This window comes from Coprobacter fastidiosus (assembly GCF_030296935.1).
Taxonomy (GTDB): domain Bacteria; phylum Bacteroidota; class Bacteroidia; order Bacteroidales; family Coprobacteraceae; genus Coprobacter; species Coprobacter fastidiosus.
The window spans coordinates 230,687-288,357 of record NZ_AP028032.1 but is presented as its reverse complement, the minus strand read 5'-3'; the positions used below and the strand labels follow the sequence as shown (position 1 = coordinate 288,357).

The 57,671-nt window shown below is 36.8% G+C and carries 47 protein-coding genes, 1 tRNA gene, 1 pseudogene, 1 CRISPR repeat array and 1 riboswitch (2 of these 51 running past the window's edge); of the genes and pseudogenes, 15 read left to right on the top strand and 34 right to left on the bottom strand.

From position 1 onward, the window contains the following. The 17 genes from QUE35_RS01110 to QUE35_RS01030 form a co-directional block, all read right to left on the bottom strand. Positions 1-127: the 5' portion of a TetR/AcrR family transcriptional regulator gene (locus QUE35_RS01110; protein ID WP_031258025.1), read on the bottom strand. 458 nt of this gene lie to the left of the window's left edge; the window shows 127 of its 585 coding nt (coding positions 1-127); its start codon is at positions 125-127; the stop codon falls past the left edge of the window. 361 nt (positions 128-488) lie between these two features. Continuing rightward, the gene (locus tag QUE35_RS01105; RefSeq protein ID WP_022599460.1) at positions 489-2,498 is read right to left on the bottom strand and encodes a DUF4465 domain-containing protein; all 2,010 of its coding nucleotides are present in this window, start codon (positions 2,496-2,498) and stop codon (positions 489-491) included. A gap of 117 nt (positions 2,499-2,615) precedes the next feature. Beyond that, a riboswitch (cobalamin riboswitch) is annotated at positions 2,616-2,818 on the bottom strand. A 170-nt stretch (positions 2,819-2,988) separates the two neighbouring features. Then, positions 2,989-4,143, bottom strand: a complete 1,155-nt coding sequence (locus tag QUE35_RS01100; protein ID WP_009316796.1) for an MFS transporter — start codon at positions 4,141-4,143, stop codon at positions 2,989-2,991. Between the two features lie 457 nt (positions 4,144-4,600). After that, positions 4,601-5,728, bottom strand: coding sequence for a universal stress protein (locus QUE35_RS01095; protein ID WP_022599462.1), 1,128 nt, complete (start codon positions 5,726-5,728; stop codon positions 4,601-4,603). 28 nt (positions 5,729-5,756) lie between these two features. Next, positions 5,757-6,026, bottom strand: coding sequence for a hypothetical protein (locus tag QUE35_RS01090; RefSeq protein WP_009316794.1), 270 nt, complete (start codon positions 6,024-6,026; stop codon positions 5,757-5,759). 166 nt (positions 6,027-6,192) lie between these two features. Beyond that, positions 6,193-6,885 (bottom strand): phosphatase PAP2 family protein, encoded by a 693-nt coding sequence (locus QUE35_RS01085; protein WP_009316793.1) that lies wholly within the window; start codon positions 6,883-6,885, stop codon positions 6,193-6,195. 87 nt (positions 6,886-6,972) lie between these two features. After that, positions 6,973-7,719 carry a tetratricopeptide repeat protein gene (locus tag QUE35_RS01080; RefSeq protein ID WP_022599464.1) on the bottom strand — a complete coding sequence of 249 codons (747 nt, stop codon included), beginning with the start codon at positions 7,717-7,719 and terminating at the stop codon, positions 6,973-6,975. Positions 7,720-7,733: 14 nt separating this feature from the next. Then, complete coding sequence (locus QUE35_RS01075; protein WP_022599466.1) at positions 7,734-9,545, bottom strand: BatD family protein; 1,812 nt, start codon at positions 9,543-9,545, stop codon at positions 7,734-7,736. Positions 9,546-9,570: 25 nt separating this feature from the next. Beyond that, complete coding sequence (locus tag QUE35_RS01070) at positions 9,571-10,011, bottom strand: BatD family protein (protein WP_022599468.1); 441 nt, start codon at positions 10,009-10,011, stop codon at positions 9,571-9,573. 30 nt (positions 10,012-10,041) lie between these two features. Further along, positions 10,042-10,812, bottom strand: a complete 771-nt coding sequence (locus tag QUE35_RS01065) for a tetratricopeptide repeat protein (RefSeq protein ID WP_031258029.1) — start codon at positions 10,810-10,812, stop codon at positions 10,042-10,044. Between the two features lie 48 nt (positions 10,813-10,860). Further along, positions 10,861-11,886: a vWA domain-containing protein gene (locus QUE35_RS01060; RefSeq protein WP_022599471.1), complete on the bottom strand. Its 1,026-nt coding sequence runs from the start codon at positions 11,884-11,886 to the stop codon at positions 10,861-10,863. A gap of 11 nt (positions 11,887-11,897) precedes the next feature. Next, positions 11,898-12,881, bottom strand: coding sequence for a vWA domain-containing protein (locus QUE35_RS01055; protein ID WP_022599473.1), 984 nt, complete (start codon positions 12,879-12,881; stop codon positions 11,898-11,900). Then, positions 12,878-13,912: an LPXTG cell wall anchor domain-containing protein gene (locus QUE35_RS01050; protein WP_031258031.1), complete on the bottom strand. Its 1,035-nt coding sequence runs from the start codon at positions 13,910-13,912 to the stop codon at positions 12,878-12,880. The genes QUE35_RS01055 and QUE35_RS01050 overlap by 4 nt, the downstream gene beginning before the upstream one ends. Positions 13,913-13,947: 35 nt before the next feature. Beyond that, positions 13,948-14,817: a DUF58 domain-containing protein gene (locus tag QUE35_RS01045; protein ID WP_022599477.1), complete on the bottom strand. Its 870-nt coding sequence runs from the start codon at positions 14,815-14,817 to the stop codon at positions 13,948-13,950. Between the two features lie 28 nt (positions 14,818-14,845). Next, entirely contained in the window at positions 14,846-15,841 is a 996-nt protein-coding gene (locus QUE35_RS01040) for an AAA family ATPase (RefSeq protein ID WP_009316784.1), read from the bottom strand. A gap of 180 nt (positions 15,842-16,021) precedes the next feature. Further along, on the bottom strand, positions 16,022-17,254 hold the full coding sequence (locus QUE35_RS01035; RefSeq protein WP_022599479.1) for an HU family DNA-binding protein: 1,233 nt from the start codon (positions 17,252-17,254) through the stop codon (positions 16,022-16,024). After that, positions 17,244-17,537, bottom strand: coding sequence for an HU family DNA-binding protein (locus QUE35_RS01030; RefSeq protein ID WP_009316782.1), 294 nt, complete (start codon positions 17,535-17,537; stop codon positions 17,244-17,246). Before QUE35_RS01030 ends, QUE35_RS01035 begins: the two co-directional genes overlap by 11 nt. Positions 17,538-17,720: 183 nt before the next feature. On the opposite strand from QUE35_RS01030, the gene ppk1 reads away from it, so the two are divergent. Further along, positions 17,721-19,790 (top strand): polyphosphate kinase 1, encoded by a 2,070-nt coding sequence (gene ppk1 / locus QUE35_RS01025; RefSeq protein ID WP_022599480.1) that lies wholly within the window; start codon positions 17,721-17,723, stop codon positions 19,788-19,790. Here ppk1 and QUE35_RS01020 read toward each other — a convergent pair. Continuing rightward, complete coding sequence (locus QUE35_RS01020) at positions 19,777-20,247, bottom strand: hypothetical protein (protein WP_022599481.1); 471 nt, start codon at positions 20,245-20,247, stop codon at positions 19,777-19,779. The two genes, ppk1 and QUE35_RS01020, sit on opposite strands and share 14 nt — an antisense overlap. A gap of 131 nt (positions 20,248-20,378) precedes the next feature. Here QUE35_RS01020 and QUE35_RS01015 point away from each other — a divergent pair, with 131 nt between their 5' ends. Further along, positions 20,379-21,563, top strand: a complete 1,185-nt coding sequence (locus QUE35_RS01015) for a hypothetical protein (RefSeq protein WP_122329697.1) — start codon at positions 20,379-20,381, stop codon at positions 21,561-21,563. 32 nt (positions 21,564-21,595) lie between these two features. Here the strand turns inward: QUE35_RS01015 and QUE35_RS01010 are convergent, their stop codons facing one another. The 6 genes from QUE35_RS01010 to QUE35_RS00985 form a co-directional block, all read right to left on the bottom strand. Next, positions 21,596-23,260: a S8 family serine peptidase gene (locus QUE35_RS01010; RefSeq protein WP_031258033.1), complete on the bottom strand. Its 1,665-nt coding sequence runs from the start codon at positions 23,258-23,260 to the stop codon at positions 21,596-21,598. Positions 23,261-23,697: 437 nt separating this feature from the next. Beyond that, positions 23,698-23,768: transfer RNA gene (locus QUE35_RS01005), tRNA-Cys, on the bottom strand. A 73-nt stretch (positions 23,769-23,841) separates the two neighbouring features. Beyond that, entirely contained in the window at positions 23,842-24,018 is a 177-nt protein-coding gene (locus QUE35_RS01000; RefSeq protein ID WP_009316778.1) for a FeoB-associated Cys-rich membrane protein, read from the bottom strand. Positions 24,019-24,033: 15 nt separating this feature from the next. Continuing rightward, positions 24,034-26,421 carry a ferrous iron transport protein B gene (gene feoB, locus QUE35_RS00995; RefSeq protein ID WP_009316777.1) on the bottom strand — a complete coding sequence of 796 codons (2,388 nt, stop codon included), beginning with the start codon at positions 26,419-26,421 and terminating at the stop codon, positions 24,034-24,036. A 288-nt stretch (positions 26,422-26,709) separates the two neighbouring features. Next, positions 26,710-27,729: an HU domain-containing protein gene (locus tag QUE35_RS00990; RefSeq protein ID WP_009316776.1), complete on the bottom strand. Its 1,020-nt coding sequence runs from the start codon at positions 27,727-27,729 to the stop codon at positions 26,710-26,712. A gap of 71 nt (positions 27,730-27,800) precedes the next feature. Continuing rightward, positions 27,801-28,631 (bottom strand): tetratricopeptide repeat protein, encoded by an 831-nt coding sequence (locus QUE35_RS00985; RefSeq protein WP_022599484.1) that lies wholly within the window; start codon positions 28,629-28,631, stop codon positions 27,801-27,803. 220 nt (positions 28,632-28,851) lie between these two features. On the opposite strand from QUE35_RS00985, the gene QUE35_RS00980 reads away from it, so the two are divergent. The 5 genes from QUE35_RS00980 (at position 28,852) to QUE35_RS00960 (ending at position 38,016) form a co-directional block, all read left to right on the top strand. Then, on the top strand, positions 28,852-29,775 hold the full coding sequence (locus QUE35_RS00980; RefSeq protein ID WP_009316774.1) for a mechanosensitive ion channel family protein: 924 nt from the start codon (positions 28,852-28,854) through the stop codon (positions 29,773-29,775). Positions 29,776-30,073: 298 nt separating this feature from the next. Beyond that, positions 30,074-31,792, top strand: a complete 1,719-nt coding sequence (gene recJ / locus QUE35_RS00975) for a single-stranded-DNA-specific exonuclease RecJ (protein WP_022599486.1) — start codon at positions 30,074-30,076, stop codon at positions 31,790-31,792. 1,314 nt (positions 31,793-33,106) lie between these two features. After that, the gene (locus tag QUE35_RS00970) at positions 33,107-35,371 is read left to right on the top strand and encodes an aconitate hydratase (protein ID WP_022599492.1); all 2,265 of its coding nucleotides are present in this window, start codon (positions 33,107-33,109) and stop codon (positions 35,369-35,371) included. Positions 35,372-35,376: 5 nt separating this feature from the next. Then, entirely contained in the window at positions 35,377-36,636 is a 1,260-nt protein-coding gene (icd, locus tag QUE35_RS00965) for an NADP-dependent isocitrate dehydrogenase (RefSeq protein WP_009316769.1), read from the top strand. A gap of 27 nt (positions 36,637-36,663) precedes the next feature. Further along, positions 36,664-38,016, top strand: a complete 1,353-nt coding sequence (locus QUE35_RS00960) for a citrate/2-methylcitrate synthase (RefSeq protein ID WP_022599493.1) — start codon at positions 36,664-36,666, stop codon at positions 38,014-38,016. A 93-nt stretch (positions 38,017-38,109) separates the two neighbouring features. Here the strand turns inward: QUE35_RS00960 and rimM are convergent, their stop codons facing one another. The 5 genes from rimM to QUE35_RS00935 all read right to left on the bottom strand — a co-directional run bounded on the left by rimM (position 38,110) and on the right by QUE35_RS00935 (position 41,633). Next, positions 38,110-38,631, bottom strand: coding sequence for a ribosome maturation factor RimM (rimM, locus tag QUE35_RS00955; protein ID WP_009316767.1), 522 nt, complete (start codon positions 38,629-38,631; stop codon positions 38,110-38,112). Positions 38,632-38,633: 2 nt separating this feature from the next. After that, positions 38,634-39,938, bottom strand: coding sequence for a UDP-N-acetylglucosamine 1-carboxyvinyltransferase (gene murA / locus QUE35_RS00950; protein WP_022599495.1), 1,305 nt, complete (start codon positions 39,936-39,938; stop codon positions 38,634-38,636). A gap of 47 nt (positions 39,939-39,985) precedes the next feature. Further along, on the bottom strand, positions 39,986-40,582 hold the full coding sequence (locus QUE35_RS00945) for a DUF4290 domain-containing protein (protein ID WP_022389801.1): 597 nt from the start codon (positions 40,580-40,582) through the stop codon (positions 39,986-39,988). 16 nt (positions 40,583-40,598) lie between these two features. After that, a complete protein-coding gene (gene tsaB / locus QUE35_RS00940; protein WP_022599497.1) occupies positions 40,599-41,294 on the bottom strand; it encodes a tRNA (adenosine(37)-N6)-threonylcarbamoyltransferase complex dimerization subunit type 1 TsaB in 696 nt (231 codons plus the stop codon). 84 nt (positions 41,295-41,378) lie between these two features. Then, positions 41,379-41,633, bottom strand: a complete 255-nt coding sequence (locus tag QUE35_RS00935) for a hypothetical protein (RefSeq protein ID WP_009316763.1) — start codon at positions 41,631-41,633, stop codon at positions 41,379-41,381. 681 nt (positions 41,634-42,314) lie between these two features. On the opposite strand from QUE35_RS00935, the gene QUE35_RS00930 reads away from it, so the two are divergent. From QUE35_RS00930 to QUE35_RS00900, 7 genes are read left to right on the top strand one after another with little or no spacing between them, the layout of a single operon-like run. Beyond that, positions 42,315-43,187: a YicC/YloC family endoribonuclease gene (locus QUE35_RS00930; protein WP_009316762.1), complete on the top strand. Its 873-nt coding sequence runs from the start codon at positions 42,315-42,317 to the stop codon at positions 43,185-43,187. Between the two features lie 5 nt (positions 43,188-43,192). Beyond that, on the top strand, positions 43,193-43,759 hold the full coding sequence (gmk, locus tag QUE35_RS00925) for a guanylate kinase (protein WP_009316761.1): 567 nt from the start codon (positions 43,193-43,195) through the stop codon (positions 43,757-43,759). 3 nt (positions 43,760-43,762) lie between these two features. After that, positions 43,763-44,350, top strand: coding sequence for a nicotinate (nicotinamide) nucleotide adenylyltransferase (nadD, locus tag QUE35_RS00920; protein ID WP_009316760.1), 588 nt, complete (start codon positions 43,763-43,765; stop codon positions 44,348-44,350). Positions 44,351-44,353: 3 nt separating this feature from the next. Continuing rightward, on the top strand, positions 44,354-45,001 hold the full coding sequence (locus tag QUE35_RS00915) for a DUF5063 domain-containing protein (RefSeq protein ID WP_009316759.1): 648 nt from the start codon (positions 44,354-44,356) through the stop codon (positions 44,999-45,001). Further along, positions 44,976-45,623 (top strand): 3'-5' exonuclease, encoded by a 648-nt coding sequence (locus tag QUE35_RS00910; RefSeq protein WP_022599503.1) that lies wholly within the window; start codon positions 44,976-44,978, stop codon positions 45,621-45,623. The genes QUE35_RS00915 and QUE35_RS00910 overlap by 26 nt, the downstream gene beginning before the upstream one ends. 28 nt (positions 45,624-45,651) lie before the next feature. Continuing rightward, complete coding sequence (locus tag QUE35_RS00905) at positions 45,652-45,867, top strand: hypothetical protein (RefSeq protein WP_022599505.1); 216 nt, start codon at positions 45,652-45,654, stop codon at positions 45,865-45,867. A gap of 16 nt (positions 45,868-45,883) precedes the next feature. Continuing rightward, positions 45,884-46,408, top strand: coding sequence for a DUF481 domain-containing protein (locus QUE35_RS00900; RefSeq protein ID WP_009316755.1), 525 nt, complete (start codon positions 45,884-45,886; stop codon positions 46,406-46,408). Between the two features lie 260 nt (positions 46,409-46,668). Here the strand turns inward: QUE35_RS00900 and QUE35_RS00895 are convergent, their stop codons facing one another. Both QUE35_RS00895 and rlmD read right to left on the bottom strand, forming a co-directional pair. Next, positions 46,669-48,021, bottom strand: a complete 1,353-nt coding sequence (locus tag QUE35_RS00895) for an MFS transporter (protein WP_022599507.1) — start codon at positions 48,019-48,021, stop codon at positions 46,669-46,671. Between the two features lie 123 nt (positions 48,022-48,144). Then, the gene (gene rlmD / locus QUE35_RS00890) at positions 48,145-49,554 is read right to left on the bottom strand and encodes a 23S rRNA (uracil(1939)-C(5))-methyltransferase RlmD (RefSeq protein ID WP_031258041.1); all 1,410 of its coding nucleotides are present in this window, start codon (positions 49,552-49,554) and stop codon (positions 48,145-48,147) included. A 207-nt stretch (positions 49,555-49,761) separates the two neighbouring features. Between rlmD and ppdK the strand changes: the two genes are divergently transcribed. Next, complete coding sequence (gene ppdK, locus QUE35_RS00885) at positions 49,762-52,476, top strand: pyruvate, phosphate dikinase (RefSeq protein WP_022599509.1); 2,715 nt, start codon at positions 49,762-49,764, stop codon at positions 52,474-52,476. Positions 52,477-52,722: 246 nt separating this feature from the next. Continuing rightward, a CRISPR array of direct repeats spans positions 52,723-53,076; the repeat unit is 47 nt; unit sequence GTTGTGATTTGCTTTCATTTTAGTATCTTTGAAGTATCGGAAACATC. Positions 53,077-53,184: 108 nt separating this feature from the next. Here ppdK and cas2 read toward each other — a convergent pair. From cas2 to cas9, 3 genes and pseudogenes are all read right to left on the bottom strand, one after another. Continuing rightward, a complete protein-coding gene (gene cas2, locus QUE35_RS00880) occupies positions 53,185-53,517 on the bottom strand; it encodes a CRISPR-associated endonuclease Cas2 (protein ID WP_022599510.1) in 333 nt (110 codons plus the stop codon). Beyond that, positions 53,517-54,348 (bottom strand): annotated as a pseudogene (gene cas1 / locus QUE35_RS00875) (type II CRISPR-associated endonuclease Cas1). Before cas1 ends, cas2 begins: the two are co-directional and overlap by 1 nt. 230 nt (positions 54,349-54,578) lie before the next feature. Beyond that, positions 54,579-57,671 carry the 3' portion of a type II CRISPR RNA-guided endonuclease Cas9 gene (gene cas9, locus QUE35_RS00870; protein WP_022599516.1) on the bottom strand. Its footprint extends 1,206 nt past the window's final position, so 3,093 of the gene's 4,299 nt are visible here — the last part of the coding sequence; its start codon lies beyond the right edge, outside the window; its stop codon occupies positions 54,579-54,581.

The window sequence follows — 57,671 nt, the reverse complement described above, 5'->3', positions numbered from 1 at the left end:
AGAGAGTCCGTCTTCCTTTACGAGATGCAATGGCAATGTCATTCATCGTAGTATTTTCCAACCCCGACTTAGCAAATAATTGACGTGCTACATCGACCAGCATCTCACGAGTTTTAGACATATAAATGTTTTTTACTTTTGCACACTTAATTAAAAACTGTGCAAAAGTAACTATTTTATCTTAACCTCAAAACTTATCATATACATTTTATCATATTATATGAATAAAATACCATAAATAGCGAGTTTTACACCATAAAAATGTAATTATTTATTCATATTAGAACAACACAGAAAAGAGAAACATATATATCTATTTTAGAATCCATTTAAAATAAAGATATTGCAGTTATAAAATCTATAAATTTTCCTATATTAAAACGGAAAATAATTGGATTTTTCATAAAAAACACATAAAAGAAGCCATGTCAATATTTTGACACAGCTTCTTTTTGCGCAGATTAATTTGTAAAGGAAAACTTAACTTATCACTGTTTGATAAATTTCAATGTTGAAGTATATGTATCATCTGTAATCCGGATATAATATAGTCCGGTAGCCAGATCACCTACATAAATTTGTTCAGATGCTGAAACAGAACGAACAAGAACTCCGTTTAACGTATAAATATCAGCTTTTTTATATTCATCACCTTTGATGCGAATATAATTTAATGCCGGATTAGGATATACACTCCAAGAAACTGCTTTCTCACTTTCCGATATTGCAGACGGCACTGAAGCCTGAGGATTTACCGACAAACCATCTAAACAAAAATAAGTCGGAGTATTCATCCCATAATCTCCATTATCTGAAGACGACAAAGAAAACTCTATCGAAGAAACCTCTCCCAAAGAAGACAAATCCATCCAACTCCAGTCTGTGACGATATAATCGTCACAACTATAATCTGAACGATAATCAGCCAAATAAAAATCGACACTTCCGGTCTCGGTATCACCATTCTTTCCAACAGCCGTCAATTTTAAGAAATCTGGATCTGTCCCGTTTTCTCCACCAAACTTTTTCCCATAAGAATCACCATATTTCATCGAAATATAATTTATGGCAGCATTCGTCACATACACACCGTTTACTTTATGAGACATTCCGTCTGCAAAAGATATAATACTTTGATCACTATATGAGTCCCAATATCCGAAAATATATGGGGTATTATCCCCGTTTACGCCTGCTCCGGTCACTGCAGCGTAAGTATTCTGCGGCAAATATTCCCACGAACTTACGACATCTGTATTTACACTGCCATCCGGGTTGTATAAATCCGAAGGTTCATTCAGATCGGGTTGCTGTTTACTGCAAACAAAACCGTCCCAAGAGAAAGAACCCCCACCCCAATCCGTTGCCGAATGTGAAAAACGGAACAAATCATTAAAATCAAAGAATTTCGTTTCTGTATCGAAAATAAAATCCGAAACCTTTGTCGATTCATCTAAAACTGCTTCGGATAAATCCAAAACAACAGATTTGTCTTCAGATACTTGAGCATCGGGATGAAGATCTATGACAGACTTAAATTCTGTCGATGTCTCTCCTACAGCTCCGACACATTGATTCAAAGCAGTATATACTTTCACAAAATCGATATGTGTCAAACGAACAGGATTTCCGTATTTATCGACAGCCCAATCTATTTTCATCCCAATTTTCTCATCTGACTCATTGGCACTCCAATTATCGGCATACCCCCAATCATAAGCCGGAAATTGCCATATATTGCCGGACTGTACAGCATTTGAAGGTAATAAAGAACCCGAAAATGTCAACTCATCCGATTCGATCCACATCGGATAATAAGACTGCTGTTTATGGAAAGTATTACGTAATACATAACCTGTATTTCCCAAATTATCTTTCCACATTACATCCGCAATATTATTATTTTCCGTTTCTGTACGAAATGAAGCCGGATTATTTATATAATTTTCATCAGGAGTTTCTCCTTTCCGTATTTCTATATCGTATTGAGGTCTGTAATAAGTTATTTTATAATTATGAACTGTCTTGGGGTTATTATATTCCGAACCGGCCAATTCATACCACTCATCATCAGGAAGACCATTTCCATTCTTATCTTGAGATACCATAATAATTCCACACTCGGCATTATTTACATACGCATTTCCTGCTGTCTTAAAATCATACTCACCGGGAACATTCACAATCGGTTTATCAAAACCGACAACCACATAACCTCCATAAGCCCCTAAACCGATAAACGAACTACCGGCTTTCATTGTCGATTCTGCCTTTGCCCGAATCGATTCATCCGTATCTCCTGCTTCATATTTAGGCAAAGATGCATTCACGAATTGCCCGGGTGCAGGCACATATTCCAATACTTTAGTCACTGATGTCGTTTGCCCCGCCACATTTAACGAAACTGACAATAAACTGCAACAAAGCAATACTCGGGACTTTCTCACCCCCTGCAAAACAAAATCTTTTTCACAATTAAAACGTAAAAATTTCTGCATACTGATATATTTATTTGATTCTAACCAAAATCAAATAGCCAACTAAAAATAAGGGAGTGAACATTATATGGTAAAATACCGCGCAATAATACTCAAAAGCTTATTCCTCGAAAGCTATTGAAATGAATCTGCCTGGCAGGTCTTCTGACTTACTCCTGTTTTGAACGCCTTCCCATTTATATATAATAAACAGTGGCAAAGTATTTTGTCAAAACATTTTACAGAGCTTACAGCAGCGGGACTGTTCAGGATTCTCACCTGATTCCCTTTTAATCATGTCTCTGAACAGAAACTATGAACCGAAGCGCAGCAAAGATAATACTTTTATTACAAAATTATTTTAGAGCCTATCTAAATTTTATGGAAATATTTTTTCTGCTTATTCTGTCTGTAAAAAATTCATATCTTAAATAGAACTTTAAGCTATATCTCATAAAAAATCCGAGAAGCTACAATGTAACTTCCCGGAGTCTCATAAATTATTAAATTCTTAATTATTCTTCACCTTAATGCCGAAAGAACAATATGTCAGATATAATATGCAAACCAAAATAACTGCGACAGATCCGTTCTGACTTCCAACCAAATCCGTAGCATATCCCATTAAAGGAGGGACAATCGCTCCACCAAAAACTCCCGTAATCATTAAACCGGAAATTTCATTCGCTTTGTCGGGACGACTTTGTAATGCCATAGAGTAAATAACAGAGAAAATACTTGAACATACAAACCCTACTAACCCGATCATTGTGTATATTAACATCAAATCATTCACAAAAAACAGAGCTAACATACCTAAAATCGCTATAAGAATATTGATCCGGAAAAATTTAACAGGTGAATATTTCGCTAATAAGGCCGTACCGACAAAAGCCCCGACCGTACGACAAGCAAAATATACGCTCGAACCGAATCCCGCGGCATCAACAGCCATACCACAACGTTCTATTAGCAATTTCGGAGCAATAGTATTCATTCCTACATCTGTACCTACGACAAACACTATTCCTAAGAAAAGGAGCAAAATCGTTTTATCTTTCAATAATCCGAATGTCGCTCCGAATGACGAAGCTGAATCGGGTTTTTCTTCCTGAATAGGACTAACCAACAGCCAAAGCGTAGAAATCAAAGTTATTACAGCAAAAATAGGGAAAAGATATTCCCAAGATCCGAAAAAGCTCAAGGCAAATGCGGCAATAAACGGTCCGCAGAATGATGATATTGCCTTAATAACTTGTCCTCCGGTTAACGAACTGGTCAAAGCATCGCCTTTTACGACATTGGTCAATAACGGATTTAAAGAAACTTGTAAAATCGTATTTCCAATTCCTAAAAACGCAAAAGCGACCATACAAGATACCAAGTTGTAAGAAATAAAAGGCAACATCATTCCCACAATGGTTATAACCATACTTACCAAAACTGTCCGCTTCCGTCCAATTTTATTCATCACGATAGCTGTAGGAACGGACAGAAGTAAAAACCAGAAAAATACTGCAGAAGGGATAAAACCTGCTAATGTTTCGGACAATCCGAAATCGTTTTTTACATAAGAGGTAGCCATACCGACTACATCACAGAATCCCATGATAAAGAATCCGAACAGCACTGCGAGAAGTGCCGATAATGAAGTTTTGTTTTTCATCTGAGGTCAATTGTGTGTATTATTAATGAACCAAAATTATGCAAAATGATCGTAATAGCGATATAAAATAGCAGATTTTTTTAGAGTTTCTCTGAATTTCTTAAGAAAAAAGGGATAATACAGATATTAATTTAAATGATAAAACAATATATATCTTACTATATATAAATTATTTATCCAAGATATCGGTTATCAAAATCTCACACAAATATTTTTTTAACTATTCGTTTTCGGTTACTATAAGAACCTGCCTAAATTTTCCAACAAAAAAATATTATCTGGTCATCTTTACGTTTTCTTCCGTTCTATTTCCCGTTTTCACTCATCAGATAGCCCCGCTCTATCATCCTCACAAAAATAAAATACGAAATAAGATTTTAAACTGTATCTAAAAAATATATTCCCTGAAATTACTTATTGTATTTCAGGGAATATATTTTTACCTCGCTTAAAACCTTCACCAGCCGACAGAAGGAATTACTAATAATGGTGTATCTGCATGGAATAACATCTTATGAGCAATACTCGGATTGAACAACCTTGCAAATATATTTCTCTTTCGTGTCGTCATTGTTAATATGTCTATTTTCTCATCTCTGATAAACTTTTCTACACTATTCAAGAAATCATCTCCATCCAACATCATATAAGCAACTTCACGTCCTGGGTAATGTTTATCGAAATATTCTTTCATCCCTGCCAATTTGATCTCATTCCAAGCGTCCCGCTTCGTATTCATATGAACGAAATTGACTTTAAAATCATACGAACCGAATAACCTCATAAATGTATCTATCGCTATCAAATCTTGTTGATCGAAGTTTGTAAAAAACGCAATGTTATTTACCTCATCAATCATCGTAAACGGAACACTTTCCGGAACGGCAAATACAGGGAATTTTGTAGAATCCAGAACTTCTGCCGTGACACTTCCTATCAAATCAAGTTCTTTTTGGCTTTTTCCGCGCGTACCCATTACAATCAACATAGGGTTGTATTCCTTACTGTAATGATTGATTTCATCTTCCGGAATGCCTTCCCGAAGAATATAATCGAATTCTACGTCCGGCAGTAACCCTTCGGCAATCTGCTTATGTAAAGTCTCGACAAAACGAGCCATATCTTTTCCTACTCGATCTTGCACCTGTTTCAGCGCTTCATCTTCAGAAACTTCATAAGTAAATGTATCGGTGATTGGTATAGCACCCGGAAAATACGGGCTGAAATAAGCGTGGAATAGCATCACTTTGGCATTATGAGCCTTTGCAAAATCAAAGCCGATCTGACAGGCTTTAAAAGAATAGTCGGAAAAATCGACCGGAATTAGAATTTTCTTTTCGTGATTTTTATTTTTATCTTTTTGATGATCTTTATCATCGAAAAGCGAATATTGTTCTAAAATTTGAAGAGCATGCGGTAAATCCTGTTCTCTGATTCTTACGCGTACGCCTGACGATATTACCGGCTGTATCAGATTTACGTTTTGGATAGCCACCGGGATATCCTCGTTCTCCAGAATGCCTTTTATAATCTGAGCCTTTTCATACGTATAAATGGCTATAGTGATTAATTTATCATCGCCCATAACGCAAAAGTTTAAAAATTATTTACTTCTATTTTTCTTCGGCCATGCTATTCTCTTCTTGAAGAATAGACATCGCCATATCATATATAGTAGTGTTGTCCAATACGACTATACCACCGTCAGGACCTGGTTCTATGTGCAGACCGCAATTTTTCCCGTATTCATAATTATTTCCACCGAAATAATTACGTACTGTTTGTACTGTTACATTCAACTCATCTGCAATTCTGTGCATAGAACCATCGGGTAAACAATCTTTGATACGGCGAAGTTCATTAAATGTTATTGTTTTAGTCATAGTCGTTAATGTTTTAAATGGTTAATAGCTATGGTTTGTAATACGCATTAAATTTATATTTAAAAATCCACATTTCCAAATTTATCGGACTTTTTTATCGTTCATTCTAATAAAAAAACTCACAGGGAAAATTTTCTGTGAGTTTTTCAGTATAAATTAACAGGGTTTACTTTATTCTGAAATTAATCCAAGGAGATAGAATCAATATAGCCAAAAACGTAACATAAATTACAGCAACAATTATACGAACATCCTTATTATTATAATAAGGAGAAAGATTCCCTTGAAGCCATCCTCGTTTTACTGCATTACTGCGCCCCGTAACATATAGATAATAACCTCCCCATCCGGTCAATATTCCCCAAACACTTCCTGCTAAAATATCTCCCGGATAATGAACTCCTAAATACATACGGGAATAACATGTCAACAAAGCCCATATAATAGCAGTAATCGTATATAATTTATTTCTGAATAATAACGCAGTAAAAGTTACCAAACCGGCAGCATTCGCAGCATGACTCGATATGAAACCGAATTTTCCGCCCCGATATCCGTTTGCAATAGTAACGAACTGAGAAAAGTCCGGATCTTGAGCCGGTCTGAAACGGGCAAAATAAGGTTTACAAATCGTCGAAGCGAATTGATCGCATACAGTAACGACAAGAATCATCATTAATATTGTCCATAACGCATCTTTCCAGTTTTTTCGAAAATACACCCAAACAAATGACAAAATAAGCGGTATCCAGATATATTTTCCGGTATATACCCACATAACCTGATCCCAATATACAGTATGATATCGATTGAACAATAACAATATTTGTTGATCTATCTTGATAAGTTCCTCAAGCATAATGTCTTTATAAAATAAGATTACACAAAGCGACAAAATGCTTCCGCCGTTTTGTGTAATTTAATAAGCGTTCTTTATATTTTTACTTCAAATTATTTCGATTTGATTTGTCGGTATCCAACCTCTATTTCCGTCTGCCAACAAAATTTCAGACCAATCTCCAACTTTATCCAAAAGTTTCACTTTCGTACCTTCATGCAAAACAAAAAGATCTGTTCCGCTTTCAGCCGGTGAACTTTTAATCGTTATCGTCGGCGCAAAGACTATGGCTTCGTTACGCTCGGTTATTTTATCTTTTTGTTCCGATGCAAAACTATTTGAAAATATGGAAACCAATAACAATAATAATCCGGCAAAAAATCCTATTTTCCGCAATAATACATTTCTTGTAAAGAAATACAAATAAATACCTACAATAAAAAGCAGAAAACTAATAATACCTAATATAGCCCAACTGTTTGACGACAAAGTATTTATCAGAGAATGAATCCAAACGGTCAAAAAGAATGAGCCTACCGGTTCTATTTTATCTGTTATATGACTGTTCGCCATATTCAAATTAAAACGTGCATCTTCGTTTCCCGGAGAGAGCAATAATGCCCTTTCGTAATTCAATATAGCTTTTGCATATTGCTTATCTTTATAATAGGCATTTCCTAAATTGTAGTATAAATCTGAAGAGATTCCTTCATCTTGAAGAGCTTTCTCATATAATTCTGCTGCTTTTTTATAATCTTCTCGACTATATGATTGATTTGCCTGATTCAATAATTCTTGTCCCCAAACAACAGCAGTGAGGCAGAAAAAAAACAGAATACTATATATTTTTTTCATATCGATATCTCTATTTATTTTTTTACGGTATTTTCCATTTTTCCTATCGCTTCCACCGTATCCGCATACAGTTTATCCATTGCACTATCTGATTGGGAAGGTGCATACTGAGCAAATTCGCAGGTATCCAATATTTCCATAAAATGATTTACCAAATCTTCACTTGCTCCATATTTAGCTAATTCGGTAGCCACATTATCCCGAGTCAATTCTGATAACGGTAAACTTAATTTATCGCTCAAATATCCCCATACAGCCTGCAGGACTTCATTGTAAAACGCTTCTTTTTGATGTTCTTTTAAATATTTTCCCGCAGCTTTCAACCTTCGAGTCGCTACTTTATTGGCTTTCTTCGTTTTCATTAAAGTAACATTTGCATTCTCCCGAGCCTGCTTCCGATTGATAATTACAAATATAATAAAAAACAATGCAGGCAAAATATACCACAGCCAATATCCCGTACTTCCCCACATAATAGACGGAGATTTTTGCAAATGCAAATTTCCGGTTTTAATAAAATGAATATCTTGATTCAACATTTGCAAAGCTTCTTTATCCGTAAAATTGGAGATCTGAGATGAAGAACCGCCTGTGCCTTTTTCTACTTTTAAATGATATTCCGGTGTTGTCAAAGTCTTATAGCTATTCGAATGAACGTCGAAATATGAAAAATCAATTCCCGGAATAACAAAATCTCCTGCATTACGAGGGATAGCTGTATATTCTATCGTGCGGACACCTTCTACTCCGGACGTCGTATTTTGAGTTTTCACATCAATCTTTGGATCATAAACCTCAAAATCTGCAGGGAATTTGATCTCCGGATTCTTTACATATTTAAGATTTCCCACCCCTTTGATCTGCAATTTTACAGTTACGGCTTCATTGGTTTTCAAATTCTCTCTATTTATAGAAGATGTAACCGTAAATGTTCCTACTGCTCCCATATATGAGGCCGGTTTTCCTGCAGGCAACGGCAATACTTCTACCGTAACCGGTTGTGTACGCACTGTCTTTTTTACTTCCTGCAAACCTCGCATCATACCGAAAGGTCCTCTCATAGGACGAACGACCTGTAATGCCATATCGAATTTACCGGGATTAATCGTTATTTTCCCCGAACGTTGAGGAAATAACAAAGCTCTCTTAATCACAACTGTCGTATAATTAGCTCCGTCATAGTGATCTAACTCAAACTGAGGATTCTGAATCGGCATATCCTGAACTACAAAGCCGTCAAAACTCGGAAAAGTATAATTCTCAAGTCCCATATTGGCAGCTTTGGTATATAATTTTATAGTTGCCAATATAGCTTCTTGCTCATATACCTTTGTTCTTGAAAGTATCAAACGGGCAAATGTCGTTGCGTCTGTTCCTGCAGAACTCTGAGCCGAAGGTACATATTCCCTGTCATCATCAGAACCACCATCGGAATTTTTATCCGGAGGCAAAATTTTTAAATTGAGAGTATTGGATGTCAATTGTTTTCCGCCTGCCCGAATAGTTGCAGATCCTATCTTATAAGTTCCTTCTTTAATCGCCTTTAACGTATAAGTGTAAGATTCTTCTGTTTGAGTTGTTGTTTTTCCATTTATACTGGTAAACTGCGACCCTTGAGAAACTGCCGGACCAAAAAGAACATTACATCCGGGAAATTCCGGGACTCTTAAATCTTGACCATTTGCATTGATTAACGTAAATGTTATCTGGAATGTCTGCCCTTTAATTACCTGTCCCGGCGCCGAAGCAGAAAATTTCACCCCATCAGCAAAACCGGATGAAATAGTACTGAAAAAAATCGCTATTATGAAAAATAATTTTTTCATTTTTATATATACTATTTTTTATTACTTATATAGACTGATATTTCCGTTGAGCTTCATTAAACCTCTTTTCACGAGTTTTTTCACTCTCCGGCAATATTTTTATTTTTACTTTTTTTGTCTTCAAAACATTACCATTTACATCTACTGAAGCAGAAGGGAACTTAACTTTTCCAGTCTTCTTTGCCTTCAATATCAATGTATATACCGTTTCGATCGGAGTACGCCCCCAAAACGAAAAACCTCCATTGCGAGAAACCTCTGGTCCGTAAACCAATTCGCAATTTTTTACTATAGGAAGATTAAAATTTTCTCCTTGTGCATTTTTTAAAACAAAAACAGCCTTAAATGTTTTCCCCACTTCTACTTTTTCCGGGACAATCAATTCAAAACGCACATTATTTCTTCCATAAGTCGCAACACTTATGAGAAAAAATATGAACACAGTGAATTTTGCTTTTTTTATCATGCCGAATAAGTTTTAATCTTTACATTATCATTACCATTCCTTGTCCGTCTTCTTTCGTTTCTGCTGTTGCATCATAGCTTTACGGACTTTTTCTTGAGTATTCCGTTCATCTTGCTGCATAGCATCCAATATCTGTTGTGCATTTTCTTTAGACATTTGAGGAGAAGATGATTGTTGTTTATCCTGGTCTTTCTTATCCTGTTTATTGTCTTTAGGATTTTGCTGTTGATTTTTATCTTGGTCCTTATTATCTTTATTTTGGTCTTTTTGGTCTTTATTATCCTTATTCTGATTTTTATTTTGATCCTGATTTTTTTGGTCTTGTTGTTGTTTCTTTAAAAGCAACTGAGCCAAACGCAAATTATAGCGTGCTTCGTCATCTTTCGGATTACGCCGCAATGCATTTTTATACGCATCTATACTCTCAGCATATTTTTTATCCTGCATAAATACATTTCCCATGTTGTACCAAGCTTGAGCACTTTTTATACTATCGGTTTCCAATGTCGCCGCTTTTTTATATTGTTCGAAAGCTGCTTCATATTTTCCTTGACGAAACAATGAATTTCCCAAATTATACATTCCCATCCATGAGTCGGGATTGGCATCCAATGCCTTTCTGTACTCAATTTCCGATTCGGTATATTTCTCATCGGAATATAGTTTATTTCCGCCACGAATGCTGTTTCGTTCAGCTTTTTTATTTACTTCTTTACTTGAGGACATAGGTTCTTTTGCCGAATTCTGAGCAGAAAGTACGGTAAAACAACACAATGAAACTATCATTATTATATATTTCATAACCTTTCCGTTTTAAGTGTCCGGTCTATTTATCGACCAAAAACAATTTTATTTAGTAAAGAAATTAAATTTCTTCATCCACTCGTTTTTCCGATCTAAAATAAAAATATCAACCAGCAACAACAAAAGTACAATCCAAGCAAGTCCTTGAAACTGTTCGTCATATTCCGAATATACTTTACTTTCGATATCTGATTTTTTCATTTTTTTTATCTGGCTGGTCAGAGCCCGCAAAGCGCTGTTCGTATTATCCGCCGTTACATAAATACCCTCTCCGGCTTTAGCAATTTCTTGTCCCATCTGTTCATTCAATTTAGTAATGACAACATTTCCCTCATTGTCTTTTCTGAAATCACTACTTTCATTACTCATCGGAATAGGAGATCCTTGTGGAGAACCTATTCCGATCACATCCACACGAATACCTTTTTTTGCAGCTTCTGCAGCCATTGCAACCGCATCATCTTCATGATTTTCTCCATCTGTAATCACGATAATCGCTTTATCGGCACTTTCATCCGGAGTAAACGAATTCATTGCCAAACTAATCGCCCTTCCTATTGCTGTCCCTTGAGTAGGAACCATATTGGGATCGATACTGGACAAAAACATTTTTGCCGAAACAAAATCTGAAGTTATCGGTAATTGCGTATATGCATCTCCGGCAAACACGATTAATCCGACTTTATCGTTATCCAATTCATCGACCAACTTAGATAACATCATCTTGGCTTTTTCCAAACGACTCGGATTAATATCACGAGCCAACATCGAATTAGAAACATCCAACGCCACTACTATTTCTACACCTTGTTTTCTCACAGTCTCCACTTTTGCTCCCATTTGAGGTCTGGCAATCAAAAATACCAAAACAATCAATGCCAACTGTTGTAAAAAGAACTTTGTTCCCGGTTTATATTTTGAAACATCCGGCATCAAAGGTTCAAGTGTTTTTACATGACCAAACTTTGCCAAATTTTTCTTTTTTTTGTACACACTATAAAAGTAAAGCACCCATATTAGCGGTACTATAAGAAGAAAATATAAATATTCTGGTTGTGCAAATCGAAACATAATCAAATCATTTAAGGAATGTTTCTTAATAGAGTATTTCTCAAAACAATCTCACAAATCAACAAAATCAGAGCCATCATTGCCCACGGCATAAAGTTCTCTTCTCTACGGCTAAATTCCGTTACCGTCAATTTTGTTTTTTCCAACTTGTCGATTTCTGAGAATATATTTTTCAAAACACCTTTATTCGTAGCCCTGAAATATTCTCCTCCCGTAGTAGAGGCAATTTGTTTCAAAGTAACTTCATCTATTTCTACTGGAATATTCTGATATTCGATACCATACGGGGTCTGAACCGGATACGGAGCAGTTCCTTGTGTCCCTACTCCAATCGTATATACTCGAATACCGAACGATTTTGCAATCTGTGCAGCCGTAACCGGAGCAATATCCCCAGCATTGTTAGTACCATCTGTTAACAATATTATCGTCTTCGACTTTGCCGGACCGTCTTTAATACGATTTACAGCTGTTGCGAGTCCGTCTCCGATGGCTGTCATATCGGCAATCATACCGCACTGAACATCTTTCAATAAGTTCAACAAGACGGCATGATCTGTAGTCATCGGACACATTGTAAAACTTTCTCCTGCAAATATTACCAACCCGATATTATCATGCGTACGCCCGGTTATAAATTGTGCCGCAACATCTTTTGCCGCATCGATACGATTGGGCTTAAAATCTCGTGCCAACATACTTGTCGATATATCTAAAGCGACGACAATATCAACCCCTTCTGTCGTTTGGTTTTCCCACTTATCTGTCGATTGAGGACGGGCCAACGCTACAATCACACATGCAACAACGCCTAAACGCAAAATAAAACGCAAATGTCGCAAATAAGCCTTATAAGTCGTCGGCAATTTATCAAAAGCGAAAGTTGACGAAACCTGCAATGAGGCTTGGGCTTTTTTTTGCTTCATAATATACCAGACTATTGCCGGAAGAAGCAAAAGTAACAACCATAAATATAGAGGATTCGCAAATATCATAATTCATCTTTTTTATCAGAACCGGATATAGAGGTTTTATCTCCATCGATCTGTACTCCGTTTTCTTTTTTCTCTTCGTTTGTAGAGGGCTGTTCTTCAACGACTTTCGTCTCTTCAACAAAAGTTATTGCATCCCGCATTGTTGCTTCATTATCATCCGGAAGTGGTCTCATTTTTGCAAATTTCACAAAATCAGCCATTTCCAAAATTTGTTTTAACTGTGTATCAACAGCTTTAGTCTCTTTATTAGAACGCAAAACAGACAAAATCTGAGATGATGTCATCTCCATTGCATTAATATGAAAACGATCATCAATATATTCACGCAAAATCTCAGTTAACCGAGTATAGTACTCTTTTTCCTGCCCATTCTGCCAAAGTTTATCTTCCTTTAAAACCGCCAAAGCTTTTAATGCACGCTCGTGTGGAGGCAACAGATCCTCCGGAGAAACAGTCTTCTCTTCGGGTCTCTTTTTCTTCCTATAATAAAGATATCCGGCAACGATCAAAGCCAATAAAATAATGATACCTATAATTGTAAGAAGTGTATCCGAAATATAATCGAACAATACAAACGGAGGCTCTTGTACTCCTTTTATATCAATTGCAGCCTGAGTCGTATCAACTTCTACCGGAACGACTTTCAAACTCAATGTCTGAGTAGAAAATGTATCATTGTTTAAAATATACCGAAATGGCGGTATATAATAGAAACCCGAATCAAAAGAGGTTACTAAAATATCTCTATTGATTTGAATGCGATCATTGCCCAACAACACGGTGTCAGGCTTCGAAACATTCAATATTTCTACTCCGGTAACCAATGTATCATTTAAAACCGGCATAGAAATCATTTTATTTTTATCCTGTACGAGTTCCAGATGTATCCGCGTCTGCTCTCCCATCCATATAGATGCCGAATCCATTCGAGCTCGAACGACAGGGTCTCCGGCAAAAACCGGACAAACTATAAAGATAGCCGACACCACTGCGAAAAACTTCATCAATAATTCCTTATAAATATCTTTCATTTCAGAATTTCTATTTTTATCCGTTATAAGGTTTATCATCCCCTATGCTTAAACAGATTCATCAAAGCCAATACGTAATTTTCATCCGTAGCGATAGCAGTTATATCGACTCTGCTCTTGCGAGCAGCATCCAACACACGACTTTGACGTTGAGACCACCATTGCGAGTATGTATCTCTCACCCTCTTGGAAGAAGTATCGATCCACTTTTCCTCACCCCGTTCGGAGTCCTGCATTTTCATCAATCCGACATTCGGAAGTTCGGTCTCTCTCTTATCATACACCTGAACAGCTACGACATCATGCTTACGGTTGGCTATCGATAAAGCATTTTTAAAATTTTCTTCGGTAATAAAATCCGAGATAAAAAATGCCGTACATCTTTTTTTGATAGCATTAGTCAGATATTCTAATACCAAAGACAAATTCGTGCCCGTGTGTTCAGGCTGAAAATCGATTAACTCCCGAATAATATAGAGAATGTGCTTCTTTCCTTTTTTCGGCGGAATAAATTTCTCTATTTGATCCGAAAAAAAGATGACTCCTATTTTGTCGTTATTTTGTATTGCAGAAAATGCCAATGTTGCGGCAATTTCAGTTATCACCTCCTTTTTCGATTCACCTACAGCACCGAAATTACGGCTACCGGAAACATCGATAAGCAACATAACTGTTAACTCCCGCTCTTCTTCAAAAACTTTGATATAAGGTTTGTGATGACGGGCTGTTACATTCCAATCGATATCCCGAACATCATCTCCAAACTGATATTCCCGAACTTCGGAAAAGGCCATACCTCTCCCTTTAAAAGCCGTATGGTACTGCCCCGCAAAGATATTACGGGATAGTCCCCGCGTCTTTATTTCGATCTGGCGGACTTTTTTTAATAATTCTGTCGTCTCCATACGTTATAATTCTCCGGAATATTCTTATTTAGGGAACTTCTACCTTATTCAATATTTCACTGATCACCTCCTCAGACGTAACATTGTTTGCTTCTGCCTCATAACTTAAACCGATGCGATGCCGCATCACGTCATGACATACAGCACGAACGTCTTCAGGAATCACATATCCTCGTTGTTTCAAGAATGCATACGAACGAGCTGCTAAAGCCAGATTGATAGATGCACGTGGCGAAGCTCCGAATGAAATCATATCCTTTATATCTCCCAAACCATAGTCTTGAGGAAAACGAGTTGCAAATACGATGTCAACGATATAGCGTTCGATTTTCTCATCTATATATACTTTCCGGACGATATTACGCGTCTCGATAATTTCCTCAGCCTTTAATACAGGTTGAACTTTGGCTCTTTCTCCGGATATATTCTGACGGATAATCAATCTTTCTTCTTCTTTTTTAGGATAACCTATGATTACCTTCAACATGAAACGGTCAACTTGTGCTTCAGGCAGAGGATATGTACCTTCTTGTTCGATCGGGTTTTGAGTAGCCAAGACAAGAAACGGATCATCCAATTTATAAGTTTCCTCTCCGATTGTCACCTGACGTTCCTGCATCGCCTCTAACAAAGCACTCTGTACTTTTGCCGGTGCACGGTTTATTTCATCTGCCAAAACGAAATTTGCAAAAACAGGCCCTTTCTTTACCTGAAACTGCTCTTTTGCCTGACTATATACCATCGTACCGATCACATCGGCCGGAAGTAAATCGGGAGTGAACTGAATACGATTATACTTAGCATCAATTAATGAAGCAAGTGTCTTAATAGCCAATGTCTTTGCCAATCCGGGAACACCTTCTAACAAAATATGTCCGTTAGACAACAATCCGATTAAAAGAGAATCCACAAGATGTTTTTGCCCCACAATGACCTGATCCATGCCCATTGTAATCATATTGACAAAAGAACTTTTGCTGGCAATAAGTTCATTAAGTTCTCGAATATCAACTGTTTGACTCATATTTTTTCTTTTTAAATGAGTTATTTATAGTTATCGGTTTATTTTATTCTATGTAACGTTGCAAAAGTAGCCATGTTGCTTTTACATTTAACAATTTAGATGTTAAAAAAGAAAGAACTATATATTAAAAAAAACTAAGTCGACCGGCTGAATCCAACGGACGACTTAGGCTATTATAGATCATTTTTCATATCTTTTCAATATTTCCGCCGCGAGAGCCTTTGCTTTATCAACAGACTCTTTATTTCCCGAATTTATTCCATATTTATCCGGATCGGGAATAACCAAGACCGTACCAATCGGAACATTATTCGGGTTCTTTATTTTCATTTTATTTTCCTCATAGATATAAACCCAAAAAGTCTTGTGTCCGTAATGTTTTAACGAAATAGTTGTCAAAAAAATGCCGGGCTTTACAACTTCAGTAACCGGGATTTTCGGTTCTTCTACTTCTTTTTGATGTTGTTGCAAATCTACCGAATCAACATTCTGATATTTTTCTTCATCTCGGACATCACTCCTTTGCTTTACAACTTCATCCACCGCATTCGACTTCCGTTTCATTACTGCCGTCGCTTTTATAGAATCTGTTACCATCGTTTCAACAACTGACAAAGAATCTTTGTTCTCATTTACGTCCGTTTTATTCTTTTTTATGGTAAAAGTCACGGGATGCATTGTCAGATTCACTTCTTTATACGAATCCGCTTTATCAAAATATAACCAACCCAAAGCGAGCAATGAAATAAGAAGACAAGCAGACAGAAATCCTGAAATATACCCCATTTTGGTACGGCGTCTAAATTCACCTTTTATATCTATATTTTCAGGCTGGACAAACTTCTGCAAAGGCTGTAATGAAACATCCCTTTCATCTGTATTTTTTTCCTCATTAACAGATTCCGAAACACTTTCAGATTTCGATGAAGAATATTTTTCCTTTTCGTCACGATCTTCATGAGAAGTCAAAGTTACAGTTTTCGTTGCAGCTTCATCGCCATCTATCACACCGACCTCATCCTCATCAAAATCCAAAAGATCTTCACTCTCCTCATCTTCCTCCTCTGTCAAGGCGGCATCGGTCATGACATCATCAGGAAGGATTTCCGCTTCAAAACAAGCGAACGGAGCATTAACCGCTTCTTTAAGATTTTTATCCGGAATAAAAGTCAATTTATAATGTCCGGGGATTTCAAAAGGCAATCCCGTTTGGATATTGACACTAGCCCTCTTCTCTACCCAGATAGCTTTAAAAACACCTAACCCATTAATTTTCAAAGGTTCTCCTTTGGAGATAACTTCAGACGCCAACCCAAAGAACTCCTTTAAAAAAAGTTCTGCATCTTTCTTGGTACATCTGGCCTTTTGAGCAAGAAGATCCGCCAAATCGGGCATAGTTATTTTATTGTTCATCTCCAGAAATATCTTTTAATCGATTTTTGATTACCGTTCCCGGTTTAAAACCCAATACTATTTTGGGAGGAATAAGCATTCGTTTGCCGGTTGCAGGATTTACTGATACCCGTTCCATTTTTTTCCGAGGCTCAAAAGTCCCGAATCCTTGTATAGACAATGTATCCATCTGGCCGCAACGATCTTTTAATATTTGCAACATATCCGAAAAAAGATTATCTATTTCTTTTTTATCTTTTCCCAATCTGCTTTGAAGTTCTTCTATAAATTGTTTATGTTCCACGTAACTATCATTTAAACAATTCGGATGCTATATTACACTTTTTTTTCGATTTTTCAAAATAATCATCTTTCATCAAGACAAAACAAAATATCTCGACACTCTGTTTAATTATTTTCAAAAAATCGGATACAAAATAACGAAATAAATCTTATATTTACCTATCTGGTATAAAAGTTTACACGGATGGACGAGAATCGAATTTTTTTTAAAAGAGATATCAGTTGGTTATCTTTTAATTATCGGGTTCTATCAGAATCCAAAAATAAAAAATTACCAATATTCGAAAGAATTAAATTTTTATCTATATTCTCTTCGAACTTAGAGGAATTTTACAAAATACGCATATCGGAATATCGTCAAACCATTGCTCAGGAAAACAACGAACCCGAGCTAAAATCTCGCGCAAAAGCGACTTTATATGAAATCAACAAAGAGGTAAGTCGACAAATGCAAGATTTCTTTTTTATATTTCGAGATGAAATATTACCAGAACTCGCCCGAAATAATATCATTTTATACCAAGGAGAACAACCTATAATAGAAATGCACCGAGCTTTTATCCGAAACTATTTTTATGACGAAATATTCCCTTTTTTACAACCCGTTCTAATTTTAAAAGATGATATTTCGTCTTTTTTGCGGGATAACAGACTTTATTTGGTCATAAAACTTTATAAAAAAAGCAATGCCGAACTATGTTATGCTCTAATAAAAATTCCGTTTTCCAAAGTCCCCAGATTCATTTCTCTTCCGTCTATCGGAGAAACTCATTATTTGATGTTCATAGACGATGCAATCGGATACAATCTAGACATCGTATTTCCGGGATTTATCGTAGATTCTTATTATAGTATTCGAATATCCCGAGATGCAGACTTTTCAATCGATCCTCATCGGAATTATGATCTGGTGAAAGAGATCCAAAAAAGCGTAAAAAAGAGAAAAACGGGAAGAGCAAACCGCATGGTTTACAATCATAGAATGCCGGCAGATATGCTCCAATATTTATGTGAAACATATCATATCCCGGAATCTCAGTGTATTCCGGCCGGACGTTATTTGACGTTGGAAGACCTTATCAAACTTCCTAATCCAGGTTCTCCCAGTCTCTCATCCCGAACATTCTCCCCCATGCGGGTTGCTCTATTCGACCGATCAGGTTCGATGTTCAAGGTCATAAAAAACCAAGATATCTTATTGCACTACCCTTATCAATCGTTCGACTATCTAATCCGTTTCCTTACCGAAGCCGCCTATGATCCTAAAGTCGATGAGATAAAGATCACCCAATATAGGGTTGCTGAGGAATCGGCAGTAGTAAATGCTCTTATCACTGCTGCGAAAAACGGGAAAAGAGTCACGGTCTTCGTAGAGTTGAAAGCCCGATTTGATGAAGAAAACAATATCGCCACTTCTGAACGAATGAAAAAATATGGAATAAAAATAATATATAGTACTCCCGGATTGAAAGTTCATGCAAAAGTGGCATTGATTCTACGCCGTTCGGAAAGAGGTGAAAATATTGAAAAAAGTTTTGCTTATTTGAGTACCGGAAATTTTAATGAAAAAACAGCCAAGATATATTCTGATATGGGCTTGTTTACTTATAATACGACACTGATACAAGATTTGAATTTATTGTTCAACATCCTTGAAGGTAAAACCGCATATCCTCATTTCGAGCAATTAATTGTATCTCCGTTTAACATGCTTTCTTCATTAAAAGAAAAAATAGCCCGCGAGATCGAACTCGCAAGGCAGGGAAAACAGGCATATCTCATTTTGAAAATGAACGGCCTACAAGATGAAGAAATGATCAGATTATTATATGATGCCAGTGAAGCAGGAGTAAAAATAGATTTAATTATTCGAGGCATCTGTTGCCTCGTTCCCAACCAGCCGTATAGCCGGAACATAAAAATTATTCGCATTATCGACAAGTTTTTGGAGCATACCCGCATTTGGTACTTTAACTCCGATGGTAAAGAGGAAGTTTTCCTAAGCTCTGCCGACTGGATGAAAAGGAATCTGAGTCGCCGGATAGAAACTGCATTTCCCATCACAAATGAACAGATAAAACAAAAAATCATAAAGATATTACGACTTCAATTACAGGATAATACTCAGGCCTGTATTATCGATGAAAATCTACAAAATATTCCTGTAGTCGAAAATTCTGAAAAACCGGTAAGAGCTCAACAAGAAATATACGAACTTCTAAAAAATGAAGCCGAATCTACTACTCATATCTGAATCTAAAAAACGGGAAATAAGAGGATTGTTTTACCGTTTCGGTTTGTAAGGAAGCGATAAGTTCTGTAATATTAATTATCGGCAGTGGGTAGTTACCAAAAAACGAATCTGCACTTTTTAAAACCAGCATTCCCCTCAAAGTGCCGATCGAAACCCCGACCAATATACTCAACAGTTCGGGAGCTACAGAAACACTATAATCCCGAACACATACCACCGCTTCCATTTCTCCTACCTCGAAAGTTGATTTGATTTCATAAGTCAGCAAATCTTCAGAATTCGTATGATACACTACACCGACAATTAGTTCTATGATATTTCGACCAATATCAGGTAATATATTCAATAACAATTTTACAAAAACAGGCTCTTTCAAAGCTTCTCCCAATTTTGTTTTATCTCTATAAGACAATTCCTCTATTTTTACCAAACGTATCTGCATTGCGATTTTATCCATAATTCCGTTATTTTGAAAGTTAGAACAGATAAAAAATCAATAATGTTTATCTCATCCCATTTAAAAGAAAATCTACAAGAGTTTCTTGAACCAGAATTGTTATCTTTGTTCCCAGATTAAAACAGACTAAAATGAGCAAAGAGAAGAATCCATGGATAGTATCCACGATCATACTTTCTGTACTTCTTTTGGTGATTGCCGGACTATTCTGGTATCGTTATAATAATGAGCACACAACATTCGAGATTGTCGATGATTTAGGGGGAAACATATTTCCTTCGGCCATTCTTTCCGTTGCGGTTTCCGATACACAAATTGTCGTTCCGGCAGATACCGTATATTTAGGAAATCCTAAATCAGGAATTGCAATTCGCATAAAATCGGGAAAACCTCATAGCAAAGTCAGAATTACAGTAGGTGCGACACCTTTTTTTGAAGAATCGGTTTCTGAATTTATCTTGGAAAGACCTAAAACCGAATATAGGATATATCCGGATATTATTTGGAAATACGATGCTTTAAAACAGGCCATACAGCCCTCTCCTGTCAGTGTAGCAATACAGGTCGAAATGAATTACAAGAAAATGGGAAGGCATGTTAAAACCATGTCTGTAAGGAGTATAAACGAATGTCTATTGGGTTATATCGATGAAAAACAAAAATTCCATGACACCGGAATATTTTTTGCAGCTTACGTAAATGAAGACCATCCGATGATCGATATTATTTTAAGAGAAGCATTAAATACACGCATAGTAAATCGGTTTCTCGGTTATCAATATCAGGGAAAGTATGTAGAAAAACAAGTTTATGCAATCTGGAATGCTCTGCAAAAACGAAATTTGAAATATAGTTCTATATCTTCTTCAAGTTTGTCTTCAAATGTAGTCTTTTCTCAACGAGTTCGTTTATTCGAGGATGTACTGGAATCTGCTCAAATAAATTGTGTGGACGGAAGCGTTTTATTTGCCTCATTGCTGAAAGCAATCAATATAGATCCGATCTTGGTAAGAATGCCCGGTCACATGTTCGTAGGATATTATCTGGATAAAAGCCACACGAAAAAAAATTTTTTAGAAACTACAATGATAGGCGATGTCAATTTAGATGACTTTTTCCCTGAAGAACAATTAGACTCGACTATGGTAGGAAAAAGCCAAAACGAAATTTCATATACAATATTTAACAAGTCAAAAGAATATGCCAATAAACGGTATGAAGAAAATAAAATCTCTATAGAAAGTAAAAAGAAATTCTATACTCTCCTGGAAATATCTCGAAACATACGTAAAGACATACAACCTATAGGGAAATAATATATAGATACATGTCACCGATAATCAATATGTCACATTTCTTCAGCCAAATAAAAAGCCTTTTCCATATCACATATTCCATATCCATAAGGTAATGCAGGATCAACATATCTATCGGAAGATCTTTTTAGAATATCCAATAACTGTTTATTCGTCAATTCGGGATAAGCTTGCCACAAACAAGCGACTAATCCACACAGGATAGGACTTGCATACGATGTCCCGCTTTTAATAACCACATTCCCGTTTACATCGATAGTCGATACTCCAGAACCTAGAGACATGACATCGGGTTTCATCCGCCCGTCAACAGTCATCCCATAAGCGGTAAACGAACCGATATTACCGGATGCCGTAACCGCCCCTACAGTAAGTACATTCGGAGAATCTGCAGGAGTCCCGACCCAACTTCCTCCATTGCCGGCACAACATACGACAAAAATACCTTTATCTACAGCTATATTCGCTGCACGTGTCGGCATTGCCGTACGTCCATCCATATCTTCGTATTTGTAAGAAGTAAAAGGCCATTCATATTCAATGTATGATAATGAAGTATTTACTAAATCGACCCCTACACTATCGGCATATTCCATTGCTGCCACCCAATAATCTTCTTCAACAGGATAATCTCCAGATATAACATCTTCTGATCTCAACAACCAATAGGCAGCATCCGGAGCTGTCCCTACATAACATCCCGATCTATCAGTCGCCATACAAGCAACAACACCGATTCCATGTTCATCTGTATTATAAGGATTTGTATCTTCATATATAAAAGATCTAGCCCCCTTAATTCTAATATTGTTTAAAACAGAATTTTGCGGAAGGTTTATAAAGCCTGCATCAATAACCGCAATATCTATACCTTCTCCCCTAAATCCTCTCTCGTGTAAAAGTTGCCCTTTATGAAGCGCAATATTCTCCCATGCCTCGGCATAATTTTCGAAAGAATAGTCTTGTATATTTTTTATATATAACGGATAGGCCTCGTAATTATCTTGATTCTGTTCTCTATCTTTACCTCTCCAGACTTTTATGACATCTTCAACAAAAGGCAGTTCTTTATATTTATCAATCAAATCTTCATCAGGACATTGCACACAAACAGTCTTTAGCCACTTGCTTTGAGCAATAATAGTTCCTCCGATTTCTTCTATTTGAGCCAGATAATTTTTTGAAATGGGTAAGTCTAAATCATCAATATCAATATCTTGTTTATGTCGCCTCTCAATCGCCCGGGACGATAAAAATCTTTCAGGTTCACTCAACGAATACTCCGAACGACCTTTATCTTTAAGAATTAAACGTAACTTATAATTATATAGTTGATGCACAGAGACTCTACATATAGCAAAAAGTTGCCCTCCTTTTACTGTAGCCTTAATATTCAAACCCGATATAAATTCATCATAATCAACAGCCGTAACTTTACCATTATCATCAACATCCAGTAAAGAGCTATTTGAAGTCCATTGTACCTCATTTCCTTCCAATGGAGTACCATTTAACTTAACAACCAATTGACAAGATTCTCCCACTTTCAAATCAATAGATTCCGGTTCAATCGTCAATTTATCCGGGACAACATCTTCCGGGATGAGCGGCTCATTGTCTTTCTTTGTATTTTCCTGACAAGCCACTAAAAATAAGATTTCCCAAATAACAAAGAAAAACAACTTTACTTTCATCATTTTCATTTTAATTTATTTTCAATGATTTACAAATGTATGCAAAAGTTTAAAAATAACCTGTATATATTTCTTTTTAACTATCTCAACATGTATTATTAATATATATTCAAAACTTATTCCTTTTCAGGATAGAACAAATTTTTCTTTATACCTACTTATAGCGGTCTTTTTAATTATTCACTTTTTCACTATATATATTTAGAAGCAATCTAAATTTTACTTGAGCAAAGTTTAAGAGAAATCCACATGAATAGTCTCTTTCCCTCTCGAGAAAAAATTAGCCAACATTGTTATAGACCGGAAGAAATCTCAAAAAATGTTCTGATAATATTTTTATTAGAAATTTTAGGCAGGTTTTTAAATTATTGAAGAATCATCTAAAAACAAAAAACCTTGTAACCATACACCGAAATTCAGTTAGTTACAAGGTTCGTAAGAGGTTCCTGGCGGATTCGAACCGCCGTAAACGGTTTTGCAGACCGGTGCCTAGCCACTCGGCCAAGGAACCTTATTTCTCATTTGCGATTGCAAAGGTAATGTATTTTTTTTAATCTGCAAGACAAATGATAATTTTTATTTTACTATTTAGAGACTTTTCCTTCCAATATGTCTTTACAACAATCGCTCTTCTTTCCACAACCCGAACAACTACAACAAGATGCAGATTTTTTATCTTTACGAATAAATCGAATAATAGCTCTCAATAAATATAAAGCTACCAATATACCGATAATCCCGACAATTATATTCTGATTCATATATACCCTTTCTTTTTATATAAACAATTTTCCGATATTATAGATCAAAAAAGAGACAATCCAAGCAACTCCGGTATTATAAATAATTGTGAATAATCCCCATTTCCAGCTTCCGGCCTCATTAGCCACCGCAACAATTGTAGCGATACAAGGAATATACAACAAAACGAATGCCATAAAGCTAATTGCAATCAATGGTGTAAAGTCCGGATGTCCTGTTTGTGGGTTAGGTGCAGTAAGTTTCGCCGACAGTGTCGCATCATCATCCGAAGCACCTTCTGAATACAAAACTCCTATAGTACTCACAACCAATTCTTTTGCTGCCGTACCGGAAATAAGAGCGATACTAACTTTCCAATTAAATCCGAGTGGTTCTAATACCGGCTCGATAAATTGTCCTATTCTCCCGATATATGAATTTTGCTGCTGAACAAAACTTTCTTCTACAGTAGTTTCAGATACTGTATCTGAAATAGAAGTTCTCGGGTAATAACTTAAAAACCAGATGATAATAGATGCAACCAATATCAATCCTCCCATTTTCTTCAAATATTGTTCAGCTTTTCCCCACATATGACGTAAAGTAGCTTTTGCCGTGGGAATACGATAAGGTGGCAATTCCATAACAAAAGGTGTTTCATCCTTTTTAAACAAGAACTTCCGCAATAAACGTGCTGTAATGATAGCCACAATGATACCTAACAAATAAAGTCCTATGAAAACCAGACTTGCATGATCGGGGAAAAATGTTCCGATCAATAAAACATATATAGGCAAACGTGCACTACAAGACATAAAAGGATTTATCAAAATAGTAATAAGCCGACTACTGCGACTCTCGATCGTACGAGAAGCCATAATTGCAGGAACATTGCATCCGAAACCCATAACTAACGGAATAAAAGACTTACCGTGCAACCCTATCCTATGCATAATCTTGTCCATGATAAAAGCCGCCCGAGCCATATATCCCGAGTCTTCCATAAAGGAAATAAAAAGATACAATATCAATATATTCGGAAGAAAAACGATAACACCTCCTACTCCGCCAATAACACCATCCACAATCAGATCTTTCAAAGGGCCGTCACTCATATATCTTTCCACCAAAGATCCTATCCATGCAACTCCTGATTCGATCCACTCCATCGGATACGCTCCTAATTTAAAAGTTGCTTCGAACATAACCCACATGAGTAGAATAAAAATAGGAAAACCGAAAAGCTTATTCGTCACCAACGAATCTATTATATGAGTGGTACGAGCTTTTTCTCTATCTCCAGGAATTAAGGTTTCTTTCAAAGCACCCGAAATGAATCCGTATTTCTCATTAGAAACCGCAGTTTCCACGTCTTCTCCCAAAGTTTTTGAAATGCGCTGCACCTCTCTATTTCGCAATGTAATCAAGTCATTATAATCTGCCTTATCTTTCAATATAGATTCAACCTCTTTATCACCTTCAAGAAGTTTTATCGCCAAATAACGAGGTGAGAAATGCTGTTTTATTTGAGGATCGGTCTTCAATTCTTCTTTTAACACATTAATACCCGACTCAATTACTTTCCCATGATTGATATGTATATGCCTCACGGTCAAGTCTTGATTTTCATATACCCGAATAATCGTATCGAACAAATTATCGATTCCTTTGCCCGAACGCGAAACTGTGGGGACAATAGGTACTCCGATCATTTCACCTAATGTCTTATAATCCAGTACTGCCCCACTTTGCTCCAACTCATCATACATATTCAAAGCGATAACCATACTAAGATCCATATCGATAAGCTCGGTAGTGAGATATAAATTCCGCTCTAAATTAGAAGCGACAACGACATTTACAATAACATCGGGAGTTTGTTCAAATATATGACGACGCACATATAGTTCTTCAGGAGAATATGCCGACAACGAATATGTCCCCGGCAAATCATAAATATTAAAATGATACCCTTTATAATTGAAATATCCTTTCTTTGCATCGACCGTTACTCCACTATAATTTCCCACATGTTCGTGTGAACCGGATGCCACATTGAACAAAGAGGTTTTTCCACAATTAGGATTCCCCACGAGCGCTATATTAATCGTTTTTCCCGAGCGAACCACCGCTTTTCCGATAACATCATCGTTTTGAAGCACATTAGGATCTTCACAAGAAACCAAATCTACAGCTTCATTTTCCGTAAGGACTTCTATCATAGAAGCTTCACTTCTTCTTAAAGAAACTTCATAATCTAAAATTTTATACTTAATCGGGTCTTTTAACGGAGCATTCAATAAAACAGAAACCTTTTTCCCCCTGACAAATCCCATTTCTGTAATACGTTTACGAAAAGCTCCATGTCCCAAAACTTTGACAATTACAGCTTCATCACCAGTTTGCAGATCGGATAAACGCATACTACTCTTATTTTTTAAGTTATACCTAATTTGCGTTACAAAGATCACTATTTATTCTGATTCTACATAACATATCCATCTTTTTATTTATACATAATATAAATAATAACATTTTTTATCAAATTATTCCGCAAACTTTTCTTTCCAGAAGCGTCAAAAACGACTTGACAAAAAACACTGCAATTATTATAACAAATCGAGGCCGCGAAAATAACTAAAGATATATAAAAAGGGAGTGCCTTTGCTTTGAAGTGCACCCCCTCTATTATCAATTATAGTGCTTGTTGTTTATCTTCTCACAGACATTACCCACGCATCAGAAAAAGGCGAATCACCATTTCTTAAAGTCATCAAAAATTTCTGAGCCTCTTCTTTCTCAGAGAAAGAATCTATATATATTCTAACTTTCTTAGAAGTTTCATATATTTTCAGATCGGCCGTTACACCTTGCTGTTTAAATTGCTCTAATTGCCGCAAGGCAGCTTGTTTTCCCGATAGTGTTGCAACGACCACAATATAAGGACGCACAACATCACTGTCAGATATATTAGCAACTTGAGAATTGTCTTGCTCTGATTTCTGTACCGTAGAAAAATTATTTTCGGCCGCTATAACAGAATCATTCCCTTGTTGCAACGATACGATATCATTTATTTCTATTTCCCCATCTTTTCCATTTTCAAATAATTCAGAAGAAACAAGACTTGCATAATCCGATGTCGTTTTCATTTCAGACATAGGAGTTGAAATCATTAAAAGCAGAATGATTATAGCCGCAGCTGCGATCAATTGTCGAACAAAAGATTTATTTACGGGGATATATACAACATCACGTTTCTTGCTTCTGAGCTTCGGTTCTGCTACATTTTCATCTTTATGTAACTGACCTAACGGACAGATATTTAACTTTTTTAATCCGAATGCAGAAATACCGAACAAGCAAGATGCCGGTGGCTCGAATATCAATGATCTTTCATCTGAAAGGACAAATGTTCCCAACTCCCCGAAAGCATAAGAATCACCGGGTTCTGAAAAACTCCGTTTTATTTCATCAACCCAATGTTCTATCATTGCCACAGCTTTTCCGTAATCTATATCCAATGTTCGCATCAACGATTGAGCCAATAACCCATCATTATACGATAAAGAAGAATTAAAAGTTATTTGTTTTCCAGGAGGTTGTATCGACTTACGGTCCTCGCTAAATCGTGCGGGAACATATTGCAAAACAAAACCTCCCAACCCCGGAACAAGAACACAATCATGTTCCGTCAGCAAATATTCAATATGTCTTACTAATTCTAACATCAGTACAAATGTAGTTATTTTTCTGTAGAATTAGAAATCATACGATCATGAATTTTCTCCAAATTCTCGAATTATTTTTCGGATTGTTCTTTATTTAAAAGAATATCAGCATCTTTTCTGTCAAAACCCAATGAAACAGCCCTGTCCAAATCTCGACTCGCATCCTCTTTTTCATAACGAGCCAACTTCAATTTAGCACGCAAAACATACACTAACGGATCTTTTGGATCTAACTCTAATGCTTTAGCTACATCTTCATCGGCCTTATTCAAACGACGGTTTAATAAGTAAGCTTCTCCCCTATTCAAATATAAAGACGTTTGTTCGGGATTAACCCGTATTACCTGCGTATAAAGATCTATCGCCTCGGTATAATAACCTCTTAACTTCATCAATGCAGCTAATCCGATACGAGCATTAGAACTTTTCGGATTAATTTTAAGAAGCTGTTCAAAATCCTTACGGCAGGCCGTCGTGTCATTTTTCTCCAATCGAATCAGTCCTCTCAAATAGAGAGCATCTTCTTCTTTATCATCTAACATTAGGACCTGATTATAATCTTTTAAGGCATCATCAAATTTTTCCATTTCCGAAAATAATGCAGCTCGGTTCATCAACAATGTTACCGAACGAGGCGTAATCATCAACGCATTCGTATAGGACTTCAGCGCCTCATCGTTTTTTCCCATCTTCCTTTGAATAGTTCCCAAATTAGACAGCAACAAAGCATTCTGCGGATTAGCCGGTTGAACTCTCAATGCACCGATCAAAGCTTTTTCTGCTCCTGTCCAATCTTCCGACTCGATGCATTCAAACGATTTGTCGATCCACTCATTATAAGTCTGAGCCGAGACAGACAAAAAAACTGCCATAAAGAAAACGATAAACAATATACATTTCATAATCGATTAGCCTTTTTATAAATGAGAAACAAAAATACCTATTTTGCAAGTAATGAAATATCGAAATGCCGTAAATTCATAAGAATTATATTTTTATAAGAATCGGTCAAAAATCTATACCAAACAAAAACATCTCATATCGTGTTTTTTAATACATTAGTTAGATATAAAATTATTTTATATTAATTTTGCAAAAGTCAAACTTAAAAATACTACGATAATGCTTGATTTACTTATTAGCGGAGGTCTCCCGACAACCGTACCGACACCGGCAGACACGACCAAGGTTGTTTCTTTTTTTGAAAAACTTTCCAGTGCTTCCAATATGTCTCTGCAACAATTATTAGAGCAAATGGTCAGTGGAATAATACATATTTCTATAAAAATACTGATCGCTTTAGTCATATTCTGGGTAGGGAAATGGTTGATGAAAAAAATCAGGAAATTCGTTTCCGGCATTCTAATACGAAGAAATGTAGAACTTTCATTACGCACTTTTCTTCTAAGCCTTATCAACATATCGCTTATGTTGATATTACTCGTTATCGTCATCGGTATTCTCGGTGTCAATACTTCTTCATTTGTCGCATTATTTGCATCAGCAGGTATCGCTGTCGGTATGGCATTGAGCGGAACATTACAGAATTTTGCCGGAGGAGTCATGGTACTCCTTTTCAAGCCTTATAAAGTAGGAGATTATATCGAAGCTCAAGGACAAAGTGGAACAGTAAAAGAGATACAAATATTCAATACTATTTTAAATACACCCGATAATAAGACAATCATTGTACCAAACGGAGGACTGTCAACAGGTATTATCAATAATTATTCGAAAGAAGGTAAGCGCCGGGTGGATTGGACTTTCGGTATCGGATATGGTGATGACTACGACAAAGCTAAAGAAGTATTATCTCGAATGCTCGATGAAGATACACGAGTTCTTAAAGATCCGGCATATTTTATAGCCTTACATAGCTTAGGAGATAGCTCTGTAAATATTGTCGTTAGAGCCTGGGTAGCAACTTCAGATTACTGGTCTGTATATTTCGATATGAACGAAAGAGTCTATAAGGAATTTGGGAAATACGGGCTCAATATACCATTCCCGCAAATGGATGTGCATGTTATAAAAGAACAAGAATAATAGTCGCAAAAAAAATAAAAATGCGGCAACAAAATTTTGTTGCCGCATTTTTATTTTTTTGCGACAGATAGCCTCTTTTTTTAGCTCATAATTTACTATCTTTACAGCTGCTCTTTTATAGGCTACAAGAAAACAGGCATAAAAAAGAGCATATTATTATAATGCTAATATTTAATTATCAACACTTTAGCACTATACAAAGTCATCATTTAATTTAATAATGATGATACAAGTTGCACATAGTCATATAAACCATGAATTGCAACTTGCCGACCTCGATAAAATAAAAAACATATAAATGATAAGTAAATGGAATTACTTACCCCTTACAGAAAAAGAAAAACAAGCCAAAGAGATTCTATCCCGGACATTGGGATTAGATCCCTATATATGCGAGCTACTGGTACTGCGGGGGGTGACAAACGAAACAGATGCAAAAAAGTTTTTCCGCCCCCAATTATCCGATCTATATGATCCGTTTTTACTGAACGACATGGACAAAGCTGTAAATCGTCTGAATAAGGCGATGGGGAGCAAAGAAAAAATACTGATTTACGGAGATTATGATGTGGACGGCACTACAGCTGTCGCCTTAGTGTATAAATTTTTACAGAATTTCTATTCCGGTCTGGACTGCTACATACCTGACCGATATGATGAAGGGTACGGCATTTCGATAAAAGGTATAGATTACGCTGAAGAAAACGGTTTTTCCCTGATCATTGCTCTTGATTGCGGAATAAAAGCAATAGAAAAAGTCGAATATGCAAAAAGCAAAGGGATAGATTTTATTATCTGCGACCACCATGTTCCGGACAAAGAGCTTCCCGGAGCTGTTGCCGTATTAGACCCCAAAAGAGATGACTCGACCTACCCTTATCAACATTTATCAGGATGCGGAGTCGGATTTAAATTTATGCAGGCTTTCGCAATAAGCAACAATCTAAGTATAAAAGAATATCTTTTCCCTTTACTCGATCTTATAGCTGTAAGCATCGCTTCGGATATCGTACCGATAACGGACGAAAACCGAATACTGGCTTTTCATGGGCTTAAACAACTCAACTCCAATCCAAGCAACGGATTAAAAGCCATTATCGACCTCTGCGGTTTGAAAAACAAAGATATTACTACCAGCGATATCGTTTTCAAAATAGGTCCTCGTATCAATGCTTCAGGCAGAGTACAATCCGGCAAAGAGGCAGTGGATCTTCTGATTTCCAAAGATCCTGAAGGAGCTAAAGAAAAAGGGGAAAACATCAACCAATATAATGAAACTCGAAAAGAAATAGACAAGCAGGTCACCGGAGAAGCCAATAAAATCCTCGAGAATCTGAAGGATTTCGAATCGCATAAATCTATTGTAATATATAATCCGGACTGGCATAAAGGCATCATCGCCATCGTAGCTTCTCGCCTTACCGAACTCTACTATCGCCCCGCAATAGTTCTGACATTTTCCAATGGATTAGTTACCGGTTCGGCACGTTCGGTACAAGGATTCGATGTTTACAAAGCAATAGAATCGTGTCGAGACTTATTGGAAAATTTCGGTGGACACACATATGCTGCCGGACTTTCTCTAAAAGAAGAGAACATTCCGACATTTATAGAACGTTTTGAAAATTATGTAGCAGAAAATATTCTTCCGGAACAAATGATGCCCCAAATAGACATCGATGCAACAATTGATTTCAAAGATATAACCCCCTCTTTTTTGAAAACGTTAAAACAATTCAATCCGTTCGGACCCGGAAACACCAAACCTATTTTTTGCACCAAACGGGTTTTGGACTACGGAACAAGTCGATTAGTCGGACGTGAATTGGAACACTTAAAATTAGAAATGGTCGATAGCCGTTCAGAAAACATAATGAACGGTATTGCTTTCGGTATGCATGAACATAATGAATATATAAAAGCTCATCACCCTTTCGATATTTGTTATACAATTGAAGAAAACACTCATAATAAAAATATTCAATTGATGATAAAAGATATTCAACCTTCTAAATAGAAAATGGATAGTTTATGAAAAACAGGGGCTGTTCAAAAAGTTAGAAAGTTCAAATTCAAACTTTCAATTTAGAACTGATAGGCTTCGATTATAAAAAGAATGCTACTTTCACCTATAAAAATTAGGTGTAAAGTGGCATTCTTTATTTATTTTGTTACAATCTGTAACTTTTACCAATTCAGTTTTGATTTTTTGTACCCCCTTTAAATGATACAGTAATTTCTATTCTCTTTTAAGAACTGTCTAAACTTTCCAATAAAAAATACTATCAGGTCATCTTTATGTTTTATTCTGGTCTTTTTCCTGTTTTCCCTCGTCGGATAACCCGCTATCCTCCTCGTAAAAACAAAAAAATATCCTCAAAAAACTCCCAAACCTGGCCCGAGCAAAATTTAGACAAGTTCTAAGGACTACCCTTAAATTAAACCGAGATAAATTTATTCATTTTCTCACCTCATTTTTTTTAGTATTTAAATAAATGGACAACCCAATAAGCCCAATATAATTAGTAATCAACAATATAACAAACCAAATCACTTTAGTTCCTACGGATATTTCTTTATAATGACGAAATAAATAGCAACCTACTATTATAGGAATAATATAAATAATAACCATCAAAATCAGTGGTCCATAACTAAAAAATAAATCTATAAAGTCCATATATTTAGATTTAAAATTTAATAAACTTTTGGTGCAACCTTCCCATGCATTGAAAATTCGGTAACAGTTACCTCAACACCTAATTCTCCCGCTGTAGTAGCCCTATAACAAACAGCCCCAGCAACTATATATTCAATCTCTACCATTGGAAGATATTTGATATGTACTGCCTTGGAACACAAAATATGTTTGAAATCCCAAACCAGTAACCGTATGATCCACATCAAAACTCATGTTTCTCCATTTTAAATCGAACCATTCTATGTTTTAAAAGTAAAGATATAAAATTAAATAATAAAATCCTATTATATATAGAAATATATTTACAAAATATATAATAATTACTTGAATATATTTACAAAATATATAATAATTACTTGAATATATTTTAATCTGACACCAAAACAATCTATACCACAAAAAAAAATTGGACAAATCCCCGTCAATATATACAAATAACGTATATAGAGATATCAAAATGATTATTATATTATATCGTAATTACTTTTATCAAAAAACGCATAAATAACACATAAATATACATAATAGAATTCATTTTTCTCTATACAAATAATAAAATCAAAAATAATAATATAAAAACAGATATAGAATAAACAAAATGATATATATTTGCACAAAACATTTTTAAATATGCAATTTGATATAGAATTAATACAGGAAGTATATGCTTCGTATGCAGAAAAGGTTGAAAAAAGCCGTCAATTATTAGGTCGTCCGATGACTCTTACAGAAAAGATCTTATATGCGCATTTGTATAATAATGAGTATCCCCATAAACCGTTTATACGAGGAATCGACTATGTCAATTTTTCTCCGGACAGAGTTGCGATGCAAGATGCTACGGCACAAATGGCTTTATTACAATTTATGATTGCAGGGAAAGACAAAGTAGCCGTACCTTCTTCCGTACATTGCGACCATCTTATACAAGCGGATATAGATGCAAGTAACGACATAAAAAAAGCTCTTGTTTCCAATCAAGAGGTATATGACTTCTTAAAAGATGTCTCAAACAAATACGGGATCGGTTTCTGGAAACCGGGAGCTGGAATCATACATCAGGTCGTTTTAGAAAATTATGCATTCCCGGGAGGTATGATGGTAGGGACAGATTCTCATACTCCCAATGCCGGTGGGTTAGGTATGATAGCAATCGGTGTAGGAGGAGCAGATGCGGTAGATGTCATGACCGGTATTCCATGGGAATTGAAAATGCCCAAGATAATAGGAGTCAAATTAACCGGTGAACTGAACGGTTGGGCTTCTCCCAAAGATGTCATTTTAAAATTAGCCGGAATACTCACTGTAAAAGGCGGAACAAATGCCATTATAGAATATTTCGGTGAAGGGGCTAAAAATCTGTCGGCAACAGGGAAAGCGACTATTTGCAACATGGGTGCTGAAGTAGGAGCGACAACATCCCTATTTGCATACGATGAGAGCATGGCAAGGTATCTTAAAGCTACCGGACGCGAACAAATTGCCGAAATGGCAAACAAACTTTCAGATTATTTAGAAGCGGACAAAGAGGTAATCGACAATCCCGAAAAATATTATGATCGGATCATAGAAATCAATCTTTCCGAACTCGAGCCGTATATCAACGGACCTTTTACTCCGGATGCGGCACATCCTATTTCGGAATTCGGCCGAATCGTTAAAGAAAACGGATATCCGCAAACTATGGAAGTAGGTCTGATCGGGTCTTGTACAAACTCATCATATCAAGATTTAAGCCGTGCGGCATCTGTAGCCCGACAAGCATCAAAAAAACATCTAAAAGCAAAGGCCGAATTCAGAATTAATCCCGGATCAGAACAAGTTCGTTATACAGCAGAACGAGACGGATTGATCTCCGATTTCGAATCGATCGGAGGTATTGTCATGACAAATGCTTGCGGTCCTTGCATAGGACAATGGAAACGTCATACAGATGATAATCAAAGGGCAAATTCGATTGTGACATCTTTTAACCGAAATTTTGCAAAACGTGCAGACGGCAATCCGAATACACATGCATTTGTCGCTTCTCCCGAAATCGTCACAGCTTTGACAATCGCCGGGAATCTGTGCTTTAATCCCTTGACAGATACCTTAATCAATGAAAACGGGGAGTCTGTAAAATTGGATATGCCAGAAGGAGAAGAACTTCCTGTTAAAGGTTTTGATGTCAAAGATCCCGGCTACATAGCTCCGGACAAAGGCCTATCTTCTTCTGATATTATCATTGATCCGAACTCTAAACGATTACAAAAACTGTCACCTTTCGCACCGTTTAATCCGTTGAATTTCGAAAGAATGCCTTTACTGATAAAAACAAGCGGGAAATGTACGACAGATCATATATCAATGGCAGGACCTTGGTTACGTTTCAGGGGACATCTCGAAAACATATCGGACAATTTACTAATGGGTGCAGTAAATGCTTTTAATGGCAAGACAAACGAAGTTTTCAACCAACTGACAAATGAGTACGACACCGTTTCCGGGACCGCGAAAAGTTATAAAATGCACGGAATATCATCAATAGTCGTAGCTGAAGAAAATTATGGGGAAGGATCATCTCGGGAACATGCAGCCCTCGAGCCTCGTTTTCTTGGCGTAAAAGCGGTTTTATGCAAATCTTTTGCACGTATTCATGAAACCAATTTAAAAAAGCAAGGCATGCTGGCTCTGACATTTGTCAATAAGGATGACTACAATAAAATTAAGGAAAAAGATATTTTATCAGTCAAAGGGCTGGAATCTTTTGCTCCAGATAAAAATCTGACAATAGAAATTATTCATCCGGATGGAAGTCTTGAAAGTTTTGAAGCTTCTCACACATATAATAATTTACAAATCGAATGGTTTAAAGCAGGAAGCGCATTAAACTATCTAGCAAATAAAAAATAGTGATCATGGCAAAACTAAAAATAGAAAACGGGAAATTGGTAGTCCCCAATAATATAACTATTCCATACATAGCCGGCGATGGTGTCGGAGCGGAAATATCGCCTGTTACACAATCTATTATCGATACCGCTGTAAAAAAATGTTATGCAGGAGAAAGAAAAATCGAATGGCTCGAAGTTCTTGCCGGAGAAAAAGCCTTTAAACAAACAGGCTCATGGCTTCCGGAAGAGACCATGAGAACATTTCGAGAATACCTGATCGGAATCAAAGGCCCGTTAACCACACCCGTAGGCGGGGGTATTCGATCGCTAAACGTTGCTTTACGGCAAGAACTGGATCTATATGTATGCCTACGTCCGGTACGCTGGTTCAAAGGCGTCGTTTCTCCGATAAAAGAACCCCATAAAGTCAATATGCATATCTTCCGGGAAAATACGGAAGACATATACGCCGGAATAGAATGGCAGCAAGGAAGTCCCGAAGCTGAAAAATTTCTTCATTTTCTGCAAAATGAAATGAAAGTGAGTAAAATAAGATTTCCCCAAACCTCTTCTTTCGGAGTGAAGCCTGTTTCTATTGAAGGAAGCGAACGACTTATACGATCTGCTATTCAATATGCTATTGAACACAAACTCCCGTCTGTGACTCTTGTACACAAAGGCAATATCATGAAGTTCACCGAAGGCGGATTCAAATTATGGGGATATGCAATGGCCGAAAGAGAATTCGGTAATCAAGTATTCACTATGATGCAGTATGAACGGCTAAAAAAATCAGATGGAGAACCGGCTGCTGAAAATGCCCTGAAAAAAGCAATAAAAGAAGGAAAAATTATTATTAAAGATGTTATTGCTGATGCTTTTCTTCAAAACACTCTCCTAATTCCGGAAGAATATTCGGTCATTGCGACCTTAAACTTAAACGGAGATTATATTTCTGACCAGTTAGCCGCCATGGTGGGAGGCATCGGAATTGCACCGGGTGCAAATATAAATTACATTACAGGACATGCCATATTCGAAGCTACACACGGTACAGCTCCTAATATCGCCGGTAAAAACAGAGTCAATCCGTCTTCACTCCTACTATCAGGAGTAATGATGCTCGAATATTTAGGCTGGCAAGAGGCCGCAGCAAATATCGTCAACGCTTTAGAAAAGACATTCCAGTCACATAAAGCAACCATAGATTTAGCCCGGTTTATGGACGATTCTAAAACTCTGACAACAACCGAATTCAGAGATGAAATTATCCGAAATTTGTAACAACAAGAGAGTAAAGATTATAAAGATATGAAAGATGAATATATGATATACAAACTCTCTGATTCTATCAAGAGTACAAGCCATATAGATAACGAACTGTTTGTAAAACATAATGTAAAAAGGGGTTTACGCAATGAGGATCATTCAGGTGTACTTGTCGGATTGACAAAAATCGGAGATGTCGTAGGATATGAACGTATGCCGGAAGGCGGTCTCAAAGCTATTCCGGGAAAGCTCGTATATCGGGGTATTAATATCGAAGATCTGGTTAAAGGCATTGAAAAGGAAAATCGTTACGGCTTTGAAGAAACGGCCTTTCTCCTTCTTTCAGGTTTTTTACCGGATAAAGACGAATTGGAAACATTTACCCGTTTGCTTAACCAATCTATGCCTTTAGAGCAAAAAACGACGATGAATATTCTGGATCTTGAGGGACATAATATTATGAATATTCTGGCTCGGAGTGTTCTCGAAATGTACACGTTCGATCCTAATCCCGACGATACATCCAGAGACAATCTGATGCGGCAATCTATAGAATTGATAGCCAAATTTCCCACAATCATAGCATATGCCTATAACATTTTAAGACATAGTCAACAAGGGAGATCTTTGCACATCAGACATCCGAAAGAAAATCTTTCTATCGCGGAAAATTTTCTGTTTATGTTGAAAGGTCCTCAATATACCCAATCGGAAGCACGTATTCTCGATTTGGCACTAATGCTTCACGCCGATCATGGCGGAGGGAATAACTCTACATTTACCGTACGGGTTACCAGTTCATCGGGAACAGATACTTATTCCTCTATCGCAGCCGGAATAGGCTCTTTAAAAGGTCCGTTACATGGAGGTGCAAACCTTAGGGTTATCGATATGTTCCATCATCTGCAAGAAGTAATCAGCGACTGGACAGATAAAGATGAAATAGATGCTTATTTGACTAAAATGCTACGTAAGGAAGGATACAATAAAAGCGGAAAAATATATGGCATCGGTCACGCAGTATATACTATCTCCGATCCTCGTGCCTTATTGCTTAAAGAATGGGCTCGCAATCTTGCAAAGGAAAAGGGTTTGGACAAAGAGTTTGCATTTCTGGAATTGATAGAGGAACGTGCAATAGAGACTTTTATGAAATTCAAAGGGAACCAAGTAAAAAAACGGGTTTGTGCAAACGTCGATTTTTATTCCGGATTTGTATATGAAATGATCGGTTTACCTAAAGAAGTATATACACCTCTTTTTGCGATGTCTCGTATTACAGGATGGACGGCACATAGAATCGAAGAACTTAACTTTGACAGCAAACGTATTATCCGCCCAGCATATAAAAACGTGTCGGAAGATGCGCCCTTTATTCCTTTAGATAAACGTTAAATATTCGATAATTTTCTCATTTTTCTCAATAAAGGGCAAGGCCGAATATTCGGTCTTGCCCTTTATTTCATTTTGGGAAGTTCTTTCAAAAACTTACAGATTCAGCAATCCATCCGGAATATTCATCTTTATAATTTTATTTTCTTTATCAACAGATATCACAAAATCATCATTCGCCGGAATAAGCAGTTCAGAGGCATCACGATCCACAACAAACAACGTATTTATTGTCGAATCATCTATATGTACAATTTTCCCCAAGATACCATGATGTTTGTCGACGACTGTATATCCCAAGAAATAATCTCCGGGAGCAATATAATCTTCCCCCTCCATTTCTAAATAAGATTTCGGGAAATAAACGTCCAAATTAGTAAAAACTCTGGCATCACTGTCAGTATCGACATCTTCTAATTTGAAAAGGGCGGTCATCTCACTCTTAAACCTGTATTCTTCTATGTAAAACGGGACAAAAATACCATCTATCTCGCACACAATATAAGGACAATCCGTACGGTCAAATACATCATCGGTAAAAGATAAAGATATTTCTCCGTGTATGCCGTGAGGCTTATTGAACTGTCCGATTTTTATTAATTCTTCTCTCGTAATCATGATTACAAACGGGTAATTCTCGCCCCTAATTTATTCAACCTTTTATCAATATCCTGATATCCCCTATCTATCTGATCAATATTATGAATCGTACTGATACCGTCTGCCGACATGGCGGCTATCAATAAGGCAATACCTGCACGAATATCCGGAGAAACCATTGTCGCCGCACGTAATGTATGAGATTTCCCCTGCCCGATTACAGCTGCTCTATGCGGATCGCATAATATAATTTGAGCTCCCATATCAATCAATTTATCGACAAAAAACAAACGACTCTCGAACATTTTCTGATGAATCAGCACACTTCCTTTTGCTTGTGTCGCAACAACTAAAAATACGCTCAACAAATCTGGAGTCAACCCCGGCCAAGGCGCATCAGCAAAAGTCATGATCGACCCGTCGATAAAAGTTTCTATTTCATAATAATCGTGATGCGGCACATGTATATCGTCACCTTCCTGATTTAACGTAATCCCTAAACGGCGAAAACTATCCGGAATAATTCCCAAATCGTTATAGGAAACATTTTTAATCCGAATGTCAGAACCGGTCATTGCCGCCATCCCGATAAAACTCCCGACTTCTATCATATCGGGCAATATAGTATGAGAACATCCCTCTAATGATTCTACTCCTTCGACGGTCAGCAGATTTGATCCGATACCCGAAATTTTTGCGCCCATTTTATTCAACATTTTGGAAAGCTGCTGCAAATAAGGCTCACACGCTGCATTATATATCGTTGTCGTACCTTTTGCCAACACTGCAGCCATAAGTATATTGGCTGTACCGGTCACCGAGGCTTCATCCAATAACATATAAGCACCTTTCAATTCTCTCGCTGTAATTTCATACAACTGCTGTTCGGGATAATATGTAAAATCTGCCCCTAACTTTTGAATACCGATAAAGTGAGTATCTAACCGTCTCCGGCCGATCTTGTCACCTCCCGGCTTGGGTATAACCGCCATCCCGAAACGAGCGACCAACGGTCCGACAATCATAACAGAACCTCGCAATGATGCGCTACGCCGTAAAAAATCTTCACAATGCAGATAATCCAAGTTCACATTATCCGCTTTAAAACTGTAGGCATTAACCCCTATATGCTGCACTGTGACTCCCATGTCTCTCAATAATTGTATCAAATTATTTACATCCAAAATATCGGGAATGTTATAAATTTTAACTTCTTCGGATGTAAGCAATGTAGCACAAATAATCTGTAAAGCTTCATTCTTAGCGCCTTGCGGAACAATATCCCCCTGTAGACGATGTCCCCCTTCTATAACAAACGATGCCATATTGTGTCGGAATTTGATTGTTTTTGTGAAAGATACAAAAAAAGCGGTTATCTACCCGCTTTTCTCATATTATTTTTATTCTTTTTCTGAAGAAACTCTTTCGACTCCTTCAATCGGAAAGTTTCCGGACTAAGATCGATTCTACCATGGGAATATTCTCTTAGATCCTTGAATATTTTATCGTCATCAACAACCTCCTTATTCCAAGTAAGAAAAGATTTCTTCATATGATTGGCCAATAAAGAAATCAGTTGATCCCGTTCCGGGCCATCGGGGTAATCTTCACATTTCTTTATCATACGCTCAAGAGTTTTTCCATAATGTCTATAACGAATCGGAGTTAAAGTATACGGAATTCTATCCGGCTTAGTACGAAGATTCTCTTTCCGAATAATTTCATAAGGATAATCAATATCTAACTTAAAATCGGACATAATAGCCAAATGATCCCACAATTTATGTTTAAAATCATCGACATCCCTAAGATGGGGAAACAAGTTTCCCATGATGTTTATAATCGTATTTGCACAACGAGTACGCTCTTCACGGTCCTCTATCGACACGCAATGATCTATCATTTGCTGAACATTACGTCCATATTCGGGCATGATCAACTTTTTTTGTTGTGTATTATAATCGGGCATAATTAAAAATATTTAGTTATAAAACTTTATGTTTCGGCTTAGTTGCTACAAACTCCTTTAAATAAAAAGGTTCGAAATAAGCAACATCCTTAAAATCTCTCTCTCTGAAAGCTTTTTCTGCCAAAGCCAACATATCAGAGGCCAAAGGATTTATATCTTTATCTAAAAAAAGGGCTTTCGGATTTGTCAATACCGAACGGCACTTCGCAGCTCCGTTGCCAAAAAATAAAACAGATTGTTCTCTCAAAAAGTTCTCATAAGTGTCGGCTTCGATAATATCGGCAGATACGGGCTTCACAGGATTTAAAGATAAATCATAAATAGCAGAATAGACCTCCATGCGCCGTGCATCGATCATCGGACAAAACAAAGTATTTTCTGGATATTTTTCCCTAAACATTACATGACAGGTCATTATTTCAAGAGTATTTATACCTATCAACGGTATTCCCAACCCGAAACAAAGACCTTTTGCCATAGATACTCCGATTCTGAGTCCGGTATAAGAACCCGGTCCGCAACTGACAGCAACGGCATCTAACTTAAAACCGTAATGTTTTGCCATATCGATAGCTTCCTTCACATATCCACCCAAACATGAAGCATGAGAAGGTCCTTCATAATTTTCCCGGCGAAATATAACTTGTCCTTCATGTGTCAACGCCACCGAACAGACAGATGTAGAAGTTTCTATATTTAAAAGAGTCGCCATCTATTCTTGTAATAATTAATATTTTATTTTGCAAAAGTAGCTGTTTTTTTTCATTTTCCCTGTATGATTCAGAATATATTCCAATCACTTATTAAAAAGTTCAGGAAACAAACATTCTATCTTCTCTCTGAGATTATACACTCTTTCTTTGACCTGTTCTTCATTTATTCCTAACGCACGACCAATTTCATCATAATTTTTTCTTAGGATCAAAAATCCGATCAAAACACGATCTCTAACATTCATATTTTTTACGATATTCAGAATAAAAATGCGATTATAAAGAGCAACATCATACTCATCAAAAATAGAATATTGATTTTCTTGTTTTAAATACATAACTTTGTTTTTGTTTCTTGATCGGGAGATAAAATAGTTCTTTATAAAAGTAAATGACATTCTCGATGGATATTGCCATAGTCTGAATTTATTCCGATTTTTAAATATCAGGTAATTTACATTCTGTATTATATTTAAAGCTTCATCCCGATTTCGTGTCAACAAAACTATAAATTTGAATAAAAGAGTTTGAAACTTCCCCGACTCCTTGTCCAGATTAAAGTTTTCCATTTGCTTGTCAAACTAACATTAAACAAAAAGAAACCTCCATCCGTTCTGTTTGAATGAGAAAGGTACAGAAACACAACAACTCTTTGCGTGTCTGGATGGAGGTTTTATACTTACACAAGCAGAACTACACACTGGGAGTTTTGTATTTCCGTACCTTTCTCAACAATAAAAATAGATATAAATCTGAACAAAAAATTTATTTTTGATATTATTTTAAAACAATAAAGACATTTTTACTCATATATTTACTTAAAATATCAATAATATATCTATAAATCAAGATAATAAAACAAACACATTTACTCAGTATAAAATTTCTCGTCCGATAAAGAATCGTGCAGACAAGTTTCTAATCTCAAAAAACATTGATACCAATAAAATAAGCATTTTTTTTTATTTAATGACCATTGAAACAGAATTAAAATTAATTTTGCAAAAACATTAATTACAATGATACATTCAATGACCGGGTTCGGCAAAGCTATTACCGAACTGCCCAATCGAAAAATCACAGTAGAAATAAAATCTCTAAATAGTAAACAACTCGATTTATCGACTCGTATTCCGGCTATATATCGTGAGAAAGAAATGGAAATACGATCAGAAATCGCCAAAAGATTAGAGCGCGGGAAAGTCGATTTTTCTATTTTTATAGAAAATATCGGTCGGGATGCTTGTACTCAACTCAATATGCCTGTCATAGAAGGATATTATCAACAGATCAAAGAGGCTTCTGAAACATTGAAGATAGCTTTACCGACAGATTGGTTTCAGACTTTACTACGTCTTCCCGAATCGATGAAAACCGATACAATGGAATTAGAAGACAACGAAGGAGATGTATTGATGCAGACAATAGACAAGGCAATCGGACAATTGGAAGAGTTCAGGCAACAAGAAGGAGTAATGCTCCAAAAACTGTTTACCCAAAAGATCGACAATATCGCATCCCTTCTCAAAGAGGTTGAACCATATGAACAGGAACGCGTTGAAAAGATTAAAGTCAGAATACATGAAGCCCTAAGCAAAATAGAAAATTTCGATTATGACAAAAACCGATTTGAACAGGAAATGATTTTCTATATCGAAAAATTGGATATTAACGAAGAAAAACATCGTCTGGACAATCATCTGAAATACTTCATAGAAACAATGGCCTCCGGTAAAGGACAAGGGAAAAAACTCGGTTTTATCAGTCAAGAAATGGGGCGAGAGATCAACACATTAGGTTCTAAAGCCAACCATGCGGAATTACAAAAAATAGTCGTTCGCATGAAAGATGAATTAGAGCAAATTAAAGAACAAGTTCTTAATGTAATGTAATTGTTATGCAAGGGAAACTAATCATATTTTCAGCACCATCAGGTTCAGGGAAATCAACGATTATAAATTACTTATTACAACAAAATCTCAACCTGGCCTTTTCTATATCCGCAACATCCCGCGCTCCGAGAGGTAACGAAAGGAACGGAGTAGAATATTATTTTATGAGTCCTGAAGAATTCAAAACAAAAATCTCCAACAACGAATTTCTCGAATATGAAGAAGTATATGCAGATAAATTTTACGGTACATTAAAATGTGAAGTGGAAAGACTTGTTGCCGAAGGAAAAAATGTTGTTTTCGATGTCGACGTTGTTGGCGGAATAAATATAAAAAAGTTCTATGGTGATCGGGCTTTATCGATATTCATACAACCTCCAAGTGTGGAAGTCTTACGCCAAAGATTAACAGATCGTGGAACAGATGCCCCGGATGTTATCGAGTGCAGATTGAATAAAGCGGAATACGAACTTTCTTTTGCTTCCCAATTCGATATTGTTATCGTCAATGATAATTTAGAAGACGCTCAAAAACAAGCGTTACAAGCTATACAGAATTTTACGGCTCATTAAACCATGAAAATAGGAATATTCTCCGGATCTTTTAATCCGATACATACAGGACACCTAATTATCGCCAACTATCTTTGCGAGTTTGAAAAGCTGGACGAAATATGGTTTGTCGTATCACCTCAAAATCCGCTGAAATCCAAGAGAGATTTGTTATCGGACATTCACAGAATAACGATGGTAAAAAAAGCTATCCGTGGAAACCGGAAATTCAAATATTGTGATATAGAATTTTCTTTGCCTCTACCCTCGTACACTGTACGAACATTAAAAACATTAAAAGAAAAATATCCCGAAAATGAATTTCATTTAATCATAGGTTCGGATAACTGGCTCATTTTCGACCGTTGGAAAGACTACCAGGAAATTTTAGACAATTATCCTATTTTTATATATCCTCGTCTCGGATATGAAATAGCTTCTAAAAATTCCTTAAACGGCAAAAATATTCAAATAGCCAAAAGTCCGATAATCGAAATATCTTCAACTTTTATTAGAGAAGGTATTTCCAAAGGAAAAAATATGAACTATTATATGCCTTCGAATGTATATCGATATATTCTGTCAAAGGCATTATATCAACCGCAAACATAAATTATGGATAACTATATTTTTTCAAAAAACACAATCGAGTTTGTTACAGTCGGTGTCGAATTTTGCGCCTTAATGGAAAAAGTTCAGGAAAGCGAAAAATGCGAATTTATAGATACCACCGTAAAGATTCTTCCTTTGCTCTATCTCAAAGCGATATTGCTTCCGGACTCAAATGAGGAGAACGAAGAATATGACATAAATATAGAACATTTTGTTACTGAAGAAATTTATGAATATATTCGCAATAGTATAGAACAAATATTAGGTGAACAAGATTCATATCTTGAGGTTTTCCATGCAGATATGCAATACAGTGAAAGTCCTATCATTGCATATATATCTGAAGATCTTACCGATATATATCAAGATATTAAAGATTTCATATCGGTATATAGTTTGGGAAACGAAGAATGTATGCGTGTATCCTTAAACGAATGTAAAAACAATTTTATGGATTATTGGGGACAGAAACTCGTAAATGTTTTAAGGGCTTTACATTCGTTAAAATACTCCTCAGAAGAGTCGGAAGATATAGAAACGCATCATCATGACAACATAAAACCAACAAACGGAAATAATCTATTTTCCCAACGCCAAGAATCATGGAAGGAAGATATGAACATGGATGAATGGAATAAATGGAATGAATAAATACAAACCAATAAAAATATCAAAAGAAGAAATATCTAAACTGGAAACAGACGCTTTTTCAGGACGTATTATCGTGGTCCAAAATGAACAAGATATAGAAAAAGCGATCTCATATCTTTCGGATTTTCCTATTCTGGGAGTAGATACCGAAACCCGTCCCTCTTTTAGAAAAGGGAAATCTCATACTGTAGCTCTCATACAAATCGCAACAGAAGATACTTGTTTTCTTTTCAGAATAAACCGAACAGGTTTTACTCCTACACTGAAAACACTATTCGAGAATCCGAACATTACAAAAATCGGGTTGTCATTAAAAGATGATTTTTCTATGCTTCACAAAATAGCACCATTCGAGCCAAAAGGTTTTATCGAACTGCAAAGCTACGTGAAACAATTCAATATAGAAGACATGAGCTTGCAAAAGATATATGCTATTCTTTTCGGAAAGAAAATATCCAAATCTCAAAGATTATCCAATTGGGAAGCCGATATACTTTCTGATGCTCAAAAAAGATATGCAGCAACCGACGCATGGGCTTGTGTCCGTATATATAAAAGTCTTTCGACAGAGTGTTTTTCTGATTTTTATAAAAACAGATCTGCATTGCAAGAGATAGTTTAATTTCGCTTTAATTAAGTATATTACAGAAATGAAAAAATCAAATTTAATAACTATCATATTATTAATTTATTTGGGTGTTATGGCTTATATCGGCTGGCCCAAATTTATCGAAGCCGGCCAATACGTCGAATATTTTGCGATTATATTAGTTACTCTAATCGTAATATTTTTACTTAGGGTCGTTTTGCGTAAAAAAGAACGGTTAAAAAGAGAACGGCAACAGCAACAAGATTTATCTGAATAACTAAAACAAAACCGATATGTCAAAGAAAATAATAATCATCACATGTTTGATCTGCCTGAGCTTTTCTATTTCAGCCCAGACAGAGAGAGGACATTGGCTATTGAATCCGCAATTCACGGCATTTGACTTAAGCGGAACAAACAACGATCTGGATAAAGATAATCGATTTAAACTCGGAATGGGTTTTAAAGGCGGTAATTTTTTATGCGACAGATTGGCTTTATTAGTAGGTGTAGGATTTAAAGTCGATCGACAAAATGATTATAAGGACAATAGCATAAACTTAAACACGGGATTGCGATATTATCTTTTTTCGAAATTATATTTGTCGGCAGAATTGGGGTACGACAAGGTATGGCTTAGAGAATACAGTTCGAATATTACCCGAAAAAGAGATTATTTTTATTTCGGAGCTGATTTGGGATATTCGATATTCGTATCTCAAAATGTCGCAATAGAACCAGACGTTTATTGGAAATACAGTTTCACCGACCAAAGGAATGAATACGGATTTAAAATCGGTATCGGTGTATTTTTCTAATAAAAAAATTAATGCAAGGTTTACAGCCACTTCCTTTAGTTTGATCTCAAAAAATAAGATATAAAAATACAGGTAACCGGTTAAAATGATTTGCACCCCAAAAGTTTTTGTCTAACTTTTGGGGTGCAGATCATTTTGAACCTTTTCTATAATCGGATAATATTTAACTCGTCTAACTTATAAACATCACTTAAAATTCCGATTACCTCGTACTTTCATATTTCCTTATAGACAGATAAACAACAATACTGTTCCGACTTTTAGCAGTCTTTCATATTCGGCTTCTCCAACCCATAGCCGTATTTTTTATCTGCAACTTTCAGCAAATAGGCAACAATAAACGATAAAGTGGCAAAACCGGTAAAGACAAACATAGGTATCGTATAATCATAAAGATTTGCATTATTTTCATTCCCGACAACACAATAATTATCCAATACCCATCCGATAAGGTTAGGTACTCCCCACAAACCTATATTCTGAATAAAAAAGATAAGTGCATACGCTGTTCCCAACTGGCGAGCAGGGAAAATTTTAGTAACGCTCGGCCACATCGCTGACGGAACAAGAGAAAATGCAATACCTAAAATAATCATCAGGATTATCGCCACGAGATAATTGGTGATGAAAGGTAATGCGTAGATACAGTGAACTCCGATAAGCATTGCTGCTCCCAACATCATAATACTCGCACCTTTTCCTTTGCAATCGAGATAAATACCGAATACAGGTGTTAGGATCAATGCTCCCAAAGCCGGCAGGCCGGCAATTGTACCTGCCAAATTATCACTGATTCCGTATTTATTGATCATAAGTTCGGAAGCAAATTTCTGGAACGGGAATACACAGGAATAGAATAATACGCATAATAAAGCGATCAACCAGAAACCCGGATTAATCAAAATATTTTTTACATCTTTGAAACTGAACTTACTCTCGTCTTCCTCTTCTGCATAATCTTCTTGCTTATCAAGCTTTCGATCCATCACAGCATATATAAAAAACGTCACCAATCCGACAACTAACAAAACCAAACCTAAAAGTACCGGAGTCGATATAGAAAAACTCTTTGCCAAAGGAATAGATACCGAATAAGCGACTTGAGAACCTATACGAGCCAATGCTACTTGAATTCCCATCGCAGTACCGAGCTCTTTCCCTTTAAACCACTTTGCAATAATTTTAGTAACGGTAATCCCTGCGACTTCTGCTCCGACTCCAAAAATAGAATAACCGGCTGCTGCCATAAAAACACCTTGCTTGTAACCGAAAAACGTTGCTTCTGTCGAAATATTCGCTGTCATGCCATAATACTGCAAAGCCGTACCGAACACCATCAAAATCGCAGCAATTTTTCCTGTCAATCGTATTCCGAAACGGTCAAGCATCAAGCCGCCCCAAATCAACATCAACAAAAATACGTTCAAAAAGCTATATGCTCCCGTAAAGAATCCAAAATCACGACTGGTCCAATCTAAATTAGCTTCTAACATAGTTTTCAGCGGAGCCATAATGTCGTTTACAAAATATGCCGCCATCATGGTGAAAGCGACAATTCCCAACGCAGACCAACGCACGAGAACAGAATCTCTTAAAGTTCTTTCCTTTTCCATCTTCTTATTTTAAATTATTTTTCAAGTATCAATACACAAAAAGAAACGGAAAGCAAAAAGTCCCCCTGAGCTTTCCATTTTCCTTATTTATTCCGAATACGAGAGATAACGTTATCTCCCCCTTTATTTTTTTACCAACAATACTACATTTTCTACATGATGAGTATGTGGAAACATATCTACCGGCTGAACTTTTTCGACACGATATTTTTCATCCAACAGATTCAGATCCCGCGCCTGAGTTGCAGGATTACAACTGACATAAACGATTTTTACAGGTTCGGCAAACAAAATGGTCTTTATGACATCATCATGCATCCCGGCTCTCGGAGGATCGGTAATAATAACGTCAGGTCGGCCATGTTCATTTATAAAATCCTGTGTAAGAATATCCTTCATATCTCCGGCATAAAACAATGTATTACTGATGCCATTCAATTCAGAATTTACCTTTGCATCTTCAATCGCTTCCGGAACATACTCTATTCCTATCACTTTTCGGGCACGGCAGGCCACAAAGTTTGCAATAGTCCCAGTTCCCGTATATAAGTCATAAACAAGTTCTTCTCCGGTAAGCCCAGCAAAATCTCGAGCTATTTTATATAACTCATACGCCTGTTCAGAATTGGTCTGATAAAAAGATTTAGGTCCTATTTTGAATTGTAATCCCTCCATCGACTCCAATATATAATCCCGACCTTTGAACACATGAACCTCTTGGTCGGTAATCGTATCATTAGCTTTCTGGTTTATTATATATAATAAAGAAGTAATTTGAGGAAAGGTCTCCGCAAGATATTCCATCATAGCGTCAATCTTAGACCTATCATTTTCAAAAAAAACGACGATCAACATAACCTCACCGGTTGATGCCGTACGAATTATGATATTACGCATCAATCCCCGCTGCTCTCTCAGATCAAAAAAAGAATAATCATGATCAAGAGCGAATTTTCGAATAGCCAACCGAATGTCATTAGAGATATTATCCTGCAGCCAGCAAGTTTTTATATCCAGTACCTTATCGAACATTCCGGGAATATGGAATCCTAAAGCATTTCGAGAATCAAAAGTTTGTGTAGACTGCAATTCTTCTTGAGTAAGCCAAGACTTATTCGAAAAAGTAAATTCCAGCTTATTACGGTAAAAACGAGTCTTCTCCGAGCCTTTTATCGCAGAAATTTCCGGTAAATCGATTTTTCCGATTCGAGAAAGGTTATCAAAAACCTGCTGTTGTTTATATGCTATTTGTTTTTCATACGGGATATGCTGCCACTTGCATCCTCCACATACACCAAAATGCGAACAAAATGGCTCAACACGCATTTCGGAATACTTATGATACTTCAATATCCGCCCTTCAGCATAACGATGTTTTTTTCTATATAATTGCAAATCGACAATATCTCCGGGAGCGGCAAACGGAACAAAAACGACTAAATCGTCAATCCGAGCTATCGCCTTGCCTTCAGCAGCCACATCTGTAATTTCGACCTGTTCTATAACAGGAAGCTCTTTCTTTTTACGTGCCAAAATAGTACTTTTAAAACAAAAACAAATTTGGTCAAAGTTAAGCATATTTCTTAAACAATCTATACGGATATTCCAAAAATCAATGACAGGTCAAAATTATTCTCAGAATTTTTGCATATTTAATCATAACTCATATTTTTGTAAAGAGTTAACCCTTTGTTACATTTATTTTAAGAACAAAGACATATTAATAATTTTATTTATACTATGAAGAGTGTTTATACTTTCGGGAACGGCAAAGCAGAAGGCCGTTCTGACATGAAGAATCTGTTGGGAGGAAAAGGTGCCAATCTTGCTGAAATGAATCTGATCGGAGTTCCTGTACCTCCCGGTTTCACGATCACAACTGAAGTTTGTACAGCCTATAATAAAGAAGGGAAAGATGCAGTTGTAAAATTAATTAAGGCTGATGTAGAAAAAGCGATGGCCCATGTAGAGAATCTGATGGGAACAAAATTCGGTGATGCAAAAAACCCCTTATTGGTTTCCGTTCGTTCCGGAGCAAGAGTCTCTATGCCGGGTATGATGGATACGGTATTAAATTTAGGACTGACAGATGAAGCGGTAGAAGGTATTGCCAAAAAATCGGGAAACCCTCGCTTTGCATGGGACTCTTACCGCCGTTTCGTTCAAATGTACGGAGATGTCGTATTGGGAATGAAACCCAAAAGTAAAGAAGATATCGATCCGTTCGAAGAGGTAATGGACGAAGTTAAAAAACAAAAAGGGGTAAAAAACGACACCGAACTGGAAGTCGAAGACCTCAAACTCTTAGTAAAGAAGTTCAAAGCTGCTGTAAAGGAACACACAGGCAAAGATTTTCCGGATTCTCCATGGGAACAACTATGGGGAGCTATTTGTGCCGTATTCGATAGTTGGATGAACGAACGGGCTATCTATTATCGTCGCATGAACCAAATCCCCGAAGAATGGGGAACTGCCGTAAACGTACAGGCAATGGTATTCGGAAATATGGGTGAAACTTCTGCTACCGGAGTTGCATTTACGAGAGATGCCGCTACCGGAGAAGATATATTTAACGGTGAATATCTGATCAACGCACAAGGAGAAGACGTGGTTGCCGGAATCAGAACTCCGCAACAAATCACGATCGAAGGATCTCGCAGATGGGCTGCATTGCAAGGTATATCGGAAGAAGAACGTGCAAGCAAATATCCTTCACTGGAAGAAGCGATGCCTGCTTGTGCTAAAGACCTGATCGAAACACAACAGAAACTCGAAGACTACTTCAAAGATATGCAGGATCTTGAATTTACGATTCAAGACGGTAAGTTATGGTTATTGCAAACCCGTAATGGAAAACGTACCGGAGCTGCTATGGTAAAAATCGCCATGGATATGCTTCGGGAAGGTGTCATCGACGAGAAAACCGTACTCAAAAGAATGGAACCGCAAAAACTGGACGAATTATTACATCCGGTATTCGATAAAAAAGCGATGAAAGAGGCTAAAGTAGTAGCCAAAGGTCTTCCTGCATCTCCGGGTGCAGCAACCGGAATGATCGTATTTTTCGCAGATGATGCAGAAGAATGGGCGGAAAAAAGGAAAAAAGTAATTTTGGTACGGATCGAAACGTCTCCGGAAGACTTACGCGGAATGAACGTAGCTCAAGGTATTCTGACAGCTCGAGGAGGTATGACGTCTCACGCAGCCGTAGTAGCTCGTGGCATGGGGAAATGCTGTGTATCGGGAGCTGGAGAAATAAAAGTAGATTATAAAGCCCGCACTTTGGAAATGGGCGGTCACATTTATAAAGAAGGAGATTGGATTTCTCTGAACGGATCGACCGGAGAAGTTTATGACGGACAGGTAAATACCGTTGATGCCGATTTAAGCGGAGATTTTGCAAAAATTATGGAGTTGGCGGAGAAATACACCAAAATGGATGTAAGAACCAATGCCGATACGCCTAAGGATGCTGCCGTTGCACGTAAATTCGGAGCAAAAGGTATCGGACTTTGCCGTACAGAACATATGTTCTTCGAAGGTGATCGAATTAAAGCCATGCGAGAAATGATTCTTTCTAAAGATGAAGAAGGCCGCAGAGAAGCTTTAAAGAAACTGCTTCCTATGCAGCGTCAGGACTTCGAAGGTATCTTTATGGCAATGGACGGTTTCGGAGTAACGATACGTCTTCTCGATCCTCCTTTGCACGAATTCGTACCTCACCAGTTAGCTACACAAAAAGAACTGGCCGCAGAGATGGGACTTTCTATAGAAGAAGTAAAACTTGCATGTGATTCTCTGGAAGAATTCAACCCTATGTTAGGACATCGTGGCTGCCGATTGGGATGTACATATCCTGAAATTACCGAGATGCAAGCTCGTGCCATTATCGAGGCTGCACTCGATGCAAAAGCCAAAGGAGCAAAAGTGATTCCTGAAATCATGGTTCCTCTGGTAGGCATAGTCGAAGAATTGAAAATGCAGGCTGCTATCATTCATCAAACTGCAGAAAAAGTGTTCTCGGAACGCAACGATCAAATCGAATATAAAGTAGGAACAATGATCGAAGTTCCCCGCGCCGCATTAACTGCCGATAAAATAGCGGAAGTAGCCGATTTCTTCTCTTTCGGAACAAATGACTTGACCCAAATGACATTTGGATTCTCTCGAGATGATGCCGGTAAGTTCCTGAAAATATATCAAGAAAAAGGAATATTAAAAAACGATCCGTTTGCAATCCTCGATCAACAAGGTGTAGGACAATTAGTACGTATGGGTACAGAAAAAGGTCGTGCTACCAAACCGAAACTGAAAGTCGGTATTTGCGGTGAACACGGCGGAGAACCATCATCTGTCAAGTTCTGTGCCTCTCTCAACATGAATTACGTGAGTTGCAGTCCTTATCGTGTACCTATCGCACGGGTCGCTGCGGCGCAGGCTGCTATCGAGGACTAACCCCCTTTAATCTTACAATATCAGTTAGGCTGTAATACAAAATATTACAGCCTAATTTATATTTGAGGGGAAAAATAAAATCTATTATTCCTACAAGTTATCAAATATTCTTCTTTACACTGTGATCTCTTCAGTCTAACTACATCTATATTAATATCATAATAGCACTTTTCTCTACTTTTATAGAAATGAGTATGATCAACATTTATTATATAATCTTACATTCTCAATTTATTAATCCTTTATACAGAATTTTGTATTCATTTTAGTATCTTTGAAGTATCGGAAACATCCCACCATCAGTAAAGTGCTGTCGGGCGACTGTTGTGATTTGCTTTCATTTTAGTATCTTTGAAGTATCGGAAACATCCCACCATCAGTAAAGTGCTGTCGGGCGACTGTTGTGATTTGCTTTCATTTTAGTATCTTTGAAGTATCGGAAACATCGAAACTAATTTCCGGACGATCTTCTTTGAGTTGTGATTTGCTTTCATTTTAGTATCTTTGAAGTATCGGAAACATCAGAATGGAAACTGATACAACGGATACAGAAGTTGTGATTTGCTTTCATTTTAGTATCTTTGAAGTATCGGAAACATCACGATCTTTGTAAGATTTTATTAATTAATGACTTACAAAACAAATCAGAATAAAAAAATTGATGTTATTTCCTATGAAAAATCCTGCACAATGGCAGGATTTTTCTTTTTAGAACAGTTCTAATTGCTGACCCGGAGTATTCACCGACATTGTTTTCTTACCATAGAAAAGTTCAATATTTCCAAATTGCTTATCTGTAATACACATAATTCCTACATTCCCATGCTCCGGGAGAAAAGATTTAACTCTTTTTATATGTACTTCTGCATTTTCGCTACTGGCGCAATGACGAACATAAATGGAAAATTGAAACATTGTAAAGCCATCCTTTTGCAGATTCTTCCTAAAATCTGTATATGCCTTTTTATCCTTTTTCGTTTCAGTAGGCAAATCAAATAGTACAAGTACCCACATAACACGATATTCACTAAATCGGTCCATCAAATTTCCGGATAGGATATTTTACGCAATTCTCCACTAAAGCACTTATACAAAGAAGCAGTAGTCTGTCCAACTGCTACCATTAACGGACTTCGTTTTCCGGCAATATTGGTTTCCAATGTAGGAATAGTCAGTAATCGGACTTTCAACTCTTTTGTCAACTCAGCGTAATTTCCCCCTTGCCTAACTATGCTATAAACTAATCTATCTACATAGGGACGATATGGCTCCATAATATCATCTGCCATGCAATAAGCATTATAGCGGTTGTGGTGATGTATTCCCAATATCTCTTGTAAAACCTTCTATCCGAAACAAGTTTTTCCAATAATAAGCTGCAGCACGAGCTTCTTGATTATCCGGATCTCCACTTCTCACATTGGCCGCCCAAACTTTCATGCATTTTATCTCTTCTCCGGTACACTCTTTTAACACTGCTGCCTGATTCTCTATCTTAGCTTTTATCGTCTGCTGCCAAAGTTGTTTCGACAATGGCAGAGAAGCATCCAACTGCTGCCTAAACCTCTCGTTCTGTGTAGTATTTCCATGTAGAGGAAGTAATAAACCTACCGGCATACTTTTACTGTCACATGTCAGAACAGCACAATTATTTTCAAGGAATGCCTCCAATACCCCTGAAGTGATAGTTATCTGTTTATGATCCAATACTATAACACCGATATCCTCTATCGGTTTGGACACTTCTGATACTTGTTTAAAATATTCAGGGAGAGTGTCATTATCAACAACTTCCGGTAATCTTATTATTAATTGGGCATTTCTTAATGATAGATAGGCTGGGTTTCCAAAATAAAGTGTTTTCTTAATCATAATACACAGATTTTAGTCATTAAGTTTCTAAGAGCTGTCTAAACTTTCCAATAAAAAATACTATCAGATCATTTTTGCGTTTTCTTCCGGTCTTCTTTCCCATTTTCACTCGTCAGATATCCCGCTATCCTCCTCATAAAATCAGAAAAACATCCTCGAAAGGCACTCTCAAACCCGACCCGAGCAAAATTGAGACAAGCTCTAAGGAATTCCTTATAAATAATCTACTTTTAATATTCTCCTACTGAGACAATCTGCCCTATATGATTTACTCGGACTTTAACTATACCTTCTAATTTATTGGGTGTTAGAATACGTTTCCATGTAATTTCTTTTAAAAACTTATCATCAACAACCTTAGTTTCCAGATGATGTCTAAACATATAATCTTTTTCCGTAATCTTCTGTACCCTAAACAAATTAGGACTGATCACCGCATAATTTTCCGGATTCAACAAATCCACTTCTTTCGGGTCGAATCTGGTTTTCTCATTAGGGAACACAAAATACTCGTTCTGTTTCATCGTGAACATAAACTGCCAGCCCTCACTTTTGTTATAATTCTTATCTATGACAGGTAAACCTAAATTCACCCGTGTGACAGCTTCAAAGAAAGAAACCACGACTTCGTCAAGTTCATACACAGGATTACCTTCATTATCAAGCATCTCTTGTCCTGTCTTATTTAAAACAGGTTTTCGATAAATAGCCACGTGATGATTATTGCCTGTATTCACAAAATCCACAGGGATTTTCTTTCCTGTTTCATCTAAAATCAGATTTCCGTTTTTATCTTTCTTGCCATGCAATGATTGCACCTTATTAATACCTCGAATAGTCACTCGCTTGATAGCTATTCCTTTCTCCTCATTCAGCCATATAGGATTCTCATCTAAGTTAACAAATGCTCTCTTGGCTTCTCCATCATATTCTCTCAAACGTTGCTCCAAAATAGAACGAACTTTTGCATCAACCACCTTGTCTACACTTAAATTCGGATCGACAGGTTTACGTATAGTATAGACAGTTTCCAACTCAACCGTTCGTACTCTCTCCGGTACTCGTGCCGTTTGTTCCCTATTAAGGTAAACCGGATTTTTTTCCAACGAGTTTTTACCGGTAAACGCTTTCTTGGGATCGTTACCAAAAGCCGCCAACCGTTCAAGCAAAGCATTCCGATAAGCCTGTTTGCACACTGTCGCAATTTTAGAGGAGTCAAAAGAAGCATTCACTTTTTCCTCTTTCGTAACATATTGTCTATGGCTACCGTAGATAGTTTCTAAATGCAATTGTCCTCGCGGGGATTGTTGTAACTTCTTATTTTCTCCGCCCTTTCTTTTTGTACAATTCACATTATTAGTAACTACTTTATTTTTAGCCTTAATAGATACCAACAAAGTTTCCAAATGACTTTTCGCTTCTGCACGAAACCGCACTAACGGCATAGGAGGCAAAGACCTTCCATTTTCAAAATAACGAGTCTTTATACCTATTATATCGGAGTGCTCTTTGCAGTCAGCCTGCCATGCCGCATTTTTGTTGTTAAAGTATTGAATAAACACATCTTTGGTAAAAGCTACGGTTAAAGCATCCATGGCATGATGCCGATGATCATTTCTTTTTGTCCAGTCCTTTATTCTTTTAATTTTTCGTCCATCCTTATCTTCATACACTTCTACCAAACCCAAAGTCTCATATTTAGGCAAGTTCAATTCTTTCAATACATCCACAAGCTGCCAATCCTCTCGCAATCTATCTGTTATAGAACCGGTGGTAGCTACTACTCTGCGACAAATCTCATTCAGCATAGCGAGAGCCTTTTTAGCTATATATTGTGTGTTTCTCAAATCCCGATCAATAAATCCTTCCGGAATATTTTCCTGCCCCATTTTCAATTTCCGGAGTTTTGTTCTCTGACCTTTAAACAAACTTTCGCAACGATTAAGATATTGTTGCAAGCCTTTTTCTCCATATTTCTCCTTTACGAAGTCATAAGCTGTTTTATTTCCTTTCTCAATGTTAATCGCTTTATACTCCAATGTCTTATTCGACAATGAATCATCGAAAAGCCGAGCTTGCGGAATGATGTGTTCTATATCTATCTCTTTACTGAACACTTTTTCTTTGGGTATATACTGATTGGAATACAACGTTTTATATCCGTTATCCTTCAATTCCTCATAAAGTTTATAGCGAATAATGTCATTACGGCTCACATTTATCATGCCGAATTCTTCCTGCAATACTTTACGTATTTCTTCATGTTCACGGGTACTTTTTGCAATAGCTTTAGTCAGTTCTTCCCGTTCCTTAGCACTTTTCTTCAATTCACGCGCTAATTCTACTCGAATTTCATCAGGTTTTCCATAAGTGTCAATGATTGCGTTAATCACATTCACCATTTGATTCAAAATCTTTTCAACTACCGGATTACGCAAGCTGTTTTTAGGCAGAATATCCAGTTTATCTTTCAATACCTTATTTTCTATCTCCTCTTTAGTCAGAGAAGATTTAGAATGGCGATAGCCTGCATATCCACATGCCACATCATATCGGTTGCCTTCTTTCAAATAAGGCAAAATCTTTTTAATAGCTTTAGCACTCAGGCTTCCATAATCGTTTTGGAACGAAATATTCACAAGTTCTAAGGCACACTCTTTGCCCACATGGCAAAGCTCCATAAGCTTTTCAACCAACTTTCCGTTTCCGGTCGGTGTATTGTCTCCCTCAAATGAATATAATAAATGCCAAAGCTTGAAATAAGGCTGCTTCTCCAAATCTTTACCCTCTTTATTCAAATCTACGAAAAGCAAATCTGTATTCCATCCCAGATCGGCAAAGATAACTTGCAACTGTTCTATTATCTTATCTGTCGGTTTTCCAAAATCCAACGGTTCATAGCCATACTTCTCGATCATTTTGCTGTATGCCGAAAAGAGGACATTCCCCGTATCATTTCCTTCTATCTGTTCGAAATTCATATCCAAATCCTGAGGATTGTCGAACAGGAGTTTTAAAATATATTCTTTTTTAAGGCTCTTTTTTACGGAGAGTTCCTTAGCCAATATCTCTTTTTCTTCTTGATATAAATATCGCCATCCTTCTACCATCAAAGTATCCTCCGTACCGTCAAACAATCCGGGAAAAGCATCCGTTCTCTTTCGCTTACACTTTTTTTCACCGGCAAATACTTCTACATTATTCAATGTCTGCCATATTTTGAATTCTTGAAACAAAGGATGTGAACGAGGTATGACTTTACATCCCACCACCTTAGCTTGCATCTTGCCATTTTTCTCCACCATAATTTCTCGGTTTTCAAA

Excerpts from the sequence above, each read along its gene's own strand:
- QUE35_RS01105 (WP_022599460.1), bottom strand. The coding sequence starts at position 2,498 with ATGCAGAAATTTTTACGTTTTAATTGTGAAAAAGATTTTGTTTTGCAG.
- QUE35_RS01085 (WP_009316793.1), bottom strand. The coding sequence starts at position 6,885 with ATGCTTGAGGAACTTATCAAGATAGATCAACAAATATTGTTATTGTTC.
- QUE35_RS00990 (WP_009316776.1), bottom strand. The coding sequence starts at position 27,729 with ATGTTAGAATTAGTAAGACATATTGAATATTTGCTGACGGAACATGAT.
- QUE35_RS00930 (WP_009316762.1), top strand. The coding sequence starts at position 42,315 with ATGATACATTCAATGACCGGGTTCGGCAAAGCTATTACCGAACTGCCC.
- QUE35_RS01100 (WP_009316796.1), bottom strand. The coding sequence starts at position 4,143 with ATGAAAAACAAAACTTCATTATCGGCACTTCTCGCAGTGCTGTTCGGA.
- QUE35_RS01045 (WP_022599477.1), bottom strand. The coding sequence starts at position 14,817 with ATGGAGACGACAGAATTATTAAAAAAAGTCCGCCAGATCGAAATAAAG.
- QUE35_RS00970 (WP_022599492.1), top strand. The coding sequence starts at position 33,107 with ATGCAATTTGATATAGAATTAATACAGGAAGTATATGCTTCGTATGCA.
- rimM (WP_009316767.1), bottom strand. The coding sequence starts at position 38,631 with ATGATTACGAGAGAAGAATTAATAAAAATCGGACAGTTCAATAAGCCT.
- QUE35_RS01095 (WP_022599462.1), bottom strand. The coding sequence starts at position 5,728 with ATGGGCGATGATAAATTAATCACTATAGCCATTTATACGTATGAAAAG.
- QUE35_RS00910 (WP_022599503.1), top strand. The coding sequence starts at position 44,976 with ATGAATGGAATAAATGGAATGAATAAATACAAACCAATAAAAATATCA.
- QUE35_RS01075 (WP_022599466.1), bottom strand. The coding sequence starts at position 9,545 with ATGAAAAAATTATTTTTCATAATAGCGATTTTTTTCAGTACTATTTCA.
- QUE35_RS00915 (WP_009316759.1), top strand. The coding sequence starts at position 44,354 with ATGGATAACTATATTTTTTCAAAAAACACAATCGAGTTTGTTACAGTC.
- QUE35_RS01070 (WP_022599468.1), bottom strand. The coding sequence starts at position 10,011 with ATGATAAAAAAAGCAAAATTCACTGTGTTCATATTTTTTCTCATAAGT.
- QUE35_RS01080 (WP_022599464.1), bottom strand. The coding sequence starts at position 7,719 with ATGAAAAAAATATATAGTATTCTGTTTTTTTTCTGCCTCACTGCTGTT.
- QUE35_RS00985 (WP_022599484.1), bottom strand. The coding sequence starts at position 28,631 with ATGAAATGTATATTGTTTATCGTTTTCTTTATGGCAGTTTTTTTGTCT.
- ppk1 (WP_022599480.1), top strand. The coding sequence starts at position 17,721 with ATGGACGAGAATCGAATTTTTTTTAAAAGAGATATCAGTTGGTTATCT.
- QUE35_RS00895 (WP_022599507.1), bottom strand. The coding sequence starts at position 48,021 with ATGGAAAAGGAAAGAACTTTAAGAGATTCTGTTCTCGTGCGTTGGTCT.
- QUE35_RS01055 (WP_022599473.1), bottom strand. The coding sequence starts at position 12,881 with ATGATATTTGCGAATCCTCTATATTTATGGTTGTTACTTTTGCTTCTT.
- QUE35_RS01020 (WP_022599481.1), bottom strand. The coding sequence starts at position 20,247 with ATGGATAAAATCGCAATGCAGATACGTTTGGTAAAAATAGAGGAATTG.
- QUE35_RS00960 (WP_022599493.1), top strand. The coding sequence starts at position 36,664 with ATGAAAGATGAATATATGATATACAAACTCTCTGATTCTATCAAGAGT.
- QUE35_RS00935 (WP_009316763.1), bottom strand. The coding sequence starts at position 41,633 with ATGTATTTAAAACAAGAAAATCAATATTCTATTTTTGATGAGTATGAT.
- QUE35_RS01050 (WP_031258031.1), bottom strand. The coding sequence starts at position 13,912 with ATGAAAGATATTTATAAGGAATTATTGATGAAGTTTTTCGCAGTGGTG.
- QUE35_RS01040 (WP_009316784.1), bottom strand. The coding sequence starts at position 15,841 with ATGAGTCAAACAGTTGATATTCGAGAACTTAATGAACTTATTGCCAGC.
- feoB (WP_009316777.1), bottom strand. The coding sequence starts at position 26,421 with ATGCGTTTATCCGATCTGCAAACTGGTGATGAAGCTGTAATTGTCAAA.
- recJ (WP_022599486.1), top strand. The coding sequence starts at position 30,074 with ATGATAAGTAAATGGAATTACTTACCCCTTACAGAAAAAGAAAAACAA.
- QUE35_RS01035 (WP_022599479.1), bottom strand. The coding sequence starts at position 17,254 with ATGAACAATAAAATAACTATGCCCGATTTGGCGGATCTTCTTGCTCAA.
- murA (WP_022599495.1), bottom strand. The coding sequence starts at position 39,938 with ATGGCATCGTTTGTTATAGAAGGGGGACATCGTCTACAGGGGGATATT.
- QUE35_RS01000 (WP_009316778.1), bottom strand. The coding sequence starts at position 24,018 with ATGAATCAGAATATAATTGTCGGGATTATCGGTATATTGGTAGCTTTA.
- QUE35_RS01060 (WP_022599471.1), bottom strand. The coding sequence starts at position 11,886 with ATGTTTCGATTTGCACAACCAGAATATTTATATTTTCTTCTTATAGTA.
- QUE35_RS00945 (WP_022389801.1), bottom strand. The coding sequence starts at position 40,582 with ATGCCCGATTATAATACACAACAAAAAAAGTTGATCATGCCCGAATAT.
- cas2 (WP_022599510.1), bottom strand. The coding sequence starts at position 53,517 with ATGGACCGATTTAGTGAATATCGTGTTATGTGGGTACTTGTACTATTT.
- icd (WP_009316769.1), top strand. The coding sequence starts at position 35,377 with ATGGCAAAACTAAAAATAGAAAACGGGAAATTGGTAGTCCCCAATAAT.
- QUE35_RS00905 (WP_022599505.1), top strand. The coding sequence starts at position 45,652 with ATGAAAAAATCAAATTTAATAACTATCATATTATTAATTTATTTGGGT.
- QUE35_RS01010 (WP_031258033.1), bottom strand. The coding sequence starts at position 23,260 with ATGATGAAAGTAAAGTTGTTTTTCTTTGTTATTTGGGAAATCTTATTT.
- QUE35_RS01090 (WP_009316794.1), bottom strand. The coding sequence starts at position 6,026 with ATGACTAAAACAATAACATTTAATGAACTTCGCCGTATCAAAGATTGT.
- gmk (WP_009316761.1), top strand. The coding sequence starts at position 43,193 with ATGCAAGGGAAACTAATCATATTTTCAGCACCATCAGGTTCAGGGAAA.
- QUE35_RS00980 (WP_009316774.1), top strand. The coding sequence starts at position 28,852 with ATGCTTGATTTACTTATTAGCGGAGGTCTCCCGACAACCGTACCGACA.
- QUE35_RS01065 (WP_031258029.1), bottom strand. The coding sequence starts at position 10,812 with ATGAAATATATAATAATGATAGTTTCATTGTGTTGTTTTACCGTACTT.
- QUE35_RS01015 (WP_122329697.1), top strand. The coding sequence starts at position 20,379 with ATGAGCAAAGAGAAGAATCCATGGATAGTATCCACGATCATACTTTCT.
- tsaB (WP_022599497.1), bottom strand. The coding sequence starts at position 41,294 with ATGGCGACTCTTTTAAATATAGAAACTTCTACATCTGTCTGTTCGGTG.
- nadD (WP_009316760.1), top strand. The coding sequence starts at position 43,763 with ATGAAAATAGGAATATTCTCCGGATCTTTTAATCCGATACATACAGGA.
- QUE35_RS00900 (WP_009316755.1), top strand. The coding sequence starts at position 45,884 with ATGTCAAAGAAAATAATAATCATCACATGTTTGATCTGCCTGAGCTTT.
- ppdK (WP_022599509.1), top strand. The coding sequence starts at position 49,762 with ATGAAGAGTGTTTATACTTTCGGGAACGGCAAAGCAGAAGGCCGTTCT.